At 56.0% G+C, this 55506-nt stretch carries 59 protein-coding genes and 4 tRNA genes (1 of these 63 running past the window's edge); 54 read left to right on the forward strand and 9 right to left on the reverse strand.

The features are described from left to right. Positions 1 to 15 precede the first annotated feature (15 nt). Positions 16 to 1074 carry an NAD(P)/FAD-dependent oxidoreductase gene (locus tag ACFIOZ_RS00790; RefSeq protein WP_386081604.1) on the reverse strand — a complete coding sequence of 353 codons (1059 nt, stop codon included), beginning with the start codon at positions 1072 to 1074 and terminating at the stop codon, positions 16 to 18. Positions 1075 to 1322: 248 nt separating this feature from the next. Between ACFIOZ_RS00790 and ACFIOZ_RS00795 the strand changes: the two genes are divergently transcribed. Next, positions 1323 to 2225: a TIGR01777 family oxidoreductase gene (locus tag ACFIOZ_RS00795; RefSeq protein WP_386081606.1), complete on the forward strand. Its 903-nt coding sequence runs from the start codon at positions 1323 to 1325 to the stop codon at positions 2223 to 2225. 3 nt (positions 2226 to 2228) lie between these two features. Here ACFIOZ_RS00795 and rapA read toward each other — a convergent pair whose 3' ends face one another. Both rapA and ACFIOZ_RS00805 read right to left on the reverse strand, forming a co-directional pair. Continuing rightward, a complete protein-coding gene (gene rapA / locus ACFIOZ_RS00800; protein ID WP_386081607.1) occupies positions 2229 to 5174 on the reverse strand; it encodes an RNA polymerase-associated protein RapA in 2946 nt (981 codons plus the stop codon). Positions 5175 to 5287: 113 nt separating this feature from the next. Beyond that, positions 5288 to 6091 carry a redoxin family protein gene (locus ACFIOZ_RS00805; RefSeq protein ID WP_386081609.1) on the reverse strand — a complete coding sequence of 268 codons (804 nt, stop codon included), beginning with the start codon at positions 6089 to 6091 and terminating at the stop codon, positions 5288 to 5290. A gap of 102 nt (positions 6092 to 6193) precedes the next feature. On the opposite strand from ACFIOZ_RS00805, the gene ACFIOZ_RS00810 reads away from it, so the two are divergent. From ACFIOZ_RS00810 to ACFIOZ_RS00825, 4 genes are all read left to right on the forward strand, one after another. After that, positions 6194 to 6430 (forward strand): hypothetical protein, encoded by a 237-nt coding sequence (locus tag ACFIOZ_RS00810; protein WP_386081610.1) that lies wholly within the window; start codon positions 6194 to 6196, stop codon positions 6428 to 6430. After that, positions 6411 to 7964 carry a phospholipase D family protein gene (locus tag ACFIOZ_RS00815; RefSeq protein ID WP_386081612.1) on the forward strand — a complete coding sequence of 518 codons (1554 nt, stop codon included), beginning with the start codon at positions 6411 to 6413 and terminating at the stop codon, positions 7962 to 7964. Before ACFIOZ_RS00810 ends, ACFIOZ_RS00815 begins: the two co-directional genes overlap by 20 nt. Before the next feature lie 142 nt (positions 7965 to 8106). Next, positions 8107 to 9315, forward strand: coding sequence for an ABC transporter substrate-binding protein (locus ACFIOZ_RS00820; RefSeq protein ID WP_386081614.1), 1209 nt, complete (start codon positions 8107 to 8109; stop codon positions 9313 to 9315). A 333-nt stretch (positions 9316 to 9648) separates the two neighbouring features. After that, a complete protein-coding gene (locus tag ACFIOZ_RS00825; RefSeq protein WP_386081615.1) occupies positions 9649 to 11280 on the forward strand; it encodes a dihydroxyacetone kinase subunit DhaK in 1632 nt (543 codons plus the stop codon). A gap of 5 nt (positions 11281 to 11285) precedes the next feature. On the opposite strand, the gene ACFIOZ_RS00830 is transcribed toward ACFIOZ_RS00825, so the two are convergent. From ACFIOZ_RS00830 to typA, 6 genes are all read right to left on the reverse strand, one after another. Continuing rightward, positions 11286 to 12611 (reverse strand): branched-chain amino acid ABC transporter permease, encoded by a 1326-nt coding sequence (locus ACFIOZ_RS00830; protein WP_386081616.1) that lies wholly within the window; start codon positions 12609 to 12611, stop codon positions 11286 to 11288. Beyond that, complete coding sequence (locus ACFIOZ_RS00835; protein WP_386081617.1) at positions 12611 to 13615, reverse strand: branched-chain amino acid ABC transporter permease; 1005 nt, start codon at positions 13613 to 13615, stop codon at positions 12611 to 12613. Before ACFIOZ_RS00835 ends, ACFIOZ_RS00830 begins: the two co-directional genes overlap by 1 nt. A 16-nt stretch (positions 13616 to 13631) precedes the next feature. Next, complete coding sequence (locus tag ACFIOZ_RS00840) at positions 13632 to 14351, reverse strand: ABC transporter ATP-binding protein (protein ID WP_088702061.1); 720 nt, start codon at positions 14349 to 14351, stop codon at positions 13632 to 13634. Positions 14352 to 14426: 75 nt separating this feature from the next. Then, on the reverse strand, positions 14427 to 15197 hold the full coding sequence (locus ACFIOZ_RS00845) for an ABC transporter ATP-binding protein (protein WP_386081618.1): 771 nt from the start codon (positions 15195 to 15197) through the stop codon (positions 14427 to 14429). A 49-nt stretch (positions 15198 to 15246) separates the two neighbouring features. Further along, positions 15247 to 16692, reverse strand: coding sequence for a sodium-dependent transporter (locus ACFIOZ_RS00850; protein WP_386081620.1), 1446 nt, complete (start codon positions 16690 to 16692; stop codon positions 15247 to 15249). A gap of 285 nt (positions 16693 to 16977) precedes the next feature. Continuing rightward, positions 16978 to 18828 (reverse strand): translational GTPase TypA, encoded by a 1851-nt coding sequence (typA, locus tag ACFIOZ_RS00855; protein ID WP_386081622.1) that lies wholly within the window; start codon positions 18826 to 18828, stop codon positions 16978 to 16980. A 230-nt stretch (positions 18829 to 19058) separates the two neighbouring features. Here typA and ACFIOZ_RS00860 point away from each other — a divergent pair, with 230 nt between their 5' ends. From ACFIOZ_RS00860 to yegQ, 49 genes are all read left to right on the forward strand, one after another. After that, positions 19059 to 20054 carry a biotin--[acetyl-CoA-carboxylase] ligase gene (locus ACFIOZ_RS00860; protein ID WP_386081624.1) on the forward strand — a complete coding sequence of 332 codons (996 nt, stop codon included), beginning with the start codon at positions 19059 to 19061 and terminating at the stop codon, positions 20052 to 20054. After that, positions 20051 to 20890, forward strand: coding sequence for a type III pantothenate kinase (locus ACFIOZ_RS00865; protein ID WP_386081626.1), 840 nt, complete (start codon positions 20051 to 20053; stop codon positions 20888 to 20890). Before ACFIOZ_RS00860 ends, ACFIOZ_RS00865 begins: the two co-directional genes overlap by 4 nt. 118 nt (positions 20891 to 21008) lie before the next feature. Further along, positions 21009 to 21092: transfer RNA gene (locus ACFIOZ_RS00870), tRNA-Tyr, on the forward strand. Positions 21093 to 21241: 149 nt separating this feature from the next. Further along, positions 21242 to 21315: transfer RNA gene (locus ACFIOZ_RS00875), tRNA-Gly, on the forward strand. A gap of 13 nt (positions 21316 to 21328) precedes the next feature. After that, a tRNA-Thr gene (locus tag ACFIOZ_RS00880) sits at positions 21329 to 21403 on the forward strand. 208 nt (positions 21404 to 21611) lie between these two features. Further along, positions 21612 to 21687 (forward strand) — tRNA-Trp (locus ACFIOZ_RS00885). A gap of 73 nt (positions 21688 to 21760) precedes the next feature. Beyond that, entirely contained in the window at positions 21761 to 22144 is a 384-nt protein-coding gene (gene secE / locus ACFIOZ_RS00890) for a preprotein translocase subunit SecE (RefSeq protein WP_230805193.1), read from the forward strand. Between the two features lie 8 nt (positions 22145 to 22152). Beyond that, positions 22153 to 22686, forward strand: coding sequence for a transcription termination/antitermination protein NusG (nusG, locus tag ACFIOZ_RS00895; RefSeq protein WP_113269843.1), 534 nt, complete (start codon positions 22153 to 22155; stop codon positions 22684 to 22686). A gap of 132 nt (positions 22687 to 22818) precedes the next feature. Next, positions 22819 to 23250, forward strand: a complete 432-nt coding sequence (gene rplK / locus ACFIOZ_RS00900; RefSeq protein ID WP_027958795.1) for a 50S ribosomal protein L11 — start codon at positions 22819 to 22821, stop codon at positions 23248 to 23250. Positions 23251 to 23252: 2 nt separating this feature from the next. Continuing rightward, the gene (gene rplA / locus ACFIOZ_RS00905; RefSeq protein ID WP_088702068.1) at positions 23253 to 23945 is read left to right on the forward strand and encodes a 50S ribosomal protein L1; all 693 of its coding nucleotides are present in this window, start codon (positions 23253 to 23255) and stop codon (positions 23943 to 23945) included. A 321-nt stretch (positions 23946 to 24266) separates the two neighbouring features. Further along, positions 24267 to 24767 (forward strand): 50S ribosomal protein L10, encoded by a 501-nt coding sequence (gene rplJ, locus ACFIOZ_RS00910; RefSeq protein WP_088702069.1) that lies wholly within the window; start codon positions 24267 to 24269, stop codon positions 24765 to 24767. Positions 24768 to 24879: 112 nt separating this feature from the next. Continuing rightward, entirely contained in the window at positions 24880 to 25248 is a 369-nt protein-coding gene (gene rplL / locus ACFIOZ_RS00915; protein WP_088702070.1) for a 50S ribosomal protein L7/L12, read from the forward strand. A gap of 345 nt (positions 25249 to 25593) precedes the next feature. Beyond that, entirely contained in the window at positions 25594 to 29670 is a 4077-nt protein-coding gene (gene rpoB / locus ACFIOZ_RS00920; protein ID WP_230805195.1) for a DNA-directed RNA polymerase subunit beta, read from the forward strand. 10 nt (positions 29671 to 29680) lie between these two features. Further along, complete coding sequence (gene rpoC / locus ACFIOZ_RS00925; RefSeq protein ID WP_386081630.1) at positions 29681 to 33895, forward strand: DNA-directed RNA polymerase subunit beta'; 4215 nt, start codon at positions 29681 to 29683, stop codon at positions 33893 to 33895. Positions 33896 to 34110: 215 nt separating this feature from the next. Then, entirely contained in the window at positions 34111 to 34485 is a 375-nt protein-coding gene (gene rpsL, locus ACFIOZ_RS00930) for a 30S ribosomal protein S12 (protein WP_008959173.1), read from the forward strand. 189 nt (positions 34486 to 34674) lie between these two features. Beyond that, positions 34675 to 35145 carry a 30S ribosomal protein S7 gene (gene rpsG / locus ACFIOZ_RS00935; protein ID WP_009288145.1) on the forward strand — a complete coding sequence of 157 codons (471 nt, stop codon included), beginning with the start codon at positions 34675 to 34677 and terminating at the stop codon, positions 35143 to 35145. A 230-nt stretch (positions 35146 to 35375) separates the two neighbouring features. Continuing rightward, a complete protein-coding gene (gene fusA, locus ACFIOZ_RS00940; RefSeq protein WP_386081632.1) occupies positions 35376 to 37499 on the forward strand; it encodes an elongation factor G in 2124 nt (707 codons plus the stop codon). Between the two features lie 29 nt (positions 37500 to 37528). Further along, positions 37529 to 38722 carry an elongation factor Tu gene (gene tuf / locus ACFIOZ_RS00945; RefSeq protein WP_009288143.1) on the forward strand — a complete coding sequence of 398 codons (1194 nt, stop codon included), beginning with the start codon at positions 37529 to 37531 and terminating at the stop codon, positions 38720 to 38722. A gap of 159 nt (positions 38723 to 38881) precedes the next feature. Then, positions 38882 to 39193 carry a 30S ribosomal protein S10 gene (gene rpsJ, locus ACFIOZ_RS00950; RefSeq protein WP_007112007.1) on the forward strand — a complete coding sequence of 104 codons (312 nt, stop codon included), beginning with the start codon at positions 38882 to 38884 and terminating at the stop codon, positions 39191 to 39193. 161 nt (positions 39194 to 39354) lie between these two features. Further along, positions 39355 to 39993: a 50S ribosomal protein L3 gene (gene rplC, locus ACFIOZ_RS00955; protein WP_035582685.1), complete on the forward strand. Its 639-nt coding sequence runs from the start codon at positions 39355 to 39357 to the stop codon at positions 39991 to 39993. Between the two features lie 15 nt (positions 39994 to 40008). Then, positions 40009 to 40614: a 50S ribosomal protein L4 gene (gene rplD, locus ACFIOZ_RS00960; protein ID WP_386081635.1), complete on the forward strand. Its 606-nt coding sequence runs from the start codon at positions 40009 to 40011 to the stop codon at positions 40612 to 40614. Next, complete coding sequence (gene rplW, locus ACFIOZ_RS00965) at positions 40611 to 40907, forward strand: 50S ribosomal protein L23 (protein ID WP_008959167.1); 297 nt, start codon at positions 40611 to 40613, stop codon at positions 40905 to 40907. The genes rplD and rplW overlap by 4 nt, the downstream gene beginning before the upstream one ends. 17 nt (positions 40908 to 40924) lie before the next feature. Then, positions 40925 to 41755, forward strand: a complete 831-nt coding sequence (gene rplB / locus ACFIOZ_RS00970; RefSeq protein WP_008959166.1) for a 50S ribosomal protein L2 — start codon at positions 40925 to 40927, stop codon at positions 41753 to 41755. 33 nt (positions 41756 to 41788) lie between these two features. After that, a complete protein-coding gene (gene rpsS / locus ACFIOZ_RS00975; protein WP_009098993.1) occupies positions 41789 to 42064 on the forward strand; it encodes a 30S ribosomal protein S19 in 276 nt (91 codons plus the stop codon). A gap of 18 nt (positions 42065 to 42082) precedes the next feature. Next, positions 42083 to 42415 carry a 50S ribosomal protein L22 gene (rplV, locus tag ACFIOZ_RS00980; RefSeq protein WP_007112002.1) on the forward strand — a complete coding sequence of 111 codons (333 nt, stop codon included), beginning with the start codon at positions 42083 to 42085 and terminating at the stop codon, positions 42413 to 42415. 10 nt (positions 42416 to 42425) lie between these two features. Beyond that, positions 42426 to 43130 carry a 30S ribosomal protein S3 gene (gene rpsC, locus ACFIOZ_RS00985; protein ID WP_230805198.1) on the forward strand — a complete coding sequence of 235 codons (705 nt, stop codon included), beginning with the start codon at positions 42426 to 42428 and terminating at the stop codon, positions 43128 to 43130. Between the two features lie 15 nt (positions 43131 to 43145). Next, positions 43146 to 43559, forward strand: a complete 414-nt coding sequence (gene rplP, locus ACFIOZ_RS00990; RefSeq protein ID WP_007112000.1) for a 50S ribosomal protein L16 — start codon at positions 43146 to 43148, stop codon at positions 43557 to 43559. After that, the gene (gene rpmC / locus ACFIOZ_RS00995) at positions 43559 to 43750 is read left to right on the forward strand and encodes a 50S ribosomal protein L29 (protein ID WP_007111999.1); all 192 of its coding nucleotides are present in this window, start codon (positions 43559 to 43561) and stop codon (positions 43748 to 43750) included. The genes rplP and rpmC overlap by 1 nt, the downstream gene beginning before the upstream one ends. A 1-nt stretch (position 43751) precedes the next feature. Beyond that, positions 43752 to 44012, forward strand: coding sequence for a 30S ribosomal protein S17 (rpsQ, locus tag ACFIOZ_RS01000; RefSeq protein WP_007111998.1), 261 nt, complete (start codon positions 43752 to 43754; stop codon positions 44010 to 44012). Positions 44013 to 44061: 49 nt separating this feature from the next. Continuing rightward, the gene (gene rplN / locus ACFIOZ_RS01005) at positions 44062 to 44433 is read left to right on the forward strand and encodes a 50S ribosomal protein L14 (protein WP_008959163.1); all 372 of its coding nucleotides are present in this window, start codon (positions 44062 to 44064) and stop codon (positions 44431 to 44433) included. A gap of 14 nt (positions 44434 to 44447) precedes the next feature. After that, entirely contained in the window at positions 44448 to 44762 is a 315-nt protein-coding gene (gene rplX, locus ACFIOZ_RS01010; RefSeq protein WP_088702075.1) for a 50S ribosomal protein L24, read from the forward strand. A gap of 18 nt (positions 44763 to 44780) precedes the next feature. Beyond that, positions 44781 to 45320, forward strand: a complete 540-nt coding sequence (gene rplE / locus ACFIOZ_RS01015) for a 50S ribosomal protein L5 (protein WP_007111995.1) — start codon at positions 44781 to 44783, stop codon at positions 45318 to 45320. 10 nt (positions 45321 to 45330) lie between these two features. After that, positions 45331 to 45636, forward strand: coding sequence for a 30S ribosomal protein S14 (rpsN, locus tag ACFIOZ_RS01020; RefSeq protein WP_113269837.1), 306 nt, complete (start codon positions 45331 to 45333; stop codon positions 45634 to 45636). A 32-nt stretch (positions 45637 to 45668) separates the two neighbouring features. Further along, positions 45669 to 46061, forward strand: coding sequence for a 30S ribosomal protein S8 (rpsH, locus tag ACFIOZ_RS01025; protein WP_007111993.1), 393 nt, complete (start codon positions 45669 to 45671; stop codon positions 46059 to 46061). Between the two features lie 9 nt (positions 46062 to 46070). Then, positions 46071 to 46601 (forward strand): 50S ribosomal protein L6, encoded by a 531-nt coding sequence (gene rplF / locus ACFIOZ_RS01030; RefSeq protein WP_230805199.1) that lies wholly within the window; start codon positions 46071 to 46073, stop codon positions 46599 to 46601. Between the two features lie 9 nt (positions 46602 to 46610). After that, positions 46611 to 46961 (forward strand): 50S ribosomal protein L18, encoded by a 351-nt coding sequence (gene rplR / locus ACFIOZ_RS01035; protein ID WP_008959159.1) that lies wholly within the window; start codon positions 46611 to 46613, stop codon positions 46959 to 46961. Positions 46962 to 46972: 11 nt separating this feature from the next. Next, the gene (rpsE, locus tag ACFIOZ_RS01040; protein ID WP_007111990.1) at positions 46973 to 47473 is read left to right on the forward strand and encodes a 30S ribosomal protein S5; all 501 of its coding nucleotides are present in this window, start codon (positions 46973 to 46975) and stop codon (positions 47471 to 47473) included. A 6-nt stretch (positions 47474 to 47479) separates the two neighbouring features. Further along, positions 47480 to 47662 carry a 50S ribosomal protein L30 gene (gene rpmD, locus ACFIOZ_RS01045; RefSeq protein ID WP_226250595.1) on the forward strand — a complete coding sequence of 61 codons (183 nt, stop codon included), beginning with the start codon at positions 47480 to 47482 and terminating at the stop codon, positions 47660 to 47662. A gap of 3 nt (positions 47663 to 47665) precedes the next feature. After that, the gene (gene rplO / locus ACFIOZ_RS01050) at positions 47666 to 48100 is read left to right on the forward strand and encodes a 50S ribosomal protein L15 (RefSeq protein WP_101147111.1); all 435 of its coding nucleotides are present in this window, start codon (positions 47666 to 47668) and stop codon (positions 48098 to 48100) included. Beyond that, the gene (gene secY / locus ACFIOZ_RS01055; protein WP_035582695.1) at positions 48101 to 49432 is read left to right on the forward strand and encodes a preprotein translocase subunit SecY; all 1332 of its coding nucleotides are present in this window, start codon (positions 48101 to 48103) and stop codon (positions 49430 to 49432) included. It begins immediately after the preceding gene. A 64-nt stretch (positions 49433 to 49496) separates the two neighbouring features. After that, positions 49497 to 49610, forward strand: coding sequence for a 50S ribosomal protein L36 (gene rpmJ, locus ACFIOZ_RS01060; RefSeq protein WP_008959154.1), 114 nt, complete (start codon positions 49497 to 49499; stop codon positions 49608 to 49610). A gap of 123 nt (positions 49611 to 49733) precedes the next feature. Beyond that, a complete protein-coding gene (gene rpsM, locus ACFIOZ_RS01065) occupies positions 49734 to 50090 on the forward strand; it encodes a 30S ribosomal protein S13 (RefSeq protein ID WP_022520863.1) in 357 nt (118 codons plus the stop codon). 39 nt (positions 50091 to 50129) lie between these two features. Continuing rightward, positions 50130 to 50516, forward strand: coding sequence for a 30S ribosomal protein S11 (gene rpsK / locus ACFIOZ_RS01070; RefSeq protein WP_007111985.1), 387 nt, complete (start codon positions 50130 to 50132; stop codon positions 50514 to 50516). A 12-nt stretch (positions 50517 to 50528) separates the two neighbouring features. After that, a complete protein-coding gene (gene rpsD, locus ACFIOZ_RS01075; protein ID WP_008959152.1) occupies positions 50529 to 51149 on the forward strand; it encodes a 30S ribosomal protein S4 in 621 nt (206 codons plus the stop codon). Positions 51150 to 51248: 99 nt separating this feature from the next. Then, entirely contained in the window at positions 51249 to 52244 is a 996-nt protein-coding gene (locus tag ACFIOZ_RS01080) for a DNA-directed RNA polymerase subunit alpha (RefSeq protein ID WP_064235085.1), read from the forward strand. 39 nt (positions 52245 to 52283) lie between these two features. Next, positions 52284 to 52670, forward strand: coding sequence for a 50S ribosomal protein L17 (gene rplQ, locus ACFIOZ_RS01085; protein WP_008959150.1), 387 nt, complete (start codon positions 52284 to 52286; stop codon positions 52668 to 52670). A 322-nt stretch (positions 52671 to 52992) separates the two neighbouring features. Then, a complete protein-coding gene (locus ACFIOZ_RS01090; protein WP_386081638.1) occupies positions 52993 to 54327 on the forward strand; it encodes a D-alanyl-D-alanine carboxypeptidase in 1335 nt (444 codons plus the stop codon). Between the two features lie 91 nt (positions 54328 to 54418). Then, positions 54419 to 55294, forward strand: coding sequence for a DMT family transporter (locus ACFIOZ_RS01095; protein WP_230805201.1), 876 nt, complete (start codon positions 54419 to 54421; stop codon positions 55292 to 55294). Positions 55295 to 55424: 130 nt separating this feature from the next. Further along, positions 55425 to 55506, forward strand: the beginning of a protein-coding gene (gene yegQ, locus ACFIOZ_RS01100) for a tRNA 5-hydroxyuridine modification protein YegQ (protein WP_386081640.1). The gene runs 1310 nt beyond the window's last position; the window shows 82 of its 1392 coding nt (coding positions 1-82); the start codon lies at positions 55425 to 55427; its stop codon lies off the right edge, out of view.

Genomic DNA, 55506 nt, shown 5'->3' on the forward strand with positions numbered 1-55506 from the left:
ATTTAAGTTTCGTTCTTATTGAACCGACCGGCCTAATAGTGCCTCTCCCAAGCGATGGCCGGATAGCCAGGCATCCTCGATACGGCCACCGCGAAAACTGTCGCCGCACAGGGCCAAGCCATTCACACTGTATAAGTAATCATACTCGCAATGGGTTGATGGCTGAGCGTAGCGCCAACGATGCGCGCCCTTGTCTATTAGCTTGGGGAGCGTGGCTGCAGGGGGGAAAATACGCTTGAAAGCAGTGAGTAGTTGTTCGACCACCCACTCGGCGGGCTGTTCTAATTGGGCTTCGCTCCAATCGAGTTGCGCTAGCAGACTAACGCTCTCGGGCTGTGTTTCTCGGCCCGGTTTCGTTTGATTGCGGGATACTATATTAAGCATTGGATGGTCTAGCCGCGCCATCTGCCAGCCTGGAGTAACACCGGGTAGGGTGGGAAGCGGCCCGTCAAACATCGCCCATCCCGCCCAACAGGCTCGCTGCTCTCGGATGGTACAGACTGCTGCCAAAGCGTCGTCCCAGGGTTTGACCAGCGAATGGGCTTGGGGAGGCGGAGCGCTAATCACGATCTGGTCATAAGACCCGTGGCGAGTCTCATCAGCAGCTAATAGCAGCCAGCCGTTGGGCGAGTGCTCAAGCGCTACGATGGGAGTGCCGGTATGCAGCTCGGCATTGGGCATGGCCGTTAGCGAATCAGCCATATGCCGCGTCAAAGCGCTCATTCTGGGCGCACCGGTGTAGCGTTTTTGGCCATCATCGTGCACCTGCCAGCCCCGTGAACTAGCCTGATAGGTACATGTGGGCCAGGCGGCTATGCAGCCAGCCGCAAGCCACTCATCGACGGCGTGTTGAAATGCTGCGTCGCGCACACTAAATGCCTGAGCGCCCAAGTCAACTGCCGCGCCAGGTCTGCGTTTACTAGACATACGCCCACCGGGGCCGCGGGCTTTATCAAAGAGCGTTACGCTGGCGCCGCTACTGGCCAGTACCTGCCCGCAGGCGAGACCCGCAATGCCCGCGCCGATGATAGCAACCGAGTGGGGGGCAGGAAGCGGCGGTAGCGGTTTGGTCATGAGCACTCGCAACGTGAAAAAAGGTCGAATTAATCTTTATTGAGGCGCATTGTAGCAGTATTGTATAAATATCGTACAATTTAGTCGCTGTTTTCTTATCTAATCTTCCTCTTCTTCAAACATGCAACTATAAACCGTTATAAAGAGAGCAGTTATAAGGGAGTAGCTATAAAGCGCAGTGATTTAGCAGCTATAAACAGTGCCGCCATGAAGGCATGCCACGATGTCACCCAACAGGAGCAAACCCCATGCGCGTATTAATCACCGGAGGCAGCGGCTTTGTCGGCCAGCGACTATGCCGACAGCTAGTTGAACAGGGCCATGAGGTGCAGGTGGTCTCCCGCTCGCCTCATCAGGTGCGGGATCGTTTGCCGAGCAATTGCGATATTCGCGATAGTGCCCAGGCGTTTATTGAGTCGCCACCGGACGCTTTGGTTAACCTGGCCGGTGAGCCGATTGCCGCCAAGCGCTGGAGCGATGAGCAGAAAGCTAAGCTGATTAACTCCCGGGTAGCGGCAACTGAACAGCTGGTGGCGCTTTGCGAGCAGTTGAAAGCTAACGGCCAACCGCTGCCGAAGGTGATGGTGTCGGGTTCAGCGATGGGTTACTACGGGGCCCAAGGCAAGCGCGTGGTGACGGAGGAGACCATGCCCAACGATGAGTTTGCTCATCGGCTGTGCAAGCAGTGGGAGACCGCTGCCAAACCTATTGAGGCCATGGGCGTACGGCTGGCAATCGTGCGCATTGGGTTGGTGCTGGAAGCGGGTGGTGGCAGCCTGGAGAAGATGCTGCCGCCATTTAAGCTGGGGTTAGGGGGACGCTTTGGCAGTGGCGAGCAGTTTATGCCGTGGATTCATCGCGACGACTTGGTCGCGGCGATCCTGTTTCTTATCGATCAGCAGGGGATGAGCGGCGCTTTCAATGGCAGCGCCCCGCACCCGGTGACCAATGCCACCTTTACTAAAACCTTGGCCAGCCACCTCAATCGCCCGGCCATTTTCCCAGTACCTGCTTTTGTACTGAAAGCGGGCTTTGGCGAAATGTCGCGGCTGCTGCTGACCGGGGCCGATATGCGCCCCGCACGCTTGGAAGAGATGGGATTCAGCTTTCAATACCCCACCCTCGACAAGGCGCTTGAGGCGATTCTTTAGCGCTTAGCGGTCAGCATCAACGGTGATAATCACCCGTACTGAGTCAAGCCGCAGGCGGGTGTTCTCAATCGCTTCACTAAGCGCCTGTCGTTCGCTTTTCAGCGCGTCGATTTCGGCGCTGCGTACCGCCGGGTTGTGCTCGGCAAGTGCCGTTAAGCGGGCAATCTCGGCATCCAGCTGGGCGCGCATGCGCGCTTCGGCGTTTTCGACAATGCTGGGCAGCTGGCGCTCGGCTTCGCCTTCACCCTGGGTTAGCAGTTCACGCAGCTGGTCGTGGCGACTTTTGATTAAGTCCCGGGCCAGCGACTTGTTAACCTTCTGGAGGTTTTTGCCCAAACCGGTGAAGGAGATCTTGCTGGTCAGGTTGGCGCCCGATTCATCCAGCAACAGGCGCACCGCGGTGGGCGGCAAAAAGCGGTTAAGGTGCAGCTTCTTGGGCGCCGGGCAGTGGGTGCGGAACACCAGCTCGGCCATCAATCGGCCGCTGGGAATGGCGTCGTGGCGCAGCAGGGCGAGCGCCGAGTTGCCCATGGTGCCATCCAGCACGCGGCCCATCATTTCGCGCAGCAGCGGGTGCTCCCAGGAGAGCCGCTGAACATCGTCACGGGCCAGCGCCTGGGCGCGGCTGTAGGTGGCGGTAAAGCCCTCTTCGCCTTTGACCAGCCCGGGCAGGCCGTCGAGCATATGTTGGCTGGGCTGGAGGTGCATTAAGCCCTTGCCGACCTCCTGGCTATCCACACCGAAAATATCCAGCGCTCGCTCAAGATAGCGCGGCAGGGCTGTGTCATCATCAAGCTCACGCACCGCGTCGATGACCTGCTGAGCACGGGCGGGGCGGCAGGCATTGAGCTCAAGCAGCCGGTTGCGGCCCGCATCGTGCTCCGCCAGTTTGGCGTTAAACAGGGTACGGGTTTCGGCGATGATCTCGTCAAGCGCCTCATCATCCAGCAGGGCGTCAGCCAGGGCGTCACCAAAGGCATCAAACAGGTCGTTGCCGACCCCGTGGGGCGCGCTGAACGCATCCATACCTTCGTGGTACCAGCGCAGCAGGCGCTCGCCGGGGCTACCTTCAAAGGTAGGAATATGCAGCTCAATGGCGTGGCGTTGGCCGATGCGATCCAGGCGGCCAATTCGCTGTTCGAGCTGATCCGGATGCTGGGGCATATCGAACATCACCAGGTGGCGGCAGAACTGGAAGTTGCGCCCTTCAGAGCCAATTTCCGAGCAGACCAGTACCTGTACGCCTTCGTCCTCATCGGCAAAGGCTGCCGCCGCGCGGTCACGCTCGATCAGGGAGAGGTCTTCGTGGAACACCGGCGCATGATAGCCGCCCAGCACTCGTAGCCCTTCGGCCAGGCCTTCGGCGGTTTCACGATGATGGGCAATCACCAGGACTTTTTCGTTGGCGAAGCCGCTCTCGCTGTCGTCGCTGAGCTTTTCCAGCAGCCAGTTAACCCGTGGGTCGATGTGCCACCACTCTTCGCCGTTGAGCGGGTCATCTTTAAGCTCACGGTAGGCCGCATCGGGATAGATCAGCACGTCGGGGTGATCCATACCTGTCTCGATCAACAGCTCGTCAAGATAATCATCGTCGCGCTCAAGACGGCGTACAACGCGACGGTAGGCCGAAGGTAGCGCCAGCGGGGCTAAATTTAAACGCCGCTCGGGGAAGCCCCCCACGTGGCGGCGGCTGTTGCGGAACATTACCCGGCCTGTGCCGTGGCGATCCAGCAGTGCTTCGCTTAGCTGGGCGCGGGCAGTATCCTGCTGCTCTTTACTCGCTTCCTCGTTGCATAGCGTGGCCAGCAGCGCCTGGCTGTCGCGGTCATCGGCCACCGCGGAGACGTGGGCGCGAGCGCTGGGCTCGTCCGGTAGGGCCTCCAGCGCATCAATGGCGCGGGCCACTTCGGTGTAGTGGCTCTCTTCAGCTTTGAACCGCTCAAGGTCGTGATAGCGCTCGCTATCCAGCAACCGAAGGCGGGCAAAGTGGCTCTTGATGCCCATCTGTTCGGGGGTCGCGGTAAGCAGCAGCAGGCCGGGAATCGCCGCCGACAGCTGTTCGACACACCGGTAGCCAGGGCCACTGCCCTCTTCACTCCAGTCGAGGTGGTGCGCTTCGTCAACAATCAGCAGGTCGAATTGACTGGCCAGCGCCTGCTCCTGACGCTGGGGGTTGGCAAATAGCCAGCCCTGGCTCGCGAGCACCAATTGGGCGCTCTCAAAGGGGTTGTAACTGCCATGGGCCTGGCTTTGGGTTTCATCTAACAGCGTGACGTTAAGCGAGAAGCGCCGCAGCAGCTCGACCAGCCACTGGTGGGTGAGGCTGTCGGGTACCAGAATCAGCGCCCGCTCAACGCGGCCATTGAGCAGCAGGCGGTGGAGAATCAGCCCGGCTTCGATGGTTTTACCCAAGCCGACTTCATCTGCTAGCAGCACGCGTGGGGCGTGGCGATTAGCGACTTCGTTGGCAATGTAGAGCTGATGGGGAATCAGGTCGATACGCGGCCCGGAGAAGCCCAACGCGCTGTGCTGCTCAATACGCTGGTAGTGGTGCAGGGTGCGAAAGCGCAAATCAAACCAGTCGTTGCGATCGACCTGGCCGGTCAGCAAGCGGTCGCGAGCCTGATCGAACTGCATGGTATCGGCGAGTTTGGCTTCGGGCAGTTCACGCAGATTGCCTTGTTTGTCTTCACCGATATAGGTGATCAGGCCGTTTGACTCTTTGCTGTCATCGACGACGATTTGCCAGCCGTCGGCTGAGATGACGCGGTCGCCGCTGCCGAACATAACGCGGGTGAGCGGGGCCTGGCGGGTGTTGTAGGTACGGGTTTCCTGACTGGCACTGAACAAAATGGTAACGCTACGGGCGTCGCAGTTAAGCACGGTGCCGAGCCCAAGCTCAGCTTCGCCGTCGCTAATCCAGCGTTGGCCGGGAGAAAAATCGCTCATGATGCCTCGGGGGAGTCTGCAAAACGGGTCGTATGCCACCGGTCGTGAGCACCGGCGGCAACAGGGCGGGGGATTCTAACGCAAAGCAGCGAGGGGATTAAGGTGTATCGGCATCAATCTTGTAACCAGCGATCCAGATGAGCGCGGGTAAGTTCGCCCACATGGACATCCAGGGTATTGCCCTGACCGTCAAACAGCACGGTGGTGGGCAATCCCGGTGCCTGGAAAAGCGCCATCAGCTGCTGGCTGGGGTCGCGCAGGGCATAACGGAACTCAAGCTGCTGCTCATCCAAATAGCGCACCATGGGTAGCAGGTCTTCACCCTGGTTGGCGACTACCACGCTGACGCCGTCGCGCTGTGCGGCCTCTTCAAGCAACGGCATTTCACGCAGGCAGGGTGGGCACCAGGTGGCCCATAGGTTGACGATAATCAGGTCAGCCTCTTCGCTCAGCGACGCCAGAGGCACTTGATTCCCCTCTATATCCTCAAGGGTGACCTCCGGTAGGGCGTCAACCGCAAAGTCATTGCCCAGTGGGGCCAGAGTGACCAGCACCAGCCACAGGCTGGAGGCGGCGACCAGCATGGCCATAGCGCCGCCCATGGCCAATAGCCGCGCGCGCAGCGTCCAGGCCGTCCATACCAAGCCAGCGGCCATTCCCCATAGGCCCTGGTAGCCGGGTTGCCAGACCTTGAGTGCTTCCAGCGGGACGGTGCTATAGCTCTCCAGGTTGAGCAGAATATGGCCCACCCGCGCACCGACCAGCCAAACAATAATAAGCCCGGTAAACCAGCGCTGTTGAGCCGGGCGGGGCAGCCCTAATAAAAGCCGCGCGCAGAGTAGCAGTAGCAGCGCGCAGCCAAGGGCGTAAAGGCGTGGTAGCGAAATCAGTAGCGGGCCGAGGGCGATGGCATTCATGGATTTCCAGTTCAGTTTTTAATTCAAGTTTACACTTAAGCAAGCCGTGAAGCAGGTACACTGGGAGACCATATCACGCGAGCTGAAAATTACGGAGACGTTATGCCCCCACCCGCTTTCGATAAGCTGCGCGCGCTAGCGATCGGCTCCCAAGCGATTGGCTTAATACTGATTATTACCCTGGAAACGGTCATGGGGGACGGCGCACGCCCCTGGCAGGGCGTGGTGCTTGCGGCGATGGTCGCGACTGCATTAACCATCGCCCTCGTGCGTCTTTATCGACGCAACTTAGCCCGCAAACGCTGGGCTGAACGTCTTGATGACAACGACAATGACTAATGCTTGCCGTTGGACTCAATGGTTGAGCGTACTGGTACTGTGCAGCGTACTGGCCGGGTGTACTCATGCGGTGACGCGTGAACACCATACCACCCTTGCCTTGGATGAGGGACGCAATACTTGGCTGGGTGAACAGGCTTATCAGGCGTTAGCGGAGCAGACAGAACCCGATGGTTTTGCGCTGCTGGCCAATGGGCAGGAAGCCTTTGCGGCTCGGGTGGGGCTGATTCGCCAAGCCCAGCGAGAACTGAATATCCAAACCTACTTACTGGGCGAGGGACAAACGACACGTCTCATCCTGTCTCAGCTGCTGAATGCCGCCGAGGAGGGTGTTCGGGTGCGCCTGCTGGTCGATGACTTCGGCGCTGTTGGCCAAGGTGATCGTTTGGCAGCATTGGCGAGCCACCCGAGTATCCATGTGCGGGTTTATAACCCGCTAGCGGTGGGCCGTGGGCATATGACTACACGCGTCTTGGCCTCGGTGGTCAACCCTGCTAAGCAGCACCGTCGTATGCATAACAAACTGTGGGTAGCCGATAACAGTGTCGCCATTGTGGGCGGGCGCAATCTGGGTGATGAGTATTTCGATGCCAACGACTCGCGCAACTTTGCCGATTTGGACTTTACGACCATTGGCGAAGTAGTGCCCGAGCTTTCGCGTAGCTTTGATATGTACTGGAACCACGGCCTGGCTCAGCCTATTGAGCGTTACCACCAAGTAGCGGATAACGCTTGGCTAACGCTCAAGACCGAGCTGGAGGAGTGGTTAGACGATAATGCCGACTCGCAATACTTCAGCGAACTGCGCCGTCAGCCGCGCGAATCACTACCCTGGGAGACGTTGCACTGGGGCGAAGGCCTTGCGATGTGGGATACCCCCGGCAAGCTTTCATCTGCAACTCCCGAATGGCGAGAGACCTTGCTCGGCGATTTAACCGAGGGCATTGAGCTGAACGAGCGGCTGGTGATTATTTCGGCGTACTTTGTACCCACCGAGTGGGGGGTGAAAAACCTAATCGAACTTGCTGACCGGGGAGTGGCCGTCGAAATTATTACCAATTCTCTGGAGTCCACTGACGCTGCTGTGGTGCATGGCGCTTACGCGCCCTGGCGTGAAACGCTGCTCGCCCACGGTATCGCTCTTTATGAGCTGCGGCCCGAGCAGGAAGCAGGCCCTGATGAAGACATGCGTGTGCCCGGCGCTTCGGCTTCCGCGCTCCATATCAAGGCATTGAGCTTTGACGATCAACTGTTCGTGGGCTCGTTCAATGCTGACCCCCGGTCGATCTACTGGAATACTGAAATTGGTGTGCTGGCGCGCAGCGACACCCTTTTGCAAGCGTTTAACGATTTGGTCGCCGTAGGCCAGGAGCCTGCGCTGAGTTACCGTATCGAACTTACCCCAGAGGGTGAGCTTAACTGGCACCTGGAGCGCGATGGAGCAATGGACGTTTTAACCACTGAACCCGGGGGATTTTGGCGCCATTTCAACGCCTGGTTAAGCCATACGCTTAAGCTTGAGCGCTGGTTATAGTGTATTTTTGCAAACTAGCGTTAGAAACCGATGCTTGTGTTTTTGCCGTTCCAGTTCCAGATTAATAGCAGCCTTAACGATTAAACGCTGAGGCACATTAAAAAAATGCACAAACCTTATCTCACTGGGAGCGACAAATAACATGATCAATAAGCGCGCATTAGCCACCGCTGTGGCGGCCTCAACCCTGGCAATGGCCGGGTTCGCACAGGCAGAGGTCAAAGTTGGCTTCTTGGGCGGTTTTACCGGGGGAATTGAGAGTTTAACGCCACCTATTTTTGAAGGGGCGCAGTTAGCCGTTGAGCAGATCAATGAGCAGGGCGGGATTTTAGACGGTCAAACCTTGGTCATGCCATCTGGCGATACCACCTGTTCCGATGCATCGGCGGCCTCCAACGCTGCCGACCGTATGGTGAACTCTGAAAATGTCACCGCGATTGTCGGTGCGCTGTGTACTGGTGCGACCATTGCCGCGGCTAACAACGCCGCCATTCCCGGTGGTGTGTTGATGGTATCGCCTGCCTCGACCGCGCCTGCGGTATCGGAGCTGGACGATAATGATCTTGTCTTCCGTACCGTACCGTCAGACGCTTTCCAGGGAGAAATCCTTGCCAAGCTGCTGCTTGATAAAGGTATTGATGCTGTAGCGGTCACTTACGTCAACAATGATTATGGTCAGGGCCTGTCTGATGCCTTCAGCGCCGCTTTTGAAGCTGGCGGCGGTGAGATTACCGAGAACCTTGCCCACGAAGATAACCGCGCGGATTATCGCTCTGAGCTAGGCTCGCTTTCAGTCAGTGGCGTGGATACTCTCGTCGTGCTGGCCTATGCCGACACCTCGGGCCAGACCGTGCTGCGCCAAGCTTATGAAAGCGGTATGTTTACCCAGTACGTAGGTGCTGACGGTATGGTTGGCGATAGTCTGATCAATGCCATTGGTGCAGACGTATTGGATGGCATGATCGCCACCCGCCCTGGCAGCCCTGACCTGCCTGGTACCGATATTTTTATCGAAGCCGCCGAAGCTGCTGATCTAGACCCCAGCGCTGTGTTTGCTGCCCAGGCTTACGATGCCGCTTTCCTGATCGCGTTGGCAATTGAGCAGAATGGTAGCGCAGAGCGTGAAGGACTTTCAGAAGCCTTGCGCAGCGTTTCCAGCGCCCCTGGCGAGGTCATTCTGCCTGGCGAGTGGGAAAAAGCGGTTGAGCTGATTGCGGCAGGTACCGAGATCAACTATGAAGGCGCCTCTGGCTCTCATGAGTTTGATGAAAACGGCGACGTACCTGGCGTAGTAGTGGAAATGGCGGTAGAAGACGGCGCCTTTACCAGTAAAGGTCAGGTTGATCTCTAATTCTCAGCCTTAGCGTTAAATATGCCTGGCTTATTAAGTCGGGCATTTTTTATTTGGTATGGCTCAACTTGTTGCCTTCTGGCGTTAATTCAGCTCAACCTGGCGATTACTCGCCAGCAAATAGCCGATACCATAGGGAAAGACAATACGCACTATTGGCCGTGCGATGGCCAAGTTACAGCAAGCGGGCAGGTTGAAAAGAGTAGGGACAGATAGTCTGGCTATTGAGAGTTTATCAATGAGTGAGCACCCAGCCTGCGCCATGCTTGGTGCAGCAAAAAAAGCTCGCCAGCCGACGCCCCCATGACGTCAGTAACCAGAGGTGACGAGAGCATGACGCAATTTATCAACAACAAAGAAGATGCAGTCACCGACGCGATCGACGGTCTTATCAGGGCATCCGGTGGCCAGTTGACACGCCTGGATGGCTATCCTCATATTCGCGTGGTGGTGCGATCCGACTGGGATAAGTCCCGAGTGGCGTTGGTTTCCGGCGGCGGTTCTGGTCACGAACCGGCCCATGCCGGCTTCGTCGGCAAGGGCATGCTAACCGCGGCTGTCTGCGGTGACGTCTTCGCCTCACCCTCGGTCGATGCGGTTCTGGCCGCAATACTGGCGGTTACCGGATCGGCAGGCTGCTTGCTGATCGTCAAGAATTACACCGGTGACCGACTGAATTTCGGGCTGGCCGCCGAGCGTGCCCGTGCCTTAGGGCATAAAGTGAGTATGGTGGTGGTCGACGACGATATTGCCTTGCCCGACCTTCCGCAGGCTCGGGGTGTGGCGGGCACACTCTTTGTACATAAGATAGCCGGGGCATTGGCCGAACAGGGGGCGGAGCTTGAAACCCTGACCAATGCCGCTAAGCGAGTGATCGCAAACACCCACAGTATCGGTATGTCACTGGATACCTGTAGCGTGCCCGGCTCGCCCAAAGAGCAGCGCATTCCCTCCGGGATGGCGGAGCTAGGGCTTGGCATCCATGGCGAAGCGGGTGTTGAGCAGATTGCTTACGACGGCGCGAAAAACGCCATGGCTGCCGTCGCCGCAAAGCTGGCCACCGTCATGGATAAACAGCTCCATGCTGTCCTGCTGAATAACCTCGGCGGCGCGTCGGCACTGGAAATGGCGGTGCTCGCCAACGAGCTTCTGACGTCCTCCATTGCCAGCCGCCTGAAACTCATCGTCGGGCCAGCGCCCATGATGACGTCGCTGGACATGCAGGGGTTCTCCGTATCGGTGTATCCGGTCACCCAGGACGATGAGGCCTTGCTAGCCGCCGCCTGTGGCCCCACGGCCTGGCCTGGCTGCAAGAGTATCCAGCCAATCAGCCTACAAGAGCTTCCCGATGGTTTACGGCCTATTCAACCTATCCCATCCTGGCATGATCAGACCGCCAACTTGCTGACGAGGTGGTGCCAGGTACTGATCGACTCCGAAGCGGATCTGAATGCGCTGGATGCCAAGTCAGGTGACGGTGATACCGGCTCAACCCTCGCTGGAGCCGCCAGGGCCTTGTTAAGCGCGCTGAATAGAATGCCTCTGGCCGATCATCCACAGCTGTATCGCGCCATAGGGCAGGCGCTTAGCCAGACCATGGGGGGCTCCTCTGGTGTGCTGCTGGCTATTTTCTTCTCCGCGGCAGGAGATGCTGCGTCCAGCGGACTACCCAGGGTCGCTGCGCTGAAGGAGGGGCTCAACCGGATGCAGCAAATCGGGGGTGCGAAGTTGGGCGACAGAACCCTGGTGGATGCCCTAAAACCCGCTTTAGATGCACTCGACGATAGCACCGCCTCCGCCGCCAGAGCGGCGAGAAAAGGGGCAACTCATACCGCTACCATTGTAAAAGCAAACGCGGGGCGCGCCGCCTATATAAACGCCGAACAGCTCCGGGGGCATATTGATCCCGGCGCTGAAGCGGTGGCACGATTGTTTGAAGAGCTGGAAGCGCAGCCAGCGAAGTAGTGTGATCAGCTATGGCTTTTGATCTTCTCGGGAAGCAGTCCCTTGGGGGCAAAGCGCAGCACCATGGTGATCAGCAAGCCAATCACCAGCACCCTTGCCTGCAGTGCGCGGCTATCCATATTGCCCGGTGCATCCCAACCGAACGCGCCTTCGCCGAAGGCTACGGCTAACTGCATTAAATAGAGTGCCAGCGGCTCGGACATAATCCAGATGATATACACCGCCACGGCGCCGAAAATGGTGCCCAGGTTGTTGCCAGGCCCGCCGAGAATCACCATCACCAGCACCAGGAAGGTATGGTTCAGCGGCAGATAGCCTTGTGGATCGAAGAGGCTGTTGAACGTGCCCAGTATACCGCCGCCCAGGCCCATTAGAATGCAGCCCAGCACGAAGATCTCCAGGCGCCGTTTGTTGATGTCCTTACCCATTGCCGCCGCAGACACTTCGTTATCGCGAATGGCCCGAATCATCCTCCCCCAGGGGGCGTTGTAGGCACGATTGAGCAGAAAGAAGATCACTGCAATGATCACCGCGGTAAACGAAAGGTAGATGGCACGCGACAGTGTAAAGCCCAGCTCGGCAGGCCCCGGGGTTGGCCAGGGTAGCGGGGAGACCGTGGCGGTGCCGCGGGTTAGCCAGTCAGAGTTCTTTAAAAACGCCTTGATGATCTCGGCAATTCCCAGGGTGGCAATGGCCAGGTAATCGCTGCGCAAGCCCAAACAGATATGGCCAATAAAGTAGCCAACGCCACCCGCTAGCGCGCCACCGACAATCCAGCCGATCCAGGGCGGTAACCCTAGCCCACCGACAAAACCTGCCTGGCTTTCAATCGCGTCAGTGACCTCGCGTAACTGGCTAATCACGACCAGGTAAAGCACGACACCCAGCACCACCGCGATAAACGTGCGCAAGGGCTTGGGTACGCCCAGCCGATCCAGCTTACTAGCGCCAACAATCAATACAGTAGCGGCTGCGCCATACAGCAGAACGCGGCCAAACTCACCGGGTAGCGCGGTGCCCCAGAACGCATCGTTGACCGGTACGCTGAAGAACATCGCACAGAAGCCGCCCAGGGCGACAAAGCCCATTACCCCGGCATTAAACTGCCCCGCGTAGCCCCACTGGATGGTTAAGCCCAGGGCAAGGATGGCGTAGCAGGCGGCCTCTACCAGCATGCGCGTGCTGTAGGCGGCGCCCATGATGGTATAGACCACCAAAATTGCCGCCAGCAGCACACCAAACAGTACGAACTCGCGTAGCGGGAAGCGACGGGTAGGCGTGGCGTCTTCAGGGGTGTAGGCAGGGTTGCGGGTATTTTCTGAGTTGCTCATTAGATCACCTTGCCCTTAAAGAGTCCGGTGGGGCGCCACACCAGAATGGCCACCAGAATGAAAAACGGCACCACAATTTTGTACTCGGTTCCCACGAAGGCCAGGTTTGAGGGTAGTTCAAGCCAGGTGGGCAGGCTGTCGCGGAAGGGCCGCAATAGCACGTTCCAGTTGAATACCGCCAAGGTTTCGGCAAAACCGACCACAAAGCCACCGACAATGGCTCCGTAAGGGTGGCCAACGCCGCCCACAATGGCCGCAGCGAAGATAGGCAGTAGCAGGAAGAAGCTTAAGTCGGGTTTGAAAGTGACATCCAGGGAGAGCAGCGTTCCTGCAATGGCGGCCAGGCTACCCGCAATGATCCAGGTGACCGCCACAATGGTATTGGTATTGATCCCCGATGCCTGGGCAAGCTCAGGATTATCCGACATGGCGCGCATTGCCTTGCCTAATCGTGAACGGTTAAGGAAAAGGTGCAGCGCCACCACGGCGACGACGGTAATCACAAACAGGTAAATTTGCGGTTCGGTCACCACAATCGGCGCCCGGGCGCCCTCAAAGGGCAGCGCCAGACGAAAGATCTCTTTGCGATCATCTACGTAGAGGCTCTGCCCGCCGGTACCGGAAAACAGGCGAATCAAACCCTGCAAAATTAACGTGACCCCCAGTGATCCAATCACTAACACGATGGGTTTTACCCCATGGGCACGCAGCGGCTTATAGAAGGTTTTGTCGATCCCCACTGCCAAGGCGGCAGTAAGCAGCATTGCCAGCGGCAGCATTAGAACCGCGGTCGGCACACCAATGCTGGCGCCCGCTGCCGGGAAAAGTGTGGTCAGTAGCAGCACCATAAAGGCGCCGAAGGTCATCATGTCGGCGTGGGCAAAGTGGGCAAAACGCATAATGCTGAAAATCAGCGTTACCCCAATCGCCCCGATGGCATAAATAGAGCCGCTTACGCTGCCCGAGATCACCACGTTATTAATAAAAAAAACCAGTTCGTTCACGTCTATCTCCCTGGGGCTAGCCGCCCAAAAAGCTTTTGGCGACATCCGGGTCAGCAAGAAGTGCTGCCCCAGTGTCGGTAAAGCGGTTTTGGCCAGCGGCCAGCACAAAGCCTTTATCGGCGATCGCGAGGGCCTGTTTGGCGTTCTGTTCCACCATCAAAATACCCACGCCAGCGGCGTTGATCTGTTTGACGCGGTCGAAGATTTCATTCATATAAAGCGGCGAGAGCCCCGCGGTGGGCTCATCGAGCAATAGCAGGCTGGGCTCGGCCATCAAGGCGCGCCCCATGGCGACCATCTGGCGCTGCCCCCCGGAGAGCTCGCCGGCGGGCTGGCGGCGCTTTTCATACAGCGGTGGGAAAAACTCATACACCTGAGCGAGCATACGCTTGACGTTTTGCGGCTTTAAAAAGGCGCCCATCTCGAGGTTTTCCTGCACCGAAAGGCTGGGGAAAACGTTCTTCTCCTGGGGCACAAAGCCCATGCCGCGCTGCACTAATTGGTTAGGCGGTAGGTTTTGGATCGGTTGGCCGTTAAGCAGTATTTCACCCTGATTGACATGCAGCAGGCCAAACACTGCTTTTAGCATAGTGGATTTACCCGCCCCGTTAGGGCCGACGATCACGCCGACTTCATCGGCTTCCAGCGTCATGTTCACCCCATTGAGGATGTTCATGCCGCCATAGCCGCCGTGCACATCGCGTGCATCGATTAATGGCCTGGTTGTTGATGACATAAGCAAAGTATTCCAGCAAGGTCGCGTTGCAGCGACATTATTATAGTCATTGGCTAATGGGAGAAAGTGTCACGCTTAAGCGGCATCGGTACCGAAGTAGGCTTCGATGACCTCAGGGTTGTTCTGGATATCGTTAATATGTCCTTCCACCATCACGCTGCCCTGGGCCAGCACAATGACTGGATCGCAGAGGCGAGCAATCATCTCCATATCGTGTTCAATGACCAGAAAGGTGTAGCCCATCTCGCGGTTCAGGCGCTCAATATTGCCGATCAAATCGCCCAACAGGGTGCGGTTTACCCCGGCGGCGATCTCATCAAGGAGCACCACCTTGGCGTCGGTCATCATGGTGCGGCCAAGCTCCAGCAGCTTCTTCTGGCCGCCGGACAAGTTGCCCGCTAGCTCATTACGCACGTGGTGCAGGCCGACGAAATCAATCACCTCCAGCGCGCGGCGGCGCACCTCGGCTTCTTCTTGGCGCACTATGCCCGGCTTTAACCAAGCGCTGAAAAGGCTTTCTCCCGATTGATGGGGTGGCACCATCATGAGGTTCTCCAGTGCGCTCATCTGACTGAACTCGTGGGCAATCTGGAAGGTACGCAGCAGGCCTTTGTGAAAACGCTGGTCGGCGCTAAGCGCGGTAATGTCTTCACCATTGAGAAGGACGCGGCCGCTATCCGGGGCTAAAGCGCCGGCAATTAGGTTAAACAGGGTAGATTTGCCCGCGCCGTTAGGGCCGATCATACCGGTAATGGAGCCTGCCTCCACCTGAATGGAGCAGTCGTTAATTACCTGCAGGCCGCCAAACGCTTTGTTAACTCGCTGTACATCAATAAGAGGGGTCATGGTGTCTCCACGCGATGCAGGCGGCTAAAAAGCCGCCTGCGTACTGTTATTAAGTTGTTTGTCGTGGTTTTTTTAGCCACCGCTGGCTGGCTGCAAAGGCACCGATAATGAGCAGTGCGCCAAGGGTGGGAATAAGGTAGCCCTCCACCTGCGGAAGGGTGCGTAAAAATACAAAAGCCACGGCGGCGGGGGCCACAAAGCGCACCAGAAACCGCCAGATCTTAAACCAGGTGACGCTGCTGCCCAGTTCCTTCATCACTTCGCTCTGGGTTAGCGCCCAGCCAGCGAATAGGGCTATTAGCAGACCGCCCACCGGCATAAAGATATTGGTCAGTAGCTCAATAAAGTCGAAAGCAGTGCGCCCGAACAGGGCATGGAAAATCGTTCCCTCGGCCCAGAGGTTGAAGCTAACCACGGTCAGTAGACCCATGGCCCACGCGGCGATGACCATAATCACGACCGCCTGGGGGCGGGTCATGTCAAAGCGTTCCACTAAGAAAGCAGCAACGGGCTCAATCAGCGAAATAGAGGAGCTGATAGCGGCGCCCAGAACCAGGATAAAGAATACACCGCCGACCAGAGCGCCAAACGGCATCTCGGCAAATGCCAGCGGAAGGGTAACAAACATCAGGCCAGGGCCTTGCCCGGTTTCTAAACCTGCGCCAAATACTAAAGCAAAAATGGCCAGGCCAGCGACCATCGCCACGGCGGTATCGACAATAGCCACAGCAAAGGCGGTGCGGGTCAGCGATACATCGCTGGGCATATAGGCGCCGTAAGCCATGATGGCCCCCATCCCCAGGCTTAGGGTGAAGAATGATTGGCCCATAGCCTGCAGCCAGCCCTCTAGGCTTAGGTCGGCAATATTAAAGGTAAACAGGAAACTGGCGGCGGCACCTATATCGCCATTCACCACGCCGTAAGCCAGCACCACCAACAAAATCACAAACAGCGCGGGCATCATAATGCGCAGACCTGATTCGATGCCTTTATGAATCCCCATGCCGACAATTAGCGCGGACGCCGCAATGAAGAGGGTGTGATAGAGCGTCATCAGGCCAGGAGCGGCCAACAGAGCTTCAAAACCAGTGCTAATGGTCTTTACATCGGCACCGACCAGTGAGCCGGTCAGCATCAGCCAGGTGTAGTGAATCGCCCAGCCGGCGATCACCGAGTAGAAGCTTAAAATCAAAAACGCCGAGGCGGCACCCAGCCAGCCGATGGTTTCCCAAGCCCTTGAGGTGCCATGGGTTTTGGTCAGGTGCCGCATACCCATAATCGGGCTCTGGCGGCTGGTGCGCCCCAGCATGATCTCGGCAATCAGAATTGGGATGCCGACGGCAAAGATCGTCAGAGCATAGACCAGTATAAAGGCACCGCCCCCGTTTTCACCGGTCAGGTAGGGGAAGCGCCACAGGTTACCCAAACCAACGGCGGAGCCAACCGCAGCGAGAAGAAAAGTGCCTTTATGCGTCCAGACGTTATGACCGCTCATGGGTAAGAGTGTCCGTAATTGGGCGTCAGAATGGGGGTAGGTATCCAAACGCCTGTATGAATATGGTGATGTCAGCGTGCCTTGGACGCGCTGAAGTTAGCGTTACTGTGCGATAGAACGCGACTCCTTTCCAGCCTATTAGCGTTTAGGCTGCGTTTAGGGGACTGTCTTGGCAAAGATCATGGCAAAGGAATGGGCGCAAAGGGCTGATGTTAGGGTAGTAGTGAGTGGTCATAAAAAAACCCGCTTGCGCGGGTTTCTTGGTAGCTAACTGCTTGGAGCGGTTTACTTCTTACTAAAACGCTTACGCTCGGTCTCTTTCAGCAGTTTCTTACGCAGGCGGATGTGCGCCGGCGTCACTTCGACAAGCTCGTCGGAGTCGAGGAACTCGATGGCCTGCTCCAGTGAGAACTTAACCGGCGGGGTCAATACGATGTTTTCATCGTTACCGGTGGAGCGCATGTTGTCGAGCTTCTTGCCTTTGGTAGGGTTAACCACCATGTCATTAGCGCGGTTGTTGATACCGATCAGCATGCCTTCGTAGACTTCCGTGGCATGATCGATAATCAGCTTGCCGCGCTCTTGCAGCGCATACAGCGCATAGGCAAGGGCTTTACCGTCCACCATCGAAACCAATACGCCGTTACGACGCTCGATAGAGGCTTCAGGCTTCAGCGGGCCGTAGTGATCAAAACGGCTGGTCAGGATGCCGGTACCCGAGGTCAGGGTCAAAAACTGGCCACGGAAACCGATCAAACCACGGGCAGGAATGATGAAGTCCAGGCGAACCCGACCTTTACCGTCCGGCAGCATGTTGGTCATCTCACCTTTACGGTAGCCGAGCTCTTCCATGATCGAGCCTTGATGCTGCTCTTCACAGTCGATGATGACCTCTTCGTAGGGCTCCTGCTTCTCACCGTCGATCTCTTTGATGATAACCTCAGGACGGCCCACGGCCAGCTCAAAACCTTCGCGACGCATGGTTTCGATCAGCACCGAGAGGTGCAGTTCGCCACGGCCGGAAACCTTGAACTTCTCAGGGGTTTCGCCCTGTTCAACGCGCAGTGCCACGTTGTGAATCAGCTCTTGATCAAGGCGATCCTTGATATTACGGCTGGTCACAAACTTGCCATCTTTACCGGCGAACGGTGAATCGTTGACCTGGAAGGTCATCGAGACGGTCGGTTCGTCGACGGACAGTGGCGGCAGCGCCTCGACCTTGGCCGGATCACATAATGTATCCGAAATGCATAGGTCGTCGATGCCAGTCACGCAGACGATATCGCCTGCGGTGGCTTCGTTGGTCTGCACGCGCTCAAGGCCCATATGGGTCATGACCTGGCCGATTTTGCCTTTACGCACATTGCCGTCAACGCCGATGATCGATACCTGCTGGTTCGGTTTTACCGCGCCACGCTTGATGCGACCCAGGCCGATAACGCCCACGTAGCTGTTGTAATCCAGCGCGGAGATCTGCATCTGGAAAGGGCCGTCAAGTTCAACCTTGGGCGGTTCAACGATATCGACGATGGCCTGGAACATGGGGTCCATGTTGTCTGCGAGCTCTTCAGGATCCATACCGGCAATGCCGTTTAGGGCAGAGCAGTAGATGATCGGGAAATCGAGCTGTTCGTCAGAAGCCCCGAGATTGTCGAACAGATCAAAAATCTGGTCGATAACCCAGTCAGGACGTGCGCCGGGACGGTCAATTTTGTTGACCACCACGATCGGCCTAAGGCCTTGGGCGAAGGCTTTCTGGGTCACAAAGCGGGTTTGCGGCATCGGGCCATCAACGGCGTCTACTAGGAGTAGCACCGAATCGACCATTGACATAACGCGCTCAACCTCGCCGCCGAAATCGGCGTGCCCAGGCGTATCCACGATGTTGATGTGGTAGCCATTACCTTGGCTATCTTGCCATTGAATGGCCGTATTCTTGGCCAAAATGGTAATGCCACGCTCTTTTTCCTGATCGTTCGAGTCCATGATGCGCTCTTGACCTTCTGCTTTACGGTCAAGGGTGCCGGACTGGCTCAGGAGTTTGTCGACCAGTGTGGTTTTACCATGGTCAACGTGGGCTATGATCGCGACGTTGCGCAGGTTATTAACCGCGCTGGAGTTTTGCTGGTTTTGCATGCTGAGAGAGAACTCTTGTGAACACCCGTTCGTCCACGGGTCGGAAAATGCGGGTCGCAAGGGCTGGCAATTTGCCGACCATCTTGGCTCAGGGCTTGCGTCCAATAGCCATTCTACCATGTCGAAGGCTTCGCTGATATTACTGCCTCTCATATCAACCTTCGTCTAGGAATGTTTTCGCCATGATGCAGCATCCGCTAGACTAGCGCTTTTCCCACTGGGGCAGGAGCATGACCATCGGCAACCTGATGCGTTTGTTAAGCGATGGCGAGGTTCACTCTGGCGAGCAGCTGGGTGAAACGCTGGGTATTTCTCGTGCGGCGGTGTGGAAACAGTTAAAAAAACTGGAAGCACTTGGGGTGGAAATTGTCGCGGTGAAGGGCCGTGGCTATCAACTGGCGCAACGCTTGGAGCCCTTGGAGGGCGCTAAAATCGTTGAACAGTTGCCCGCTCAGGCGCGTCACCACCTTGCGCGGCTGTTTGTTGAAGATCAGTTACCCTCCAGCAATGAGTATCTGCGCCAACGTTTTGAGCAGGGCGCAGGGCATGGTGAAGTGTGCCTGGTTGAGCTGCAGACAGCGGGGCGTGGTCGCCGCGGGCGCGTCTGGTCGACGCCCTGGGGGCAGAGTCTCATGCTCTCGCTGGGCTGGCGCTTTGAGTCAGGTATCGCCGTGCTGGAAGGCTTGAGTTTGGCGGTGGGCGTTGTCGTGGCCCAAGTGCTTGAGCGGCACGGTGTGTCGCCAAAGCTTAAATGGCCAAACGATATCCTGCTCTCTGAGCAGGGGGATGAGCCTGACGATGAGTTAGGCAAGCTGGCCGGTATTCTTATCGAAGTAACTGGGGATGCGGCAGGCCCCTGCGAGGTGGTTATCGGTATTGGTATGAACCTCTGGCTGCCCGAAGCGCAAAGAGCCGCTATCGACCAACCCGTAGCAGCGCTTTTCGAGCGACTGCCTGACATCTCGCGCAATCAGTTGGCTTCAGAGGAGGTGGCTGGTCTGTTGGCCATGTTAGCTACCTTTGAGCAAGATGGTTTTGGCGCCTGGCGTGATGCCTGGAATGAACGCCACGCCTATGCAGGACTGCCGATTCGGGTGATTCAGGGAGAGCAGATCAGCGATGCCATCGCCGGAGAAGTGGATGAGAGTGGTAACCTCTGGGTTACCGAAAATGGTCACTCGCGACGCCTAGCCGGCGGTGAGATTAGCGTGCGCAGGCGTTTATGATTCTGGATCTTGATATCGGCAACACGCTGTCCAAATGGCGGCTCAAGGATGCCGAGAGTAGCGAGATACGTTCCCGGGGAGCAGTGTGGACCCGTGAAGAGTGGCGCCCAGGGGCTGATATTCCCGATCTTGACGTGGTCGAGGCGGTGCGGATATCCAGCGTTGCCAGGGCAGCCGTACTGGAAGAAACGGTCGCCTTGCTGCGCCGCCGGGTGCGCCATGTCCATGTGGCGCACTCCACCCAAGAGGCGCTAGGTGTGATTAACGGCTATGAAGAGCCGGGTCGCCTGGGTGTCGATCGCTGGATGGGGGCGCTGGCGGGCTATCAGTTAGCGGGCGGTTGTTGTGCGGTGGATTGCGGCAGCGCGATAACGATCGACTTTGTACTGCCAGGCGGCCAGCACCTGGGTGGCTTTATTATCCCCGGTCTTCGTTTGATGAAAGAGAGTTTGAAGCTTGGTACACGCAATGTGGCCATCGACCCTGAAAGCGAGGCCGATGAGCTGCTGGAGCCAGGGCGGCGAACCGTTGATGCGGTTAACCACGGTATTTATATGGCCGCTGTCAGTGCCATTAATCGCATTTATAGTGAAGTGTGTGATCAAGAAGGTGTGGCGCTGCCAATGCTGTTAACAGGGGGCGATGCGCGGGTTGTCTCAAGAGGTGTGCAAGTGCCCCATGCCGTGTGGCCGGATATGGTCTATGGCGGCTTAGAGGCGTGCTTTCCGATGACCTTCGCCGAGCGTGCGGGCAAAATGTCAGGCGCGCCAAGGGTGCCTGAGCCGGTAGCGCTAGAAAAGATTCGCGCAGGACTTGCATTCTCCATGCTGCTTTGACAGAATGCAGCGCGTTCCAAGACAGGCAGAAGGTGCCCCGGCATCGCAAGCTACGATAAATTAAGTAATATCTAGCTTGACACTGTTTTGAAGGCTGGCATAATGTGCCGCCACAGTTGGAGAGGTTCCCGAGTGGCCAAAGGGAGCAGACTGTAAATCTGCCGCGAAAGCTTCGAAGGTTCGAATCCTTCCCTCTCCACCAGAATTAAGTGGCAACGATTGCATCGGTGCTGCTGAATGAAAAGCCGGTAGCGGGCATTGTCTACACTTTATAGCTTTTCTACTTATTGTTTCCTGTGAGTTGAAGTTATAAGGCGGCGCGCAGCGGATCGTCATTCTAAGACAGGTTCTGCGGGCGTAGTTCAATGGTAGAACCTCAGCCTTCCAAGCTGATGGTGCGGGTTCGATTCCCGCCGCCCGCTCCAGTTGTTGTGTTTGGCTCATGTAGCTCAGGGGTAGAGCACACCCTTGGTAAGGGTGAGGTCGACGGTTCAATTCCGTCCATGAGCTCCATATTGCAGATCAAGCGAGCGAAGCTCGCTTTTTTTGTCTCTGCGTTTAGGTGGTTTTTTGTGACGCTTAAGCGTAAAGAAGGGGTTGTCAGGTGTGGGATTCTCCGCTACCATGGCGCCCGCTGTTGTATAGGCGGTCGAAAAGACGCTTATTGGCAAGAGTGAGAAGTAGAAAGAAGCAAGAAAGTAGAAAGTCAGTACGACGATACAGGCCAGTAGCTCAATTGGCAGAGCAGCGGTCTCCAAAACCGCAGGTTGGGGGTTCGATTCCCTCCTGGCCTGCCAACCTTCCCCAGGTTGGTATGTCTTTTTCCAAAATTCTTTTATCGTTCGCCGCACCCTGAGGAGTCTCGTTTTTATGAAGCCTGGTTCTGTAAAACATGGCGCCGAGGTGCAACAGACGCGCCATGACGGGCTCAAGTGGGCGGCGGTCGTAGCGCTGCTTGTCGTTGCTGTTGTTGGTAATACCTATTTCGCCGATATTGGCCTGCTCTACCGCGTGCTTGGCGTAGTGCTGTTGTGTGTGATTGCGGGTTTGATTGCGCTGACCACTACCAAAGGGCGTGATTTAGTAGAGCTTGCCAGAAGCGCCAAGAAAGAGATTCAGCGCGTTGTATGGCCGACCCGTCCCGAGACCATTCAGACCACCGCCATTGTGCTGGTGGCTGTTCTGGTGGTCGGGCTAATGCTGTGGTTGATCGACACTCTTCTTGGCTGGGCGATGTCCGGCGTCATTGGTTAGGAGCTTTCATGTCCAAACGTTGGTACGTCGTTCACGCTTATTCTGGCTTTGAGAAGCATGTCATGCGCTCGTTGATCGAGCGTGTGAAAATGTACGGTATGGAAGATCGCTTTGGCGAGATTCTGGTGCCGACTGAAGAAGTCGTTGAAATGCGTGACGGCAAGCGGCGCAAGAGCGAGCGCAAGTTTTATCCCGGCTACGTATTGGTCGAGATGGAGATGGCCGACGAAACATGGCACCTCGTCAATGAGACGCCGCGTGTTATGGGCTTTATCGGTGGTACAAAAGAGAAACCAGCGCCGATTACGTCACGCGAAGCAGATGCAATTCTGATGCGCGTTAAAGACGGTACCGATAAGCCGCGGCCCAAAACGATGTTTGAGCCGGGTCAGTCGGTTCGCGTTGTCGATGGGCCTTTTGCTGATTTTAACGGCGTCGTCGAAGAAGTGAATTATGAAAAGAGTCGTCTGCATGTCAGTGTGCTGATTTTTGGGCGCTCTACGCCTGTTGAGTTAGAATTTTCTCAGGTTGAGAAAGAGTAACGGGTGAGTAGTAAATAGTTAGTAGTAAATAGTTCGTAAGCGGTAGGTTTTAATTCGTGTGGGATGGCTAGTCAGCCGTTTCACTGGTACCGGGGAGCCTTCGGGCGCTATTACCCAACTGGAGTATTAAAGATGGCCAAGAAAGTACAGGCTTATATCAAACTGCAGGTAGCTGCAGGTAAAGCCAATCCAAGTCCGCCGGTAGGCCCAGCGCTGGGTCAGCACGGCGTGAACATCATGGAATTCTGTAAGGCGTTCAACGCCGCGACTCAAGAAATTGAGCCGGGCCTGCCGACGCCAGTCGTGATCACTGTCTACTCTGACCGTAGCTTCACGTTCGTTACCAAAACGCCGCCTGCTGCCGTGCTGCTGAAAAAAGCCGCTGGCATCAAGTCCGGTTCTGGTGAGCCGAACAAGAAGAAGGTCGGCACCGTAACGCGTGAACAGCTTGAAGAGATCGCCAAGGCCAAAGAGCCTGACTTGACGGCTGCGAATCTCGATGCCGCTGTACGCACCATTGCTGGCAGTGCTCGCAGCATGGGCCTAAACGTGGAGGGTCTCTGATCATGGCTAAACTGTCTAAGCGTGCGAAAATTATTCGCGAAAAAGTAGACACTACCAAAGCCTACTCTATTGAAGAAGCGGTAGCACTGCTCGCTGAGCTGTCTACTGTTAAATTCAAAGAGTCCGTTGATGTCGCCATCAATCTAGGCGTTGACCCGCGTAAATCTGACCAAGTGGTGCGTGGCGCTACTGTTATGCCTAACGGTACCGGTAAAGATGTACGCGTTGCTGTCTTCACTCAGGGTGCTAATGCCGATGCCGCTAAAGAAGCTGGCGCCGACATCGTGGGTATGGACGACTTGGCTGAGCAAGTGAAAAAAGGCGTGATGGATTTTGACGTCGTTATTGCTTCGCCCGATGCTATGCGCGTTGTAGGTCAACTAGGTCAAATTCTAGGCCCCCGCGGCCTAATGCCTAACCCGAAAGTTGGCACCGTAACGCCTGACGTGGCGACGGCGGTTAAAAATGCCAAAGCGGGTCAGGTGCGTTTCCGTACTGACAAGAACGGCATCATCCACACTACCCTGGGTAAAGTGGATTTTGACGCCTCAGCGATTAACGGCAACCTGGAAGCACTGGTTGCTGACCTGAAGCGCCTCAAGCCGAGCTCGTCTAAAGGCATTTACTTCAAAAAAATGACCCTGTCTACTACCATGGGCCCGGGTTTGACAATCGATCACTCTGCTTTCGCGTAAGCGAGTCATCGTTGGTTTTTTTGTAGGAACCGAGCAAGAACTTTGCGGTCCCCGTTTGGTGGCTATCACTGGCCGGGGCATCGTCAAAGACCGCAGGTGCCGCGCTTGATCAGTACTTTTTTCGTACTCACCAGCGCGGCTTAATTGCCTCAGAAGCGCCTGCGCAGATGGTGTGGCCGCCAGTTGGTTTAGCTTTAAACGGCTTTCTGGTGAGCACCATCCCCAAGGCTTCCCACTTTGCAGCGTTTTTTGCACAGCAGAGTGGGGAGAGATGGTAACCACCGGAACCTTCTTGGGTTCCGGCACGAAGGAGTGATCACTGTGCCACTAGCACTTGAAGGCAAGAAAGCGATTGTTGCCGAGGTCAGTGAAGCGGCCAAGGGCGCACTCTCCGTCGTAGTTGCTGATTCTCGCGGCGTTACGGTTGGTAAAATGACCGATCTGCGCAAGCAGGCGCGCGAGAATGGTGTAGAGCTACGTGTTGTACGTAACACGCTGGCTCGCCGCGCTCTCGAGGGCACTCAGTGGGAGTGCTTGAACGATAGCTTCGTTGGTCCTACGTTGTTGGCCTTCTCTACTGATCATCCGGGCGCTGCCGCTCGTCTGTTCAAAGAGTTTGCTAAAACGGACAAGAACTTCGAAGTAAAAGCGTTGGCCTACGAAGGTGAGCTGATTCCGGCTGCTGACATCGACCGTCTGGCAACCCTACCGACTCACGACGAAGCAATTGCCAAGTTGATGTCGGTAATGAAAGAAGCCTCCGCTGGCAAGCTGGTTCGTACTCTGGCCGCACTGCGCGACCAGAAGCAAGAAGCCGCCTAAGCAGGTTTTCTTGCAGGTGGCGTCAATGGTTTAACCAGTGCGCTGCCTGAACCGAGCAATGAATCCTGAGTCCTCGGCTGACCGAGACTCCCGCAAAGTTAGGAATGAAACAATGGCACTGTCTAAAGACGATATCATCAATGCTGTAGCCGACATGACCGTAATGGAAGTTGTCGAGCTGATCGAAGCAATGGAAGAGAAGTTCGGCGTTTCTGCCGCTGCTGCTGTAATGGCTGGTCCGGCTGCTGCTGGCGAAGCTGCTGAAGAGCAGACTGAGTTTGACGTTGTTCTGACGTCTGCTGGCGACAAGAAAGTTAACGTGATCAAAGCGGTTCGTGAGATCACCGGCCTTGGCTTGAAAGAAGCTAAAGGTGCTGTTGACGGCGCTCCGGCGACCATCAAAGAAGGCATGTCTAAAGACGACGCTGAAGCAGCTAAAGCCAAGCTGGAAGAAGCGGGCGCAACCGTCGAGCTCAAGTAATTCTTGTGCGGACGGCTTTACGCGCTGCGTAAGCTTCCACGGCTGGCGGCGGGATATCCCGCTGCCGGCCTTTTTCTGTTGTAGCTGGTGTCGAACACTCGGTGATATTGAACGACAGCAGTACTGCTCATTGAGAGTGGCCTCGACAGAAACGTAAAAGCGTTATTGAAGATGGCGTTATTGAAGATAGTGTTATCGACTACAGTGTTATCGACGACTGAGTTATCGAACTAGATTTTCGACGGCGAGCTACCGATTTAGGAGCTTGCTGTCTGTGTCTGACGAAGCTCGAAGGGCAGATGACCACGCATCGGTCACCCATGGTGAACAAGCTGGGGAATACAGATGGCTTACTCATATACTGAGAAAAAACGCATCCGCAAGGATTTCGGCAAACTGCCCCAAGTGATGGATGTGCCTTACTTGCTGGCGATCCAGCTTGATTCCTATTACGACTTCCTCCAGCAAGATCGTTCGCCCGACGAGCGTCACGAGGTCGGTCTGCACGCGGCATTCAAGTCCGTGTTTCCGATTGAGAGCTTCTCCGGCAATGCAGCGCTTGAGTATGTCAGCTACCGCTTTGGTACGCCGGCGTTCGATGTTAAGGAGTGCCAGCTGCGCGGCGTGACTTACTCCGCCCCGCTGCGCGTCAAGGTTCGCTTGATCATCTATGATCGCGACTCCTCGAACAAAGCAATCAAAGATATCAAAGAGCAAGAAGTCTACATGGGGGAAATCCCCCTGATGACTGAGAACGGTACCTTTGTAATCAACGGTACTGAGCGGGTAATCGTGTCCCAGCTCCACCGCTCGCCCGGTGTGTTCTTCGATCACGATAAAGGCAAGAGCCACTCTTCCGGCAAGCTGCTCTACTCAGCTCGCGTAATTCCTTATCGTGGCTCCTGGTTAGACTTCGAGTTTGACCCCAAAGACAACGTATTCGTACGTATTGACCGTCGCCGCAAACTGCCGGCCTCGGTATTGATGCGTGCGCTGGGTATGAACACCGAAGAGATCCTCGCCGAGTTCTTTGAAACCAGCGTCTTCCACATTGAGAAATCCGGTTTCTCTGTGGAGCTGGTACCGTCGCGCCTGCGCGGCGAAACGGCCACTTTCGACATCAAGGATGGCGAAGGCAATGTGATCGTTGAAGAGGGGCGTCGGATTACCCAGAAGCACATTCGTCAGCTTGAAAAAGCTGGCCTTGAGCGTCTGGATGTGCCGATGGAGTACCTGTTCGGCAAAACCCTGGCCAAAGATCAGATTGATTCTAAGACCGGCGAGCTGATCTGCCCCTGCAATACCGAGATCACGCCTGAAGTGCTTGAGCGTATGGCTCAGGGTGGCATTACCCTGGTGGAAACGCTCTACACTAACGATCTTGACTGCGGTTCCTTTATTTCCGACACCTTGAAGCTGGACGCGACGAACTCCGCGCTTGAAGCCCTGGTGGAAATCTACCGCATGATGCGCCCCGGCGAGCCGCCCACCAAAGAGTCTGCCGAGACGCTGTTTAACAACCTGTTCTTCTCTGAGGATCGCTACGACCTCTCTGGCGTTGGCCGCATGAAGTTCAACCGTCGCCTGCGTCGTGATACCGACACGGGCTCCGGTGTGCTGGATCGCAAAGACATCCTCGACGTGCTGCGCGAACTGATCAATATTCGTAACGGCTTCGGTGACGTTGACGATATCGATCACCTGGGTAACCGCCGTATTCGCTGTGTTGGCGAGATGGCCGAGAACCAGTTCCGCGTTGGCCTGGTGCGGGTAGAGCGCGCGGTAAAAGAGCGTCTCTCCATGGCCGAAAGTGAAGGTCTGATGCCCCAAGACTTGATCAACGCCAAGCCGGTTGCGGCGGCGGTGAAAGAGTTCTTCGGTTCCAGCCAGCTTTCCCAGTTTATGGATCAGAACAACCCGCTTTCGGAAGTTACCCACAAGCGTCGTGTGTCTGCACTCGGCCCCGGTGGTTTGACCCGTGAGCGCGCTGGCTTCGAAGTACGTGACGTTCACGCCACGCACTACGGGCGTCTATGCCCGATCGAAACGCCGGAAGGCCCGAACATCGGTCTGATCAACTCCCTGGCGACTTACAGCCACACTAACAGCTACGGCTTCCTTGAGACGCCGTACCGTAAAGTGGTTGACCGTCAGTTGACTGACGATATTGTGCATCTGTCAGCGATTGAAGAGGGCGACTACATTATCGCCCAGGCGTCAGCAGCGGTGGATGAGTCCAACAAGCTCAGTGATGACCTGGTTCAGGTACGTCACCGCGGTGAAACGACCTTCATGCGTCCTGAGCAGGTGACGCTGATGGATGTATCTCCACGTCAGGTTGTATCTGTTGCAGCGGCATTGATTCCGTTCCTGGAGCACGATGACGCCAACCGCGCCTTGATGGGTTCTAACATGCAGCGTCAGGCGGTACCTACCCTGCGCGCCGACAAGCCGCTGGTAGGTACGGGCATGGAGCGCTTTGTTGCCCGTGACTCCGGTGTCTGTGCGGTAGCGAATCGTGGTGGGGTTATCGACTCGGTAGACGCTCGTCGTGTAGTGGTACGGGTTAATGAAGATGAAATCATCGGCGGTGAAGCCGGGGTTGATATCTACAACCTGACCAAGTACACCCGCTCGAACCAGAACACCTGTATGAACCAGCGCCCCATCGTGCGGCCTGGCGACAACGTGGCACGTGGCGATATTCTCGCCGACGGCCCGTCGGTGGATATGGGCGACCTGGCGCTAGGCCAGAACATGCGCATCGCCTTTATGCCCTGGAACGGTTACAACTTCGAGGACTCGATCCTGCTCTCCGAGCGTGTCGTTCAAGAAGATCGTTTCACTACCATCCACATTCAGGAACTAACCTGTGTGTCTCGCGACACCAAGTTGGGCTCAGAAGAGATTACCTCTGATATCCCCAATGTGGGCGAGTCCGCGCTCTCCAAATTGGATGAAGCGGGCGTTGTTTACATCGGTGCTGAAGTTGGCCCCGGGGATATTCTGGTCGGTAAGGTAACACCGAAGGGTGAAACCCAGCTGACGCCCGAAGAGAAGCTGCTACGTGCCATCTTCGGCGAGAAAGCGTCTGATGTTAAAGACACCTCGCTGCGTGCCCCCACCGGCATGAAAGGCACGGTCATCGACGTTCAGGTGTTTACCCGTGACGGCGTTGAGAAGGATTCACGCGCCCTGTCAATCGAGCGCACCCAGCTTGACGAGGTACGTAAGGATCTTCAGGAGACCTATCGTATCGCTGAAGATGCCACCTTCGAGCGTCTAAAGCGCACCCTTGAAGGCCAGGCCGTTAACGGCGGCCCGAACCTCAAGAAAGGTGATGTGCTCGACGAGGCGTACCTGGATGAGTTGCCGCGTCAGCAGTGGTTCAAACTGCGCCTGCAGGATGAGTCCTACAACGAGCTGCTGGCTCAGGCCGACGAACAGCTGGAAACCCGTCGCAAAGAGATGGACGAGCGCTTTGAAGATAAGAAGCGCAAGCTGACCCAGGGCGATGATCTCGCACCGGGCGTGCTAAAAATCGTCAAGGTCTACATGGCGGTTAAGCGTCGCATCCAGCCGGGCGACAAGATGGCTGGTCGTCACGGTAACAAAGGTGTTATCTCAGCGATTATGCCTATCGAAGACATGCCGTTTGACGAGAAAGGCGAGCCGGTTGACGTGGTGCTTAACCCGCTGGGCGTACCGTCGCGTATGAACGTCGGTCAGATCCTTGAGACTCACTTGGGTATGGCGGCACGTGGCTTGGGCGTCAAGATCGAAGCCATGCTGCGCGATGCACGCGGCCAGCAAGTGGCCGAGATTCGTGACTTCCTGGGGCAGATCTACAATACGCAAGGTACGCGTGTTGAAGACCTTGACTCCCTGAGCGACGACGAAATCATCGCCCTGGCGAAGAACCTAAAAGGCGGTGTGCCGATGGCAACACCGGTGTTTGACGGTGCCAAAGAGCACGAAATCAAGCACCTGTTGAAGCTGGCGGACATTCCAGAATCGGGTCAGATGGCCCTGTTCGATGGCCGTACCGGTGACGCTTTTGACCGTCCGGTCACCGTTGGCTACATGTACATGCTGAAGCTTAACCACTTGGTAGACGACAAGATGCATGCGCGTTCTACCGGTTCTTACTCGCTGGTTACCCAGCAGCCCTTGGGTGGTAAGGCGCAATTCGGTGGTCAGCGCTTCGGTGAGATGGAAGTGTGGGCGTTGGAAGCTTACGGCGCCGCATACACGCTACAAGAGATGCTCACCGTCAAGTCGGACGACGTCGAAGGCCGCACCAAGATGTATAAAAACATCGTGGATGGCGACCACACCATGCAGGCAGGCATGCCGGAATCCTTCAACGTACTCGTGAAGGAAATCCGCTCGCTGGGCATCGATATCGAGTTAGAGAGCTAGGAGCCGTCCCATGAAAGATTTGGTGAAAGTACTCAAATCGCAGTCTCAGTCCGAAGAGTTTGACGCGATCAAGATTACCCTGGCGTCGCCGGACATGATTCGCTCCTGGTCGTTTGGCGAGGTGAAGAAGCCTGAGACCATCAACTACCGTACCTTTAAACCGGAGCGGGACGGCCTGTTCTGCGCCAAGATCTTTGGCCCGGTTAAAGACTACGAGTGCCTGTGCGGCAAGTATAAGCGCATGAAGCACCGCGGTATCATCTGCGAAAAGTGTGGCGTTGAAGTGACTAAAGCCGCCGTGCGCCGTGAGCGCATGGGGCACATTGAGCTCGCTTCACCGGTAGCGCACATCTGGTTCTTGAAGTCACTGCCGTCGCGTATCGGCATGTTCCTCGATATGACCCTGCGTGATATCGAGCGCGTGCTCTATTTCGAAAGCTTTGTCGTTATCGATCCAGGCATGACCACGCTGGAGCGTGGTCAGCTGATGAACGATGAGCAGTACTTTGAAGCACTGGAAGAGTTCGGTGATGACTTCGATGCCCGCATGGGTGCCGAAGCCGTTCAAGAGCTGCTCAAAGATATCGATCTGGAAGAAGAGATTAACCACCTGCGCGAAGAGATTCCGCAGACTAACTCCGAAACCAAGATCAAGAAGCTCTCCAAGCGCTTGAAGCTGCTTGAAGCCTTCTACCACTCCGGTAACGCACCGGCGTGGATGGTCATGGAAGTGCTGCCCGTGCTGCCGCCGGATCTGCGTCCGCTGGTACCGCTGGACGGTGGCCGCTTCGCGACCTCGGATCTTAACGACCTTTACCGTCGTGTGATCAACCGTAACAACCGCCTGAAGCGTCTGCTCGATCTCAATGCGCCGGATATTATCGTGCGCAACGAGAAGCGTATGCTTCAGGAAGCCGTCGATGCGCTACTCGACAATGGTCGTCGTGGCCGGGCGATCACGGGCTCTAACAAACGCCCGCTGAAATCGCTCGCCGACATGATCAAAGGTAAGCAGGGTCGTTTCCGTCAAAACCTGCTAGGTAAGCGCGTTGACTACTCTGGCCGTTCGGTGATTACCGTGGGCCCGACCCTGCGTCTGCACCAGTGCGGTCTGCCCAAGAAAATGGCCCTTGAGCTGTTCAAGCCGTTTATCTACTCCAAGCTGCAGTCGCTGGGCTACGCCTCAACGATCAAAGCCGCCAAGAAGATGGTCGAGCGCGAGCTGCCGGAAGTGTGGGACATCCTTGCCGATGTTATCCGCGAGCACCCGGTACTGCTTAACCGCGCACCCACACTTCACCGTTTGGGCATCCAGGCGTTTGAGCCGCTGTTGATCGAAGGTAAAGCCATTCAACTGCACCCGCTGGTATGTGCCGCCTATAACGCCGACTTTGACGGTGACCAGATGGCGGTACACGTACCGCTGACCCTGGAAGCGCAGCTTGAAGCGCGTGCGCTGATGATGGCCACCAACAACGTGCTGTCGCCCGCTAACGGCGAGCCGATCATCGTGCCGTCGCAAGACGTTGTTCTGGGTCTGTACTACATGACCCGCGAGAAGATCAACGCCAAAGGCGAGGGCATGGTGTTCTCTGATCTCAACGAGGTTGAGCGTGCGTTTGGAACCCAGTCAGTATCGCTACACGCACGGGTTAAAGTGCGTCTAGACGAGATCGATATTGAAGAAGAGAGTGGCGAGCGCAGCTTCCACCGCCGTATTTACGATACCACCGTCGGCCGTGCGCTGCTGTTCCGCATTCTGCCCGAAGGCGTGCCCTTCGAGCTGATCGATCAGCCGATGAAGAAGAAGGCGATCTCCAGCCTGATCAACGAAGTGTACCGTCGCGCTGGCCTTAAGCCGACCGTCATCTTCGCTGACCAACTGATGTATACCGGTTTCCGTCTGGCGACCTGGTCCGGCGCCTCAATCGGTGTTAACGACTTCGTTATCCCCGAAGCAAAAACCGAGATCGTTGACGCGGCAGAAGCGGAAGTTAAAGAGATCGAAGACCAGTTCTCCTCTGGCCTGGTAACAGCAGGTGAGAAGTACAACAAGGTTATCGATATCTGGTCCAAGGCCAATGATAAAGTCGCCAAAGCGATGATGGTCGGTATCTCTAAAGAGACTGTCGTCGATCGTGATGGTAACGAAGTTGAGCAGGACTCGTTCAACAGCGTCTTCATCATGGCCGACTCCGGTGCCCGTGGTAGTGCCGCCCAGATCCGCCAGTTGGCGGGTATGCGTGGTCTGATGGCCAAGCCGGATGGCTCGATCATCGAAACGCCAATCGTCGCCAACTTCCGTGAAGGCCTGAACGTACTGCAGTACTTCATCTCGACCCACGGTGCACGTAAAGGTCTTGCGGATACGGCGTTGAAAACCGCCAACTCCGGTTACCTGACTCGTCGTCTGGTAGACGTGGCGCAAGATCTGGTGATCACGGAAGTCGACTGTGGTACCGAAAATGGCTTGACCCTGCATCCGATCATCGAAGGCGGCGATATTATCGTGCCGCTTTCCCAGCGTGTGCTTGGTCGCGTCGTGGCCCAGGATGTTGTCGATCCAGGCAGCGAGGAAGTCTTGATTCCGCGCAATACGCTGCTCGACGAGAAGTGGTGTGCTGAGCTCGATACCATGGGCGTGGATGAGATTATTGTGCGCTCGACCATTACCTGTGATACCCCGCACGGCGTGTGTTCGTCCTGTTATGGTCGTGACCTTGCTCGTGGCCACCAGGTCAACATCGGTGAGTCCGTCGGTGTTATCGCCGCGCAGTCCATTGGTGAGCCGGGTACCCAGTTGACCATGCGTACCTTCCACATCGGTGGTGCGGCATCGCGCTCCTCTGCGGTCGATAGCGTACAGGTTAAGCACGGCGGTAAAGTTCGCCTGCACAACATTAAGCACGTTGAGCGTGCCGACGGGAAGCTGGTAGTGGTGTCCCGCTCTAGCGCCCTGGCCGTTGCTGACGACCATGGTCGTGAGCGTGAGTACTATAAGCTCCCTTACGGTGCCGAGCTCTCTGTACGCGACGGCGACGTGGTCGACGCGGGTGCGACGGTCGCTAAATGGGATCCACACACTCACCCGATCGTTGCTGAAGTAGAAGGTAAGGCGCAGTTCATCGATCTCGACGAAGGTGTCACCATGCACCGTAGTGTCGATGAGATGACCGGTCTCTCCTCCATTGAGGTGATCGAGTCGGCGGCCCGCCCCATGGCTGGTCGCGACAAGCGCCCAATGGTTATGCTGCAAGACAGCGCTGGCGAGTACGTCTCTGTATCGGGCTCTAACACCCCGGTTCAGTACCTACTGCCGGGTAACTCCATTATCTCCGTCGATGATGGTGTCACTATTGGTGTGGGTGAAGTGGTTGCCCGTATCCCGGTAGAAGCGTCGGCGAACAAAGATATCACCGGTGGTCTGCCGCGGGTTGCTGACTTGTTCGAAGCACGTAAGCCGAAAGAGTCCTCGATCCTGGCCGAGATCAGCGGTGTGGTCAGCTTTGGTAAAGAGACCAAAGGTAAGCGTCGTTTGACGATTACCCCGGAGTCTGGCGATCCGTTTGAGGCGCTGATTCCGAAGTGGCGTCAAATCGCCGTCTTCGAAGGCGAAACTGTCGAGAAGGGCGAAGTGATTTCCGATGGCCCGAGTAATCCTCACGATATCCTGCGCCTGCTGGGTGTTGAGGAACTTGCCAAGTACATCACTGCCGAAGTGCAAGACGTTTACCGTCTGCAGGGTGTAGGAATCAATGACAAGCATATCGAAGTGATTGTGCGTCAGATGCTGCGCAAGGTAGAGATCACCGATTCGGGCGACTCTGACTTCATTACTGGTGATCAGGCAGAACTGGTTCGCGTACTGGAGCAGAACGAGCGGCTTGAAAAAGAGAAGAAATTCCCGGCCAAGTATCAGCGTATGCTGCTGGGTATCACCAAGGCCAGTCTGGCCACCGAGTCGTTCATTTCCGCGGCCTCCTTCCAGGAGACAACCCGCGTACTGACCGAAGCAGCGGTGACAGGCAAACGCGATTACTTGCGCGGCCTGAAAGAGAATGTGGTGGTTGGTCGTCTGATACCGGCAGGTACGGGCTTGACTCACCACGCAGAGCGTCGTCGCAAGCGCGAAGACGTTGAGCAACTGTTCAATCCTTCGGCTACCGAAGTCGAACAGGAGCTGGGTGCCCAGTTGACCGCCCTCGACTCTGACGATGAGCTGTAGGCCAGGCGCCCAACGCAGTAGGTAACATGAGTAAGTAAAACGAGTAGCTGACCTGAAAAAAACGTCACCTTGCCGGTAAAACCGCCGGCAAGGCTTGACGACACCCAGGGTCAGCCTTTAGAATGCGCAGCCTTTAACAGTGGGGTGGGTGCGCCCGCATCCGCTGCATATATTTGTTAAAAGGCTAAGGCAACCATTGGAGTCAGCTAAACACCATGGCAACGATTAATCAGCTAGTGCGCAAGCCGCGCAAGCGCCCCGTCACCAAAAGTGACGTGCCAGCGCTGCAGGCCTGTCCGCAAAAACGCGGCGTATGTACGCGCGTTTACACCACCACCCCGAAGAAGCCTAACTCGGCTCTGCGTAAGGTTTGCCGTGTGCGCCTTACCAACGGCTTTGAAGTCTCTTCTTACATCGGTGGTGAAGGTCACAACCTTCAAGAACACTCTGTCGTTTTGATTCGCGGCGGCCGTGTAAAGGATTTGCCAGGTGTGCGTTATCACACCGTACGTGGCGCCCTTGACACCTCCGGCGTTCAGAATCGTCGTCAGGGTCGTTCTAAATACGGTACTAAGCGTCCTAAGTCCTAAGGGCTAAGTCCTAAGGGATTGGGTTGCTGTGCAGCACTGCCCTGTTAGACGGGCTTGTTGAGTAACGATTTTTACGAATTTGACGGTCTGATAAGAGTAAGGTCGGGCAGCGCTTGTGGGGTTTGAATAGCGTACACAGGTTGCATGGGTTCCGGGTTTACCTGAAAGATCCTTAATTGAGGGCTTATCATGCCTAGAAGAAGAGTAGTAGCTAAACGCGAGATTCTGCCGGATCCTAAGTTCGGAAGTGAGCGTCTGGCGAAGTTCATGAACCACCTGATGGTCAGCGGCAAGAAGTCCATAGCTGAGCGTATCGTCTACGGTGCGTTGGACAAGGTTGCCGAGCGTAGTAAAGAAGATCCGCTGGAGATCTTCGACAAAGCGCTGGAAGCCATCCAGCCAATGGTCGAAGTGAAGTCGCGCCGTGTAGGTGGTGCGACCTATCAGGTGCCGGTTGAAGTACGTCCGTCTCGTCGTCAAGCGCTGGCAATGCGCTGGCTGGTAGACGCGGCGCGTCGTCGCGGTGAGAAAACCATGGTGCAGCGTCTGGCGGGTGAAATGCTGGATGCCGCTGAAGGTAAAGGTTCTGCCGTTAAGAAGCGCGAAGACGTGCATCGCATGGCAGAAGCCAACAAGGCCTTCTCGCACTACCGTTTCTAAGGTACGCGTTTCTAAGGTCAGCGTTTCTAAAATCGGCGTTTCTAAGTACGGCGTTTTTAAGTATGGCTTTAGGGTTTTAATATGCACGTTGTTCAGCATGGCGAAGTGTTTGCTGAGCCGCTCTGTTGTAATGCCTAACCGCTACCCTGCAGGGGTGGCGGCGGTCGCATAAGCCTCGCTTGCATACGCCGCTAAATTAACGAGCATCGCCAACAAACGGGAGTTTCACCGTGGCACGCAAGACTCCACTAAATCGTTACCGTAATATCGGTATCGTCGCTCACGTCGACGCGGGTAAAACCACGACGACCGAGCGTGTACTTTTCTACACCGGCCTTTCCCACAAAGTGGGCGAAGTGCACGATGGTGCTGCGACCATGGACTGGATGGAGCAGGAGCAGGAGCGTGGTATTACTATCACCTCAGCTGCAACCACCTGTTTCTGGCAGGGCATGAGCAAGCAGTTCCCTGAGCACCGTATCAACATTATCGATACCCCGGGGCACGTTGACTTCACCATTGAAGTTGAGCGTTCGCTGCGCGTACTCGATGGTGCGGTCGTTGTACTGTGCGGCTCTTCCGGTGTTCAGCCGCAGACTGAAACAGTATGGCGCCAAGCCAACAAGTATGAAGTTCCGCGTATGGTTTTCGTCAACAAGATGGACCGTACCGGCGCTGACTTCTTCATGGTTGTAAACCAGTTGAAAGAGCGTTTGGGTGCCAACGCTGTGCCGATCCAGATTAACTGGGGCACGGAAGAGGACTTTAGAGGCGTTATCGACCTGATTCAGATGAAGGCTATCCTGTGGGATGAGGAGAGCCTGGGTATGAATTATGATCTCGTGGATATTCCGGCTGAATTGCAAGAAACAGCTGCGAAGTATCGCGAAGAGATGGTCGAAGCGGCTGCCGAAGGCTCTGACGAGCTGATGGAGAAGTATCTCGAAGGCGGCGAGCTGTCGATTGAAGAGATCAAGGCTGGCCTGCGCGCGCGCACCCTGGCTAACGATATCGTTCTGGTGACCTGTGGTTCTGCCTTTAAGAACAAAGGCGTTCAGGCAGTGCTGGATGGCGTTATCGAATACATGCCTTCGCCGACAGAAGTTAAGGCGATCGAAGGTGAGCTTGACGATAAAGATGGTACTGTCGATACCCGTGAGGCTGATGACAGTGCGCCGTTTGCGGCTTTGGCGTTTAAAATCGCCACCGATCCCTTCGTTGGTACGCTGACCTTTATCCGCGTCTACTCGGGTGTTCTGAAATCTGGTGACGGTGTGTATAACTCCGTTAAGCAGAAGAAAGAGCGCGTTGGTCGTATCGTTCAGATGCACGCCAACTCTCGCGAAGAGATCAAAGAAGTTCTGGCGGGCGACATCGCTGCTTGTATCGGTCTGAAAGACGTCACCACGGGTGATACCCTGTGCGACATCGATAACAAGATCGTTCTCGAGCGCATGGAGTTCCCGGATCCGGTTATCTCGGTAGCCGTAGAACCTAAGTCTAAGGCAGACCAAGAGAAAATGGGTGTTGCTCTGGGCAAGCTTGCTCAAGAAGATCCCTCTTTCCAGGTCAAGACCGACGAAGAGACCGGCCAGACGATTATTTCTGGTATGGGTGAGCTTCACCTGGATATCCTCGTTGACCGTATGCGTCGCGAGTTTAAGGTTGAAGCCAATATCGGTAAGCCGCAGGTTGCTTACCGTGAAACCATTCGCGGCAGCATTGAGCAAGAAGGCAAGTTCGTACGTCAGTCCGGTGGTCGTGGTCAGTATGGTCACGTTTGGCTACGTATTGAGCCGCTGACAGCAGAAGAGAAGGGTGAAGGCGAAGACGAACTGTTCTTCAAGTTCAACTCAGAAATCGTGGGTGGCACGGTTCCAAAGGAATACGTACCTGCGGTTGAGAAGGGTGCTTTTGAGCAGCTCAAAAACGGCGTCATCGCGGGTTACCCGATGATCGACGTTAAAGTAACGCTGTTTGATGGCTCCTTCCACGACGTGGACTCTAACGAGACTGCGTTTAAGATTGCTTCTTCTATGGCAGTAAAAGAAGGTGCCAGGAAGGCCAAGGCCGTGCTGCTGGAGCCGGTGATGAAGGTCGAAATCGTGACCCCCGAAGAATTTATGGGTGACGTCATGGGCGACCTGAGCCGTCGTCGCGGCCTGGTGCAGGGTATGGATGACTCCTCTTCTGGTAAAGTCATCCGTGCGACGGTGCCATTGGGTGAGATGTTCGGTTATGCAACCGATCTGCGCTCACAAACCCAGGGCCGTGCGAGCTACTCTATGGAGTTCTCGAAGTACGACGAGGCGCCCTCCAGCGTCGTTGAAGCCGTCATCAATCAAAACGGTTAACCGTTAGCTAACGTAAAGAGGTTATAGCAGTGGCTAAGGAAAAATTTGAACGTTCCAAACCGCACGTCAACGTCGGCACCATTGGTCACGTCGACCACGGTAAAACGACCCTGACTGCGGCCCTGACCCGCGTGTCTGCTGAGGTTTTCGGCGGCGACTGGCGTGAGTTTGATACCATCGATAACGCTCCTGAAGAGCGTGAGCGCGGTATCACCATCGCTACTTCCCACGTGGAATATCAGTCTGAAGATCGTCACTACGCGCACGTCGACTGCCCGGGGCACGCCGACTACGTCAAGAACATGATCACCGGTGCTGCGCAGATGGACGGCGCGATCCTGGTATGTTCTGCCGCTGACGGCCCGATGCCGCAGACTCGCGAGCACATCCTGCTGTCTCGTCAGGTTGGCGTACCGTTCATCGTTGTGTTCCTGAACAAAGCGGACATGGTCGATGATGAAGAGCTGCTCGAGCTGGTTGAGATGGAAGTTCGTGAGCTTCTCGATCAGTACGACTTCCCGGGCGACGACACGCCGATCATCACTGGTTCTGCGCTGATGGCACTGAACGGTGAAGATGACAAAGGCATGGGTACGACTGCCGTTGCCAATCTGATCAAAGCTCTGGATGCTTACATCCCTGAGCCGGAGCGTGCTATTGATCAGCCGTTCCTGATGCCGATCGAAGACGTGTTCTCTATCTCTGGTCGCGGTACTGTTGTTACCGGTCGTGTAGAGCGCGGCATCGTTAAAGCGGGCGAAGAAGTGGAAATCGTGGGTATCCGCGACACCACCAAAACGATCGTTACCGGTGTTGAAATGTTCCGTAAGCTGCTCGACGAAGGTCGTGCTGGTGAGAACGTTGGCGCCCTGCTGCGTGGTACTAAGCGTGATGACGTCGAGCGTGGCCAAGTACTGGCCAAGCCGGGCACCATCAACCCGCACACTACCTTCGAAGCAGAAGTTTACGTACTGTCCAAGGAAGAGGGTGGTCGTCACACGCCTTTCTTCAAGGGCTACCGTCCGCAGTTCTACTTCCGTACCACTGACGTAACAGGTACTTGTGAACTGCCGGAAGGCGTTGAAATGGTCATGCCAGGTGACAACGTTCAGATGGTTGTTACCCTGATCGCTCCGATCGCAATGGACGAAGGCTTGCGCTTCGCTATTCGTGAAGGCGGCCGTACTGTCGGTGCTGGCGTTGTGGCCAAAATCGTCAAGTAAGCAGCATGCTTGAATGATGAAGGGGGCTCTGATGAGCCCCCTTTTCTGCGCACCAACAGCAAATGTTTGACATGGGCTTTTGGCGTGCCTATAATGCGCATCCTTTGAATGCGTGGGTAGACGGCTCGCGCCGTCGACATCCATTGGAGTTTAGGGCAAATGCAGAACCAAAAGATTCGCATTCGGTTGAAAGCTTTCGACCATCGCCTGATCGATCAGTCTACAGCGGAGATTGTTGAAACCGCTAAACGTACTGGTGCTCAGGTTCGTGGTCCGATTCCGCTGCCGACCAACCGCGAGCGTTACACCATTCTGATCTCGCCGCACGTCAACAAAGATGCGCGTGACCAGTATGAGATTCGTACGCACAAGCGTGTGCTCGACATTGTTGAGCCGACCGAAAAAACTGTTGATGCTTTGATGAAGCTTGATCTCGCCGCAGGCGTAGACGTGCAAATCAAACTCAACTAATTACACTAGTCACTTTGCGGCCCAGCGCTCATCGCTCTTCGTAAAGAGTTGGCATGAGCAGCAGCCGCCGCGCCGTGAGGCGCCACACAATGTGCTAGTGGAATGCTCTGGAAAGGGCAGCCATAGCGGGTGATAGCCCCGTACACTATAGGAGACTGAGTATGACTATCGGTTTAGTCGGTAAAAAGGCCGGGATGACCCGTGTCTTTACCGAAGACGGCGCGTCTGTGCCCGTAACCGTTATTGAAGTTGATCCTAATCGTGTTACACGCGTTAAATCTGTCGAATCTGACGGTTACGCAGCGATTCAGGTCACATCTGGCTCTCGCAAAGCTAAGCACCTCACCAAAGCGCAGGCTGGTCAGTTTGCCAAGGCGGGTGTTGAAGCTGGTCGTGCACTGATGGAGTTTCGTCTTGCAGAAGGCGAAGAGATTCCTGAAGTGGGCGGCGAAATCACCGTATCCCTCTTCGAAGCTGGTCAAATGGTTGACGTGACTGGCACCTCTAAGGGTAAAGGCTTCCAGGGTGCTGTTAAGCGCTGGAACTTCCGTACCCAAGATATGACTCACGGTAACTCTCTGTCGCATCGCGCGCCGGGTTCTATCGGCATGTGTCAGACTCCGGGTCGCGTTTTCAAAGGCAAAAAGATGGCCGGTCAAATGGGTAACGCCCGTTGCACCGTGCAGAGCCTTGAGATCGTCCGTGTCGACGCCGAGCGTAACCTGCTGCTGATTAAAGGCGCCGTACCGGGTGCTCCCGGTAGTGACGTTATCGTTCGCAGCGCCGTGAAAGCAGGCTGAAGGGGATAATTACCAATGAATCTGAATCTTGCTGCAGGCGCGGGTACCGTTGAAGTAGCCGACGCCACTTTTGGCAAAGAATTCAACGAAGCGCTCGTTCACCAGGTTGTCACTGCCTATTTGGCGGCTGGTCGTCAGGGAACCCGCGCACAAAAGAGTCGTTCCGACGTGCGTGGCGGTGGTAAAAAGCCGTGGCGTCAGAAAGGCACCGGTCGTGCACGTGCCGGTACCATCCGCTCTCCGCTATGGCGTAGTGGTGGCGTAACCTTCGCGGCGCGTCCGCAAGACTACACCCAGAAGGTTAACCGCAAGATGTACCGTGCAGCGATGCGCTCCATCTTGTCAGAGCTGGTACGTCAAGAGCGTTTAGTCGCGATTGAAGAGTTCGTCGTCGATGCGCCTAAGACCAAGCAGGTAGCTGCCAAGCTAAAAGAGCTCAACCTTGAAAAAGTGTTGATCGTCACTGAAAAAGTTGACGAAAAGCTCTATTTGGCCGCACGCAACCTTCCCCACGTTGACGTGGTGGATGTCGCGGCAGCTGACCCGGTAAGTCTGGTCGCCTTTGATAAGGTGCTGATTACCGTCTCCGCCCTGCGTAAATTCGAGGAGAAGCTGGCATGAACCAGGAACGCGTATTTAAGGTTCTGCTTGGGCCGCACGTGACCGAAAAGGCCGCAATGGCAGCCGAGCGCAACCAGTACGTTTTCAAGGTGGCATCTGATGCTACCAAGCCCGAGATCAAGAAAGCCGTTGAAGCACTTTTCGGCAAGAAGGTCGGCAGTGTTCAGGTACTGAACATGAAGGGTAAAACAAAGCGTACTGCGAACGGCGTTGGCCTGCGTAAGGGTTACCGCAAAGCGTATGTGACCCTGGCTGCGGGTGAAACGCTCGAAGACTTCTCTGGCGCCGAATAAGGGCAGGAGTACGGATAATGGCAATCGTCAAGACCAAACCCACTTCCGCCGGTCGTCGCCACGTCGTCAAGATCGTTGGTGAGGAACTGTTTAAAGGCCGTGCTTATGCACCGCTTTTAGAAAAACAGTCCAAGTCCGGCGGCCGTAACAACTACGGTCGTATCACCACCCGCCACGTGGGCGGTGGTCATCGTCACCACTATCGGTTGATCGATTTCAAACGCACCAAGGATGGCATTCCTGCCACCGTTGAGCGTCTTGAGCACGATCCCAACCGCAGTGCGCACATTGCGCTGCTGAAGTATGCCGATGGTGAGCGTCGTTACATCATTGCACCGAAAGGTGTCAGCGCGGGTGACGTGCTGGAATCTGGTGTTAACGCGTCAATCAAGAAAGGCAATGCCTTGCCGCTGCGTAACGTCCCGTTGGGTTCTACGGTGCACTGCATCGAACTCAAGCCGGGTAAAGGTGCGCAGATTGCTCGCAGTGCCGGTACAAGCGCCCAGTTGGTTGCTCGTGAAGGTAACTATGCCACCCTGCGTCTTCGCTCTGGCGAAATGCGTAAAGTGTTGGCCGAGTGCCGCGCGACCTTGGGTGAAGTGAGCAACTCTGAGCACAGCCTGCGTCAACTTGGCAAGGCCGGTGCGAAGCGCTGGAGAGGCGTGCGTCCGACTGTTCGCGGTGTCGCGATGAACCCAGTCGATCACCCGCATGGTGGTGGCGAAGGCCGCACCAGTGGTGGTCGTCACCCGGTATCCCCATGGGGTGTGCCGACTAAGGGTCACAAGACGCGTAAGAACAAGCGCACCGACAAGCTGATCATTCGTCGTCGTAATAAGACGCGTTGATCTAAATTGCCAAGACATTAAGAGGTAACGGCTGTGCCACGTTCACTAAAGAAAGGTCCCTTCATTGACCTTCATCTTTTGAAGAAGGTAGAGGCTGCAGTGGAGAAGAACGACCGTAAACCGATCAAGACCTGGTCGCGTCGTTCTATGATCCTGCCCAATATGGTAGGCCTCACTATCGCGGTCCATAACGGTCGCCAACACGTCCCGGTGCATGTATCCGAGGAAATGGTTGGCCACAAATTGGGCGAATTCGCTGCAACCCGCACTTACCGTGGGCATGCGGCGGATAAAAAAGCCAAACGGTAAGCCAGAGAGGATTGAGAGATGGAAGTCACAGCTAAGCTGCTTGGCGCTCGTTTATCCGCCCAGAAGGCCCGTTTGGTGGCTGACCAGGTGCGCGGTAAACCTGTCGCCGAGGCACTCGACCTGCTGACCTTCTCACCGAAGAAGGCTGCCAAGCTGGTTAAGAAGGTGCTGCAATCCGCGATTGCAAACGCGGAAGAAAATAACGGCATGGATATTGACGAGCTGCGTGTCTCGACCATCTGCGTCGATGAGGGCATGACGCTCAAGCGTATCAAGCCGCGTGCCAAGGGGCGTGCGGATCGTATCTTGAAGCGCACGTGCCACATCACCGTCAAGGTAGCCGAGAAGTAGGAGTCGACCGATGGGTCAGAAAGTCAATCCAACAGGCATTCGACTGGGCATCGTCAAAGACCATGCTTCTGTCTGGTATGCTGAGCGCGGCGCTTACGCCGATAAGCTCAATAACGATCTCGAAGTGCGTAGCTTCCTGGAAGAGCGGCTTAAAAGCGCTTCCGTAAGCCGCATCCACATCGAGCGTCCGGCAAACAATGCCCGCATCACCATTCACACTGCCCGTCCGGGTATCGTGATCGGTAAGAAAGGTGAAGATGTCGACCGTCTGCGTCGCGATCTCACCCAGATGATGGGTGTTCCCGTGCATGTGAACATCGAAGAAGTTCGCAAGCCGGAGCTGGATGCCAAGCTAGTCGCTGCTAACGTAGCGGGTCAGCTTGAGCGTCGCGTCATGTTCCGTCGTGCGATGAAGCGCGCGGTACAGAACGCAATGCGTCTTGGCGCTGGTGGCATCAAGATTCAGCTGTCAGGTCGTCTTGGTGGCGCTGAAATCGCACGTACCGAATGGTACCGCGAGGGTCGCGTTCCGCTGCACACACTGCGTGCGGATATCGACTACGCCACTTACGAAGCTCACACCACCTATGGCGTTATCGGCGTCAAAGTGTGGATCTTCAAGGGTGAAATCCTCGGCGGTATCGAGGAAGTACGTGCCAAGGCTAAGCAGCAGCAGCCTACCGGCAACGCGCCCAAGAAGAAAGGTTCCAGGTAAGGGGAGAGCGAGTCGATGTTACAGCCCAAGCGTATGAAATTCCGCAAGATGATGAAAGGCCGCAACCGTGGCCTGGCGCATCGCGGAAGCAAGATCAGCTTCGGGGAATACGGCCTTAAAGCTACTGGTCGCGGCCGCATCACTGCGCGTCAGATCGAAGCAGGCCGTCGTGCGATCACACGTCACGTAAAACGTGGCGGTAAAATCTGGATCCGCGTCTTCCCTGATAAGCCGATCTCCAAGAAGCCGCTCGAAGTTCGTATGGGTAAAGGTAAAGGTTCTGTTGAGTACTGGGTTGCCCAGATCCAACCGGGTCGGGTCCTGTATGAAATTGAAGGCGTGTCGGAAGAGCTCGCACGTGAAGCGTTTGAGCTTGCCGCACAGAAAATGCCCTTATCCACCACCTTTGCGAAACGGACGGTGATGTGATGAAAGCCCAGGAAATTCGTGAAAAGTCCGCAGGAGAGCTCCAGGAGCAACTCCTCGAACTCCTCCGCGAGCAGTTTAACCTGCGCATGCAGAAGGCCACTGGCCAACTGAGCCAGACTCATCTGCTCAAGCAGGTCCGCCGGGATATCGCCCGCGTTAAGACTTTGCTCAACGAGAAGGCAGGTGATTGAGATGGCCGAAGAAAACACAAAGCGTACGCTCACCGGTAAAGTGGTGAGCGATAAGATGGACAAGTCCATCGTCGTCATGATCGAGCGGCGCGAGCGTCACCCGATCTACGGAAAATACGTTAAGCGCTCCACCAAGCTGCACGCCCATGATGAGGCGAACCAGGCTAAGGCTGGCGATACGGTCTCTATTCAAGAGTGCCGTCCGCTTTCCAAGAAAAAAGCTTGGACGCTGGTCGAGGTGGTTGAACACGCCAAGGGTTAATCCCTGGGCTTGTCAATCAGTGCAGTCAGATTAGGTTTGGAGAAAACCGATGATTCAGACTCAGACAATGCTGGATGTCGCCGACAACAGCGGAGCGCGCCGGGTGCAGTGCATCAAGGTGTTAGGCGGTTCACATCGTCGTTACGCTCGCGTTGGTGATATCATCAAGGTCACGGTTAAGGAAGCGATTCCGCGTGGCAAGGTCAAAAAAGGCCAGGTGCTAAAAGCGGTCGTGGTCCGGACCCGTAGTGGCGTCCGTCGTCCCGACGGTTCGCTCATCCGTTTCGATGGAAATGCGGCAGTTTTGTTGAATAACACCAACGAACAGCCCATCGGTACCCGTATTTTTGGGCCGGTGACTCGTGAACTTCGTAATGAAAAGTTCATGAAGATCATTTCCTTAGCGCCTGAAGTGCTGTAAGGAGCGAGGCGGATATGCAAAAGATCAAACGTGACGATGAAGTCATCGTCATCGCCGGGAAGGATAAAGGCAAGCGTGGCACCGTTAAGCGGGTATTAGATAACCGCTTTCTGGTGTCCGGTGTGAACATGATTAAACGTCACACCAAGCCAAATCCCATGGCGGGTAATCAGGGCGGTATCGTCGAGCGTGAGGCTCCGATTCACGCGTCCAACGTAGCCATCTTCAATTCGGAGACCGGTAAGGCGGATCGCGTCGGCTTCCAAGTGAAGGAAGACGGTACCAAGGTACGTATCTACAAGTCGACGCAGACGCAGATCGACGCCTAACGCGAGTCGGGTAGCAAAATGGCGAACTTGAAAGAACGTTATCAAAACGAGGTAGCAGCTCAACTCAAAGAAGAGTTCAGCTATGCCAACGTTATGCAGGTACCCCGGATCACGAAAGTGACTCTGAATATGGGTATCGGCGAAGCAGTCAACGATAAAAAGTTGATTGACAATGCCATCGGCGACCTAGAGAAACTCTCTGGTCAAAAACCGTTGGTGACCAAGGCACGTAAGTCCATCGCGGGCTTCAAGGTGCGTGAAGGTTGGCCAATCGGCATCAAGGTAACACTGCGCGCTGAGCGTATGTGGGACTTCTTGGATCGTTTGGTTTACATCGCGATTCCCCGCGTGCGTGACTTCCGTGGTCTCAACCCGAAGTCTTTCGACGGTCGTGGTAATTACTCCATGGGTGTGCGTGAGCAGATCATCTTCCCGGAGATCGAGTATGATAAAATCGATCGCATCCGGGGGTTGGACGTCACTATCACAACGACCGCCAAAACCGACGAGGAAGGTCGTGCGCTGCTAACCGCGCTGAACTTCCCGTTCAAGAAATAGGGGCGAGATCATGGCTAAAAAAAGTATGGTAGAGCGTGAGCTTAAGCGTACTCAGCTGGTCGCGAAGTATGCGGCCAAGCGCGCTGAACTCAAGAAGATCATCTCAGACGTGAACACGTCTGAGGAAGACCGCTTCGAGGCGACGCTGAAGCTGCAGCAACTGCCGCGCGACTCAAGCCCGGTGCGTCAGCGTAACCGCTGCCGTATTACCGGTCGTCCGCACGGTTTTTACAACAAGTTCGGCCTTGGCCGTAACAAGCTGCGTGAAGCCGCCATGCGTGGCGACGTTCCTGGGTTGAAAAAATCCAGTTGGTAACGCCACGTAGAATTATCAGGAGCGCACATTAAATGAGCATGCAAGACACTCTGGCGGATATGTTTACCCGTATCCGCAATGCGCAGATGGCCACCAAGGAGACGGCAACTATGCCGTCCTCCAAGTTGAAAGTGCAAGTGGCCCGAGTGCTAAAGGAAGAAGGCTACATTGCCGACTTTGCGGTAGCGGAGGGCGCTAAGCCCGAGCTAACCGTAACTCTCAAGTACTTTGAGGGTAAGCCGGTCATTGAGCACATTCAGCGGGTTTCCAAGCCGTCCCTGCGTCGCTACATGGGTAAGGACAACTTGCCCAAGGTTGCCGATGGCCTGGGTATCGCGATTGTCACCACATCCAATGGTGTCATGACCGATCGTGCCGCGCGCCAAGCGGGTGTCGGTGGCGAAGTCATCTGCACCGTATTCTAGGAGGCTGGAATGTCCCGCATAGCGAAATATCCGGTTAAAGTGCCTGCCGGCGTTGAGATTAAAATCAATGCTGACCAGCTGACCGCCAAAGGCGGCCAGGGCACGCTATCTATGCCCATCCACTCTGATGTAGTGGTCGGTCAAGAAGATGGCCAGCTGACCTTCGCCCCGAGTGAGTCTGCCAAGAGCTGGGCCATGGCCGGTACTACCCGCGCCTTAGTTCAGAACCTGGTAACGGGCGTATCCGAGGGTTTTACACGGACTCTCGAAATTGTTGGCGTCGGTTATCGTGCCCAAGCTAAGGGCCAGACGCTCAATCTTTCACTGGGCTTCTCGCACCCGGTCGACTACGAACTGCCTGAAGGTGTGTCAGCGGAAACGCCGAAGAACACCGTTATCGTGCTGAAAAGCGCCGATAAGCAGCAGCTCGGCCAGTGCGCCGCGGAAATCCGCGCCTTCCGTCCCCCCGAGCCGTATAAAGGCAAGGGTGTTCGGTACGCCGACGAGCAGGTGCGTCGCAAAGAAGCCAAGAAGAAGTAAGGCAGGGTTATGAACGCGAAGAAAGAATCTCGTCTCCGTCGTGCCCGCCGCGCTCGCGCAAAGATCCGCGAGCTGGGCGTGTATCGCCTGTGCGTCAACCGTACCCCGCGTCACATCTATGCGCAGATTATCTCGCCGGATGGTGGCAAAGTGCTAGCCAGTGCTTCTACGCTGGACAAAGCACTGCGCGAGGGTGCGACCGGCAACTCAGATGCGGCCTCTAAAGTAGGTGCTCTGATTGCTGAACGCGCTAAAGAAGCAGGCATCACCCAGGTGGCCTTCGACCGTGCTGGCTTTAAGTATCACGGCCGCGTCAAGGCGCTGGCCGACGCCGCACGTGAAGGCGGCCTGGAATTCTAAAGGGTTTTACGATGGCGAAGAACGAACAGCAAAGCGGTGATCTGCAAGAGAAGTTAGTGCAGGTCAACCGCGTCGCCAAGGTGGTCAAGGGTGGTCGTATTTTCGGCTTCACCGCGCTGACCGTCGTTGGTGATGGTAAAGGTCGTGTCGGTTTCGGTCGTGGCAAGGCGCGTGAAGTGCCTGTCGCAATCCAGAAAGCGATGGATCAAGCTCGTCGCAACATGGTCAAGGTGAACCTTGCTGGCCATACGCTGCAGTACCCGGTCAAAGCCCGTCACGGTGCTTCCAAGGTGTACATGCAGCCGGCTTCAGAAGGTACCGGTATTATCGCCGGTGGCGCCATGCGCTCTGTACTAGAGCTTGCCGGTGTCCACGACGTACTGGCCAAGTGCTACGGTTCCACCAACCCGGTTAACGTGGTTCGAGCGACTGTTAAAGGTCTCTCCTCCATGCAAGCACCGGAAGACGTGGCCGCCAAGCGCGGTCTGTCTGTCGAAGCGATCACGGGGTAAGGCACCATGGCAGCAACGATCAAGGTTACCCAGATCCGCAGCACCATCGGCATCATGCCCAAGCACAAGGCTACTATCAAAGGCTTGGGTCTGCGTCGCATCGGTCATACGGTTGAACTGGAAGACACCCCTGCCGTACGCGGCATGATCCACAAGGTGAACTACCTTGTGCGCGTTGAGGGAGAGTAATCCATGAAACTCAATAACCTAAGCCCGGCTCCGGGCTCCAAACACGCTGCAAAGCGCGTTGGTCGTGGCATCGGTTCCGGTCTTGGTAAGACCGGTGGCCGTGGTCACAAAGGTCAGAAGTCACGTAGTGGCGGCAGTGTTAAGCCCGGTTTCGAAGGCGGTCAGATGCCTTTGCAGCGTCGTTTGCCGAAATTCGGCTTTACGTCTGCAAAATCTCTGGTCTCTGAAGAAGTACGCCTGGCTGAGCTTGCTAAAGTTGCCGGTGGCGAAGTCACCATGGCATCTTTGAAAGAAGCCAACGTGCTGAAGGATGCTACGCTACACGCGAAGATCATCCTTTCTGGCGAACTGAAAACGGCGGTTACCGTTCGCGGAATCAAGGTCACCAAAGGTGCCCGTGAAGCGATCGAAGCCGCTGGCGGCAAGGTAGAGGACTAAATGGCCAAGTCAGGAAACATGCCGGCGATGGGCAGCGGTCTGAGTGAACTGTGGGCGCGTTTGCGCTTCGTGCTCCTCGCCATCGTGGTGTACCGTATTGGTGCCCACATTCCCGTTCCCGGTATCAATCCTGACCAGCTTGCTGCCTTGTTTAGGGAGCAACAGGGCACCATCCTGGGCATGTTTAACATGTTCTCGGGTGGCGCCCTGGAGCGTATGAGTGTCCTCGCCCTGGGTATCATGCCCTATATATCGGCGTCGATTATCATGCAGCTCATGACTGCGGTCTCCCCTCATCTTGAACAGCTCAAGAAAGAGGGTGAGGCTGGCCGCCGCAAGATTAGCCAGTACACGCGCTACGGCACGGTGATACTGGCGTTTGTCCAGGCTACCGGCATGTCCGTCGGTCTGGCTAGCCAAGGCATCGCGTACACTGCTGACTTCAGCTTCTATTTCACCGCCGTGATTACCTTTGTATCGGGCGCGGTGTTTATGATGTGGCTAGGCGAGCAGATTACCGAGAAGGGGATCGGCAACGGTATTTCGCTGCTGATCTTTGCCGGTATTGTCGCGGGACTACCCAGTGCCGTGGGCCAAGCCTTTGAGCTTGCCCGTAATGAAGGGGCCTGGAATGTTCTGCCGCTGTTAGCGCTGTCAGTGTTAGGTATTGCGACTGTCGCCTTTGTGGTTTTCATTGAGCGCGGCCAACGCCGCCTTAAAGTGAATTATCCGCGGCGGCAAGTGGGCAATAAGATGTATGCAGGGCAAAGTAGCTACCTGCCTTTGAAGGTCAACATGGCCGGTGTTATTCCGGCGATTTTTGCCTCCAGTATCCTGCTCTTCCCGGCCTCTATCGGTCAGTGGGTAGGTGCCGGTGAAGGTATGGAGTGGTTGCAGCGTGCATCTCAGGCATTAGGCCCAGGTCAACCGCTTTACATCTTGCTTTTCGCGGCGGCAGTGGTATTCTTCTGCTTCTTTTACACAGCGCTGGTCTTCAACCCCAAGGATGTGGCTGACAATCTTAAAAAGTCAGGCGCTTTCCTGCCGGGCATTCGCCCCGGCGAGCAGACCGCTCGCTATATCGACAAGGTCATGACACGTTTGACCCTGTTCGGTGCCTTGTATATCACTGCGGTTTCCTTGATGCCCCAGTTCTTGATTGTGGCGTGGAACGTGCCGTTTTTCTTCGGCGGTACCTCGTTGTTAATCGTAGTCGTGGTCATCATGGACTTCATGGCCCAGGTGCAGTCGCATCTCATGTCGCATCAGTATGACTCAGTGATGAAGAAGTCCAACCTGAAAGGCTACGGTAGCGGCGGTATCATGCGCTGAGGCGCCGTCCACCCCTATTTAGTTAGAGAGGGCGCGCCGCGAGCCGGTTTTTGGAGAAAGATCGATGAAAGTTCGAGCTTCCGTAAAGAAAATGTGCCGTAACTGCAAGATCATTCGTCGCAATGGCGCTGTCCGCGTCATCTGCAGCGAGCCACGGCACAAACAACGCCAGGGTTAATAGCCTGGGTTGTATTAAGCGGGTGCCAGCATACCCCTTGCCTTAGGGCAATTGATGGGGTATGCTGTTGCGCCTTTTGTAGATGAATAAACGAGCAAGCCGCTCAAATTTCGGAGTAAGCTGATGGCCCGTATTGCAGGCGTCAATATCCCGGACAACAAGCATGCGGCGATCTCGCTGACCTATATCTTCGGGATTGGCCGTACCCGTGCTGAGCACATCTGTGCAGCAGCCGGTATCGCGCCTACTGCCAAGATCCAGGATCTGTCTTCTGAAGAAGTCGACACCCTGCGTTCTGAAGTTGGCAAGTACACCGTAGAAGGTGACCTTCGTCGTGATGTTACGCTTAACATTAAGCGTCTCATGGACTTAGGTTGCTACCGTGGTCTGCGTCATCGTCGTAGTCTTCCGCTGCGTGGTCAGCGGACTAAGACTAACGCGCGCACCCGTAAGGGCCCGCGTAAGCCGATCCGCAAATAACACGCACGTTCTGGCGTAAAGACAGGAATAGACATCAACATGGCTAACCCGCGTAGTAACCGTAAAAAGGTTAAAAAGCAGGTAGTGGATGCGATTGCGCATATCCATGCCTCTTTTAACAACACGATCGTGACGATCACAGACCGCCAGGGCAACGCTCTTTCTTGGGCGACTGCCGGTGGTTCGGGTTTTCGTGGTTCTCGCAAGAGCACCCCGTTCGCTGCTCAAGTGGCAAGCGAACGTGCAGCAACTGCTGCAGCCGAGTATGGTGTGAAAAACGTAGATGTACTGGTTAAAGGCCCAGGTCCCGGTCGTGAATCCGCCGTGCGCGCACTGAATGCCGCCGGCTTCCGCGTGCAAAGCATCGTAGACGCGACGCCCATTCCCCATAATGGCTGCCGTCCGCCTAAGAAACGCCGCGTTTAAGGAGACAGATTCATGGCTCGTTATATTGGACCGAAGTGCAAACTGTCTCGTCGTGAAGGCACCGACCTCTTTTTAAAGAGTGGTGTGACTCCCTTCGAGAAAAAGTGTAAATCCGAGCAGATCCCGGGTGTACACGGCCAGCGTCGTCAACGTCTTTCAGACTACGGCTTGCAGCTTCGCGAGAAGCAAAAAGTACGTCGCATGTATGGCGTACTCGAAAAACAGTTCCGTAACTACTACAAAGAAGCCGCTCGCCTGAAAGGCGCGACCGGTGAAGTATTGTTGCAGTTGCTCGAATCCCGACTGGATAATGTCGTCTACCGCATGGGCTTCGGCTCGACTCGCTCTGAAGCGCGTCAGCTGGTCAGCCACAAGGCGATTTCCGTGAACGGCCGCACCGTTAACGTAGCTTCCTATCAAGTGAAGCCGGGTGACGTTGTTTCCATTCGCGAAAAGGCGAAAAACCAAGCTCGTATTCAAAGCGCGTTGTCCATTGCGGCCAACCGTGGCGATATCGCTTGGATCGAAATCGACGCCAAGAAGATGGAAGGCACTTTCAAGGCTCTGCCTGAACGCGGTGACCTGTCTGCCGACATCAACGAAAACCTGATCGTCGAGCTGTACTCCAAGTAAGCAGCATTTCTGTTTCTTGTCGATCTGGTGGCGGTTTAACCCCCGCGCCAGATCGTACCGAGTACCAAGTATCCGTTTGGCAGCCTGAAAGGTGTTCATATGCAGCGTTCAGTGACAGAGTTTCTCCGTCCTCGCGACATCAAGGTCGAAGAAATCAGCGCACATCACGCCAAAATCGTGCTCGAACCGTTCGAGCGTGGCTTTGGTCACACCCTGGGGAATGCACTACGTCGCATTCTGCTTTCTTCTATGCCCGGCTGTGCCGTGGTAGAGGCTGAAATCGCCGGCGTCGAGCATGAATACAGTGCGCTCGAAGGGGTGCAGGAAGATGTCATTGAGATCCTCCTGAACTTGAAAGATGTTGCGATCAAGATGCACAGCCGCGATGAGGCGGTGCTCACGCTGAACAAGCAGGGCCCAGCCGTCGTCACTGCTGGCGACATTGCGCTTGATCATAGCGTCGAAATCGTCAACCCGGACCACGTCATTGCTCATGTCAATGAAGGTGCCGAGCTGAAAATTCAGCTTAAGGTAGCGCTGGGTCGTGGCTACGAGCCGGCTGACGCGCGCGGCTCTGATGAAGAGACACGTGCTATTGGCCGCCTGCAGCTGGATGCCACCTTCAGCCCTGTCCGCCGTGTTTCCTACTCGGTTGAAGCCGCTCGTGTAGAGCAGCGCACCGATCTCGATAAGTTAATTATCGATCTGGAGACCGACGGTACCCTGGATCCGGAAGAGGCTATCCGTCGCAGTGCGACCATCCTGCAAGAGCAGCTGGCCGCCTTCGTCGACCTGGAAGCTGATAAAGAGCAGGAAGTCGAAGAGGAAGAGGATCATGTCGATCCAATTCTATTGCGCCCCGTAGACGATCTTGAGTTGACCGTTCGCAGCGCGAACTGCCTAAAAGCCGAGAATATTTACTATATCGGTGATCTTATTCAGCGCACAGAAGTGGAGCTGTTGAAGACACCGAACCTCGGTAAAAAGTCTTTGAATGAAATCAAAGATGTATTGGCGGCTCGCGGCTTGTCCCTTGGCATGCGGTTGGAAAATTGGCCACCGGCAAGCCTGAAGGACGACAAAGCCTCCGCGTGAGCGTCGACTTGAGTCCCAGTTTGGTAAGGAATTACAACCATGCGTCATCGTAAGAGTGGTCGTCATCTGAATCGCACCAGCTCGCATCGTCAGGCCATGTTCAAGAACATGTCTGTCTCGCTGGTCGAACATGAAGTCATTAAGACAACCCTGCCGAAAGCCAAGGAGCTGCGTCGCGTTATCGAGCCGCTGATCACCTTGTCTAAGCAGGATAGCGTTGCAAACCGTCGTTTGGCGTTTGCCCGCACGCGCTCTAAAGAAGCCGTCGGCAAACTGTTCAACGAACTAGGTCCGCGTTATGCCGAGCGTCCGGGCGGTTACGTCCGTATTCTCAAGTGCGGTTTCCGCACCGGCGACAACGCGCCTATGGCGTTCGTTGAGCTAGTTGACCGTCCGGTTGTTGAAGAAGCCGCTGCAGAAGAGTAATCCTCTGCGCCAGAGCCTCTTTGGTAGCGAATGAAAACCGACCCCTAGAGGGTCGGTTTTTTTATAAGCTAAATTATCTTCTCTTTTCTACGCTTAATGGCGTATTAATCACCTATACTCGGCTTATTATTAAACCTCGTGAGCGGCGTCATCCCGCCGGGTAAAGCCTTGCGTTGTTCCTAAAGTGTGGCATGGTAGTAAAGCTGTAGCAGGATGATTAAACAGTCGTTAGAACTAGCGCATTGATAACAAGCAAGGGGCAGGTATGCATGCGAGGATAAAGAGCGCTGTAAGGGGAGCATCGACGATAGGGTTCCTGGGTATGCTAATGCTGCTCCTACTCGTGATGGTCACCGCTGCGCATGCTGACAACCCGCGCTACGCGGGTATTGTCGTGGATCTGGACAATGGCGAAGTGCTTTACGCCGAGAATATTGACGATCAGCGTTACCCTGCGTCCCTCACCAAAATGATGACGCTCTATCTCACCTTTGAAGCATTAGAAGAGGGCACGTTGCGCCTGGATCAACCCTTGCCTGTCTCCGCTTATGCAGCCGCCAAGCCTGCTGTTAAACTGTGGCTGGCTGCTGGCAGCTCGATTCCCGTGGATACTGCCATTCGCGCACTCGCGGTTCGCTCTGCTAATGACGTTGCCGCCGTGGTCGCCGAAGCCCTGGGCGGCAGTGAAGCACATTTTGCGCAAATGATGACCACCAAGGCGCGCGAGCTGGGCATGCACGCCACTACCTTTCGCAATGCTTCCGGTTTGCCTGATGATGGCCAAATCACCACGGCTCGTGACATGCTAACGCTCTCGGTACGCGTGATGCAGGACTTCCCCCAGTATTACCACTACTTCGGCTTGCAAGAATTCACCTACCGCGGCACCCGGCATACCAGCCACAATCGCTTAGTGCGTGACTACCCGGGCGCCGATGGTCTAAAAACCGGTTTTATTCGTGCCTCTGGCTTTAACGTGGCGACCACCGCAATGCGCGGTAACCGGCGATTAGTCGGTGTTGTGATGGGCGGTTTTTCATCCCAGTCTCGGGATACCCACATGGCCAACCTACTCGACCGCAGCTTCCTGCGCGCATCGCTGCGTGACCAGCAAAACTGGATGGGCGACACCGATTTCTCGCGCGAATTTATGGCCTTTGCGCCCCCTGCACAGCCGGTTGCACCACCACAACCTGCACCACAGCAACCTCTCTTGGCGGTGGTCGAAACCACTACCTTGTCGCCAGTGGCCAGTGCCACCCCCTCGACACCGGTGGTTGACCTTGACGAGCAGCTAGCCGATATAGTCACTATTCAGCGCCCCCCTGCCGTCAGCGAAGAGCCGCAGCCTGACCCTCTACAAGCGTTTATTGAGCGCGAACGTGAGATGGCTGCCGCCAATAATGAAGCGGGCGGCGGCTGGGGTGTGCAAGTCGGCGCGTTTAGTCGTGAAGCCCAAGCGCGGCAATTAGCCCAGCAAGCGGCTCAACGCATCGCCCAGAGTTTAGGCGGGCGCGTTGCTGTGGACACCGTAGAGGGCCAAAACCCGGTTTATCGCGCCCGGCTAATGGCGTTGGACGAGCAGCGCGCTCGCCAAGCCTGCCGCGAGCTGCACTCCCAGGGAATGGACTGTATGGTCGTTAACGCCAGCCTATAAGCGGGTGGGCTGCGATCACCCCGCCAATGGCTAATTGGCGGGGTTTTTCTTTTTTGGCACTTTGTATTGACCAGTGAATAGGGAGATCGTGGTGACAACCTCGCTGAAAGGCATACTCTGCATGTGTTTGGGCGTTCTTTTTCTCGCCCTAGGCGACGCCGTTTCCAAGTGGTTAGGGGAAGTACACTCGCCGCTGCAGATTATTTTCTTCCGTGCCTTGGTATCGCTACCGCTGATTGCACTGCTTGCCCATTTTGCCGGTGGGTTACGCAAGCTGCGCACAAAACGGCCGGGCATCCATTTACTGCGCGGACTGATCTATACCGCCACCATGGTCTGTTTCGTATGGGGGCTAACGCTGCTACCCCTGGCAGAAGCCACGGCGATTGCCTTTGTGGCACCGCTGTTTGTGACCCTGCTTTCGGTGCCATTGTTGGGTGAGCGCATTGATCCACCGGTGCTGATTGCATCCTTGGTGGGGTTTGCGGGGGTACTGATCGTAGTGCGGCCCAACGGAGAGGCGTTTCAGGTGGGCGCGCTGGTATTGGTGGGCGCGGCGCTATTTTATGCGCTGATGATGATTACCGCCCGCCGCTACGGAGCCCGCGAACACCTCTGGGCGATGCTGTTCTATATGACTTTCGTGCCATTGGTAATTACCGCACTAACGCTGCCCTGGGTGTGGCAAACGCCTCAGCCCTGGCACTGGGTAGGTTTTTTCGCTTCCGGCATATTGGGCGTTGCGGCCACCGCTTTTATCACTCTTGCCTTTCGCTTTGCTCCTGCGGCCATCGCCGCGCCGTTTGATTACACCGCCATGCTCTGGGCGGTGCTGTTGGGTTGGTGGTTCTGGGGCGAAATGCCGGATCTCTGGGTTTGGGTAGGCAGCGCCTTGATAATGGGCAGCGGGTTAGCGGTGGCGTATCACGACCGGCGTACGAGCCTGAAACGTCGTCCAACGGCTTAAACACAGGTTACTTTTTGATCCAGGTCACGCAAGCCGTGGGCTTGCCAAAACGGCGGGTTTGGGCTGGTTATAATCCAGGCCTTTCATCGCAGCTCGCTGCGAGCCATCGTCCTGATCACGGTGACCATCTATGCAAGCCCCCGAACGACTGAAGCAAGCTCCCGAACTCCTTTCCCCTGCTGGTACCTTCAAGAACATGCGTTACGCCTTTG

It is taken from the genome of Vreelandella sp. F11, from assembly GCF_042466685.1.
Classification (GTDB): domain Bacteria; phylum Pseudomonadota; class Gammaproteobacteria; order Pseudomonadales; family Halomonadaceae; genus Vreelandella.

Excerpts from the sequence above, each read along its gene's own strand:
- ACFIOZ_RS00790 (WP_386081604.1), bottom strand. The coding sequence starts at position 1,074 with ATGACCAAACCGCTACCGCCGCTTCCTGCCCCCCACTCGGTTGCTATC.
- ACFIOZ_RS00795 (WP_386081606.1), top strand. The coding sequence starts at position 1,323 with ATGCGCGTATTAATCACCGGAGGCAGCGGCTTTGTCGGCCAGCGACTA.
- rapA (WP_386081607.1), bottom strand. The coding sequence starts at position 5,174 with ATGAGCGATTTTTCTCCCGGCCAACGCTGGATTAGCGACGGCGAAGCT.
- ACFIOZ_RS00805 (WP_386081609.1), bottom strand. The coding sequence starts at position 6,091 with ATGAATGCCATCGCCCTCGGCCCGCTACTGATTTCGCTACCACGCCTT.
- ACFIOZ_RS00810 (WP_386081610.1), top strand. The coding sequence starts at position 6,194 with ATGCCCCCACCCGCTTTCGATAAGCTGCGCGCGCTAGCGATCGGCTCC.
- ACFIOZ_RS00815 (WP_386081612.1), top strand. The coding sequence starts at position 6,411 with ATGACAACGACAATGACTAATGCTTGCCGTTGGACTCAATGGTTGAGC.
- ACFIOZ_RS00820 (WP_386081614.1), top strand. The coding sequence starts at position 8,107 with ATGATCAATAAGCGCGCATTAGCCACCGCTGTGGCGGCCTCAACCCTG.
- ACFIOZ_RS00825 (WP_386081615.1), top strand. The coding sequence starts at position 9,649 with ATGACGCAATTTATCAACAACAAAGAAGATGCAGTCACCGACGCGATC.
- ACFIOZ_RS00830 (WP_386081616.1), bottom strand. The coding sequence starts at position 12,611 with ATGAGCAACTCAGAAAATACCCGCAACCCTGCCTACACCCCTGAAGAC.
- ACFIOZ_RS00840 (WP_088702061.1), bottom strand. The coding sequence starts at position 14,351 with ATGTCATCAACAACCAGGCCATTAATCGATGCACGCGATGTGCACGGC.
- ACFIOZ_RS00845 (WP_386081618.1), bottom strand. The coding sequence starts at position 15,197 with ATGACCCCTCTTATTGATGTACAGCGAGTTAACAAAGCGTTTGGCGGC.
- ACFIOZ_RS00850 (WP_386081620.1), bottom strand. The coding sequence starts at position 16,692 with ATGAGCGGTCATAACGTCTGGACGCATAAAGGCACTTTTCTTCTCGCT.
- typA (WP_386081622.1), bottom strand. The coding sequence starts at position 18,828 with ATGCAAAACCAGCAAAACTCCAGCGCGGTTAATAACCTGCGCAACGTC.
- ACFIOZ_RS00860 (WP_386081624.1), top strand. The coding sequence starts at position 19,059 with ATGACCATCGGCAACCTGATGCGTTTGTTAAGCGATGGCGAGGTTCAC.
- ACFIOZ_RS00865 (WP_386081626.1), top strand. The coding sequence starts at position 20,051 with ATGATTCTGGATCTTGATATCGGCAACACGCTGTCCAAATGGCGGCTC.
- secE (WP_230805193.1), top strand. The coding sequence starts at position 21,761 with ATGAAGCCTGGTTCTGTAAAACATGGCGCCGAGGTGCAACAGACGCGC.
- nusG (WP_113269843.1), top strand. The coding sequence starts at position 22,153 with ATGTCCAAACGTTGGTACGTCGTTCACGCTTATTCTGGCTTTGAGAAG.
- rplK (WP_027958795.1), top strand. The coding sequence starts at position 22,819 with ATGGCCAAGAAAGTACAGGCTTATATCAAACTGCAGGTAGCTGCAGGT.
- rplA (WP_088702068.1), top strand. The coding sequence starts at position 23,253 with ATGGCTAAACTGTCTAAGCGTGCGAAAATTATTCGCGAAAAAGTAGAC.
- rplL (WP_088702070.1), top strand. The coding sequence starts at position 24,880 with ATGGCACTGTCTAAAGACGATATCATCAATGCTGTAGCCGACATGACC.
- rpoB (WP_230805195.1), top strand. The coding sequence starts at position 25,594 with ATGGCTTACTCATATACTGAGAAAAAACGCATCCGCAAGGATTTCGGC.
- rpoC (WP_386081630.1), top strand. The coding sequence starts at position 29,681 with ATGAAAGATTTGGTGAAAGTACTCAAATCGCAGTCTCAGTCCGAAGAG.
- rpsL (WP_008959173.1), top strand. The coding sequence starts at position 34,111 with ATGGCAACGATTAATCAGCTAGTGCGCAAGCCGCGCAAGCGCCCCGTC.
- rpsG (WP_009288145.1), top strand. The coding sequence starts at position 34,675 with ATGCCTAGAAGAAGAGTAGTAGCTAAACGCGAGATTCTGCCGGATCCT.
- rpsJ (WP_007112007.1), top strand. The coding sequence starts at position 38,882 with ATGCAGAACCAAAAGATTCGCATTCGGTTGAAAGCTTTCGACCATCGC.
- rplC (WP_035582685.1), top strand. The coding sequence starts at position 39,355 with ATGACTATCGGTTTAGTCGGTAAAAAGGCCGGGATGACCCGTGTCTTT.
- rplD (WP_386081635.1), top strand. The coding sequence starts at position 40,009 with ATGAATCTGAATCTTGCTGCAGGCGCGGGTACCGTTGAAGTAGCCGAC.
- rplW (WP_008959167.1), top strand. The coding sequence starts at position 40,611 with ATGAACCAGGAACGCGTATTTAAGGTTCTGCTTGGGCCGCACGTGACC.
- rplB (WP_008959166.1), top strand. The coding sequence starts at position 40,925 with ATGGCAATCGTCAAGACCAAACCCACTTCCGCCGGTCGTCGCCACGTC.
- rplV (WP_007112002.1), top strand. The coding sequence starts at position 42,083 with ATGGAAGTCACAGCTAAGCTGCTTGGCGCTCGTTTATCCGCCCAGAAG.
- rpsC (WP_230805198.1), top strand. The coding sequence starts at position 42,426 with ATGGGTCAGAAAGTCAATCCAACAGGCATTCGACTGGGCATCGTCAAA.
- rplP (WP_007112000.1), top strand. The coding sequence starts at position 43,146 with ATGTTACAGCCCAAGCGTATGAAATTCCGCAAGATGATGAAAGGCCGC.
- rpmC (WP_007111999.1), top strand. The coding sequence starts at position 43,559 with ATGAAAGCCCAGGAAATTCGTGAAAAGTCCGCAGGAGAGCTCCAGGAG.
- rpsQ (WP_007111998.1), top strand. The coding sequence starts at position 43,752 with ATGGCCGAAGAAAACACAAAGCGTACGCTCACCGGTAAAGTGGTGAGC.
- rplN (WP_008959163.1), top strand. The coding sequence starts at position 44,062 with ATGATTCAGACTCAGACAATGCTGGATGTCGCCGACAACAGCGGAGCG.
- rplX (WP_088702075.1), top strand. The coding sequence starts at position 44,448 with ATGCAAAAGATCAAACGTGACGATGAAGTCATCGTCATCGCCGGGAAG.
- rplE (WP_007111995.1), top strand. The coding sequence starts at position 44,781 with ATGGCGAACTTGAAAGAACGTTATCAAAACGAGGTAGCAGCTCAACTC.
- rpsN (WP_113269837.1), top strand. The coding sequence starts at position 45,331 with ATGGCTAAAAAAAGTATGGTAGAGCGTGAGCTTAAGCGTACTCAGCTG.
- rpsH (WP_007111993.1), top strand. The coding sequence starts at position 45,669 with ATGAGCATGCAAGACACTCTGGCGGATATGTTTACCCGTATCCGCAAT.
- rplF (WP_230805199.1), top strand. The coding sequence starts at position 46,071 with ATGTCCCGCATAGCGAAATATCCGGTTAAAGTGCCTGCCGGCGTTGAG.
- rplR (WP_008959159.1), top strand. The coding sequence starts at position 46,611 with ATGAACGCGAAGAAAGAATCTCGTCTCCGTCGTGCCCGCCGCGCTCGC.
- rpsE (WP_007111990.1), top strand. The coding sequence starts at position 46,973 with ATGGCGAAGAACGAACAGCAAAGCGGTGATCTGCAAGAGAAGTTAGTG.
- rpmD (WP_226250595.1), top strand. The coding sequence starts at position 47,480 with ATGGCAGCAACGATCAAGGTTACCCAGATCCGCAGCACCATCGGCATC.
- rplO (WP_101147111.1), top strand. The coding sequence starts at position 47,666 with ATGAAACTCAATAACCTAAGCCCGGCTCCGGGCTCCAAACACGCTGCA.
- secY (WP_035582695.1), top strand. The coding sequence starts at position 48,101 with ATGGCCAAGTCAGGAAACATGCCGGCGATGGGCAGCGGTCTGAGTGAA.
- rpmJ (WP_008959154.1), top strand. The coding sequence starts at position 49,497 with ATGAAAGTTCGAGCTTCCGTAAAGAAAATGTGCCGTAACTGCAAGATC.
- rpsM (WP_022520863.1), top strand. The coding sequence starts at position 49,734 with ATGGCCCGTATTGCAGGCGTCAATATCCCGGACAACAAGCATGCGGCG.
- rpsK (WP_007111985.1), top strand. The coding sequence starts at position 50,130 with ATGGCTAACCCGCGTAGTAACCGTAAAAAGGTTAAAAAGCAGGTAGTG.
- rpsD (WP_008959152.1), top strand. The coding sequence starts at position 50,529 with ATGGCTCGTTATATTGGACCGAAGTGCAAACTGTCTCGTCGTGAAGGC.
- ACFIOZ_RS01080 (WP_064235085.1), top strand. The coding sequence starts at position 51,249 with ATGCAGCGTTCAGTGACAGAGTTTCTCCGTCCTCGCGACATCAAGGTC.
- rplQ (WP_008959150.1), top strand. The coding sequence starts at position 52,284 with ATGCGTCATCGTAAGAGTGGTCGTCATCTGAATCGCACCAGCTCGCAT.
- ACFIOZ_RS01090 (WP_386081638.1), top strand. The coding sequence starts at position 52,993 with ATGCTAATGCTGCTCCTACTCGTGATGGTCACCGCTGCGCATGCTGAC.